Genomic DNA, 51,710 nt, shown 5'->3' on the forward strand with positions numbered 1-51,710 from the left:
ATCAATAAATCCTTGCCTATGTCACCTACTTATTTAACGGCTATAAGTTAAAACATCAAGCTGGCCTGCAAGAGCAAAAATGGTAGATAACGCCAATGATGGTGGCGTTTATCATGGTTGGGGCTTTTACTGTCCCAATGCGTCGCTACTAGTAAAAATCTAGTTCATAGTTCATAAAAAAGACCGTAATGCTTTAAGCAATACGGTCTTTTTTTATCTAATACCATTTTCATTAAGTTTGGGATCTTGTTGTGCGTAGGAAAAATAAATCAGGGCAAGGCGCTCGATTGACCAATAGCAGGCTATTGGGATTGAGAGCAACGCCGCCTTGGATATTTTAACCAGCACAAGTGGGCAATAATTTAATGAAATTGGTATATACCCGTGTTACTTCAAAATGCAGGATTCAGCTGGAATTAGAAACGTCTTTAGGCAAGGCATTGATTGAAGATAATAGTTGTTCTATTGTCGAAATCAATAACGCTGCATAAAACGTTTCTAAACCAGCCCTACGGGGATGTATGAGCAAATCATGCTCTTCCTTGTATCTGTTTTTAAGGGAATAACCCTTAATAAAAAGATACGCCTTGATCATGAATCGCTCAGACATCCTGAAACGCGCATTTTGAGGTATCACGGGTATACATATCAAAGAGAATGAACTAACCAAATAAGTCACCGAACTTATTTTTCAACTTATCCTTTAACTTATCTTTGGCTTTATTCTTAAGTTTATCTTCCAGATTTTTCTGTTGCTGTTTAACAATATCTGAATTCTTTAAGTCAGCCAGCGCTTTATCGGTATCGGTTAATAAGGCTTCAAGATCAAGCAGCTCTGCTGTTTGGCTATCACCTAATTTCAAGGCATTAGCTAATTTCTCGTTTAAGCCCTTATTCACTTTATCCTTAAAGTCAGTAAGCTTGCCGGCAAGCTGCTGCTTAAAAGCCCCGGTTAAGGCGTTACTTAAAGATGAAGCAATAGTAAATTTAGGCTTCTTAAGCTCGCCATTAACACCAATATCAATAGTTAAGCTATCTAATGACTTCATGGTAGCCAGTAATAACTGGGTAATTTTTGAGTTAGCCTGGCCTTGAAAACTTGCCTGCTTAAGAGACAAATGGTTAGCCGCTGAGATGTCATTATTGCTTAAGCTAAAAGTACCCTTACCACTAAGCTGTGCTTTATCAAGGGATAAGGTTAATGTCTTGCTTTTTGTTAACTGAGTATTGGATAACCAGCGATCATTAACAAACCATGCTCCGCCAGCATTGAAAGCACCCGATTGACTTAGCTTAAAGTGACTCGTTAGACTAAGTTCACCATTTGCTGTTGAGTTAATGTTTATCAGGCTATTTTTACCTCTAAGCCAATGCTGATGTGTTAGCTCACTGCCACTAACGATGACTTCACCCTGCGCCAGTTGAATTGAGAACAGGGCTTTTTTGATCAAGACCGATGGTAGCGGGGACTCTTCTTTAAAGAAGATAAATCGCCCGCTAGTATGAGTTTTTACCTCATTAGCCGTTGCTTCAGTTTGACTATTATCCAGAAAGGGTGATATTTTTTCATAGGCCCATTGTGCCTTTTGCACATGGTCACGCGCTTGCTCACCAAAGAGAATATGAGCAAAGTCTTCGGCATCAATACTTTCAAGTTGATAGGTTTTTTCAATTTGCTGCCAATCTTTGCTCGGGGCATTTTTTAGCTGAGTAACGTGCTTAGCTAATAAGTCCTTACTGGCTAATACTTGCTGCTTAGCTTTTTTAACAAGTGCTTGATCCGCTTTAAACTCGACTTTAATTTGCTCGAATGCTGTTTTTATTTTTTCTATATCGGCTAACGAATTAACTTTCATCTTACCTAAAGCTTTGACTTTATCTTGGTAGGACTTCATCTTTGCTTTATTAGGCAATTGCGCCTTTAATGCTTTTAATTTCACTTGTTCGGCTTTATAACTATGTTGTAATTGTTTGCTGGCTTTAACCGTTAATAAGTTACTGTCATTAAGTAAGGTTTTAACATCCGGTAGCTTGATATCAACTTCAGGTAGTAGGTCTTTCGCTTGCTCAGCTAAGCTTGCTTGTGCACCCTCATCACTTGCTTGTTCATCAGCATACACTCTACCCGCCTGAGCACGAACGCTTGAAAAAGCAAGCTGACTGACTTCAAGTTCATCAATGATAATTTTACCAAATAAATATTGCCACACATCAATACCAGCAGTCGCCCGTTCAAAACTAAATAAATTTTGTGTTGGTACTTCTTTATCGGTAACTTGCAAGCCTAAAACGCTTATCTGCAGAGGCGAATAAACCAGCTTTACCTCGGCAATATTTACTTCTGCACCAAAAGCACTTTCAGCCGAACTAACAAGGGCTTTTTTTACTAAGCTTTCCGCAAAAAAATAGCCGAACACAACCACTAAAGCACTTAAAACAAGAAAGGCAACCATGCCTTGCCAACGAATAAATCGTGCCATTATAAAGCTCCTTTAATTAGGCTAGTGTCGCCAGAAAAACTGCTATATAAACGATAAAACTTAGACGCCTTTAATGTTTGTACAATTCTAAATTTCTCAAAAAACGTCATGATATGCAGACGATATTTTTCTATTAAAACTTTACTAATAAAATATACCGGAACACATAATACTAGCCCTAAAACAAAGGCACCCAGGATATAAGTATGGTGCCAATGAGCGAGTTTAAATAAGCTTAGTTGGTAGAGCGAGGTAAAAAAGTCAGTCAACGCTGGGTGGGTAAGTAATGACTCACCTACCAGGACGATGACAGGAGATAGTATATAACTCATGCCAGAGAAAAGACCGACCGCAAGAATAAAGCTGCCTAAATGTACTCGAATGAGTAAAACAAAAAATATTATTACTATATTATGCAAGGTTAAGATGGGTGATAAACCAACCACAAAACCCAAGGCTATGGCTAACGCTATTTGCCTGATGGAACTATCACTGTTTAAGGCATGAAAAAGCTTGGCGAGTAAAGTTAACATGTCACCTCCTGTTAAAATGTTTAAATGTTTAAATGTTTAAATGTTTAAATGTTTAAATATGATGAAAGCCAAAGCCAAGATTAACTTGGCTACTAAAGCTCTTTACGAGTAAAAACCCATTCGTTACCTTGTGATAAACTGTCACTATATTGATAGCCAGCCAAATCAAATTCTTTAATTTTCTCAACCGACGTTAATTTATTTTGAATAATGTAACGTGCCATAAGACCGCGAGCCTTTTTGGCATAAAAACTGATTATTTTGTATTGACCATTTTTCCAGTCTTTAAATGCGGGTGTGATAATAGTGGCATTTAACGACTTCGTCTTGACCGATTTAAAATATTCTGTTGAGGCAAGGTTAATAAGGACCTCATCACCTTGCTCACTCAAAGCTTTATTAAGCTCGCCCGTTATGATGTCACCCCAAAATTGATACAAATTAGCACCACGACTATTGGCAAGTCGACACCCCATCTCCAAGCGATAGGCTTGCATTAAATCAAGAGGTTTTAACAAGCCATACAAGCCCGACAATATTCTAAAATGTTGCTGGGCGAAATCAAAATCTGCATTACTAAACGACGCAGCATCAAGCCCTGAATAAACATCACCATTAAAACTTAAGATGGCTTGCCTGGCATTATCTGGGGTAAAGGGGGTTGACCACTGGCCAAAACGTGCTGCATTTAAGCCGGCAAGTTTATCACTCAGTTTCATTAAACTGGCGATGTCACTGGGAGCAAGCTTGAGACAGTCATCGATCAATAACTGACTTTGCTCAAGTAAATTAGGTTGACTGAATTTTTCTGTCGCTAGCGGGGATTCAAAGTCTAATTTTTTTGCAGGTGAAACAACAAGTAACATATTTTTAGCTGATTTTAGTGAGTACTTTATAACGGGTAATATATCATAAGCTTTAAGCAAGTTAACAGCGTTTAATCTATAGCAAGGCAAGCCCAAACAATGGCGTTTGGCGTAATTTAAAAACAAAAATGCCTTGATCTGGTAAAAACAGCGCAATAAAGGGTGCTTTTTTATTTTTATGTTGTAATATTTCACCAGCTACATTCATTATCGAATTTAGAAATACTTAGCAATCAAATTTCCCCCGATATAATTAAGGTAACGCCATGACAAACTCTCCTTCACAGCTTGCACAATTAAAACTAATGACCACAGTTGTGGCTGACACAGGTGATATTGAAGCGATAGCAAAGTTTCAACCACAAGATGCTACCACAAACCCTTCGCTTTTATTAAAAGCAGCGTCTTTAGCTAATTACCAAGGACTAGTAAAAGATGCCGTTGCTTGGGCTAAAACACAATCAGTCAGTGCTGAGCAACAAGTTATTGATGCCACCGATAAACTGTCAGTGTTAATTGGTCTAGAAATACTAAAAATTGTCCCTGGCCGTATCTCGACTGAAGTAGATGCGAGATTATCTTTTGATACTGCCGCATCAATGACTAAAGCATATAAGCTCATTGCCATGTACAACGAAGCCGGCATTAGTAACGATAGGATTTTAATTAAACTTGCTTCTACCTGGGAAGGCATTAAAGCAGCGGAGCAACTTGAGCAAGAAGGTATTAATTGTAACCTAACATTACTGTTTAGCTTTGCCCAAGCACGTGCCTGCGCTGAAGCGGGCGTTTATTTAATATCGCCCTTTGTCGGTCGTATTCTCGACTGGTACAAAAAAGATACCGGTCGAACTGACTATGCCAGTAATGAAGATCCTGGTGTTGTTTCAGTTACCAGTATTTATAACTATTATCAACAGCATGGTTTTAATACTGTGGTAATGGGTGCTAGTTTTCGAAATACTGGCGAAATTCTTGAACTCGCCGGTTGTGACCGGTTAACCATTAGCCCAGCGTTAATGGCTGAACTAGCGAGTAATACTGATACTGTTGTACAAAAGTTAATAACTTGCCAAGCAACTGCTGAGCAAGAAGCGGCTTTAAGCCAAGCTCAATTTCGCTGGCAGATGAATGAAGACCCTATGGCAACAGAAAAGCTTGCTGAGGGCATTCGTAATTTTGCCATTGATCAAGTAAAACTTGAACAACAATTAGCCGCTATGCTCTAAATCCAGGATAAAATATTTCATTTTTCATACTCTTTATGATTATTTTAAGCGCATATTTTATAGAAATATACGCTTTTTCATATTCATCACTAACAAACTATGCTAAAAAAGATAGTAATTCTTTTAAGTTACTTGCCAGTCAGCAAGTGTTAATTTAATAGAATCGATCTAGGCATTTATTTTTCGATGTGATGGTAAAAATAAGGGGCAATTTATGGATAAGATAAACCAAATTTTCAAGTCAACAACACAAGTAGGTAAAAAGCGCGTAGCATCAACAACTAAAAAAACATGGCGTGAAATTGAATCGATTCGTGATAAGTTTCAGCTAGAAAAAGATCTACGCATGTATGAAGACTCATTAGAGTATATGTTAGAAGAGCTCTAAACAGTAAATAAGCTCAATTCCATCGACAATAGTCATAAGCCCAGCATGCTGGGCTTTTTTATAACGGTACAATTTATCGCTTTAAAGTAACTAACCAGTTGACAAAATTTAAACAGCCGTTTAAATTTTACCCATAACCTTTTTATCCAAATACATAAAATGCAGAAACAAATCATAAATTTTGTCCACGCTAACGGTTTTCCTGCAGGCAGCTATCAAACGTTATTTGCTTACCTACCTGACAACATGCAGGTTATCGCCTTAGATAAATATGGTCATAACAAGAAAAATCCGGTTAATAATAACTGGCAAGCTCAAGTAGAAGAGTTAATAATTTTTGTCGAAGCTAACCAAGTTGATGGCAATAAAGTCATTTGTCTTGGTCATTCATTTGGCGGCGTGATATCTTTTATTGCTTGCTGTCAAAGGCCTGATTTATTCAAAGGACTTATCATGCTAGATCCTCCCGCACTCAGTGGCGCGGGTGCTCTAGCGGCAAGGTTGGTAAAGAAAACCAAGTGGATAGATAAGTTTAGCCCTGCAGGACGCGCTAAAAACCGTCGTGCTCAGTGGCCATTGGGCTCTGATATAGGTGCACTATTTTCTGGAAGAAAACTGTTTAAGAACTTTGATAGCCGATGTTTAACCGATTATATAGCTCACGGTATATGTGAGCGCAACAATCAGTTAGAGCTGACATTTGACGCGCAAATAGAAGCCAATATTTTTCGAAATATCCCTTCAAATTTATCACGCTACAAAAATAAGTTAACCATACCTGCCACCTTGGTCTATGGCACTACTACCGATGTTTTTCCTCATCATATCTTTAGTCGCTTTGTTAAACTTAACAAACATATAAAGCTACAGACCACCCCTGGTGGTCACATGTTTCCATTAGAGCGCCCAGAGCAAACCGCTAAGTTAATTACAGATATAATAAACAGTTTTCCTGAAGATTAAATATACATATACCCGTTACCATTCAAGATGCATGTTTCAGAGTGCTTTGAATGGTAACGGGTATAGTTAACACTGCAGACATAAAAAAGCACGCTTGCCTTTACAGGAACAACCGTGCTTTTTTTTGTCTACTAATGCTAATTATTAACTAATTTGCATTAAATAATATTTAAAATTAAAGCTAATTAGTTTTAGAACAAGGCGCTTGCGCGGAGTTGACGTTAGTCAATGAGCACAAGCAACGAAGTTATCAAGCTAACTAGCAATAAGTTTAAATGTTATTGGCCTTTGATTTCAGAACGACCGTTATATATGGCTTTATCACCTAAGAACTCTTCAATACGTAATAATTGGTTGTACTTAGCGACACGGTCTGAACGACATAAAGAACCGGTTTTGATTTGTCCAGCTGCGGTACCTACCGCTAAATCGGCAATAGTGGTATCTTCAGTTTCACCTGAACGATGTGATATTATCGCAGTGTAACCCGCATCTTTTGCCATTTTAATCGCCGCTAAGGTTTCGGTTAAGGAGCCAATTTGGTTAAATTTAATTAAAATAGAGTTAGCAACTCCGGTATCGATACCACGTTTGAATATTTTAGTATTGGTTACAAATAAATCATCACCGACAATTTGTATTTTATCGCCAAGTAAATCCGTCTGGTATTTAAAACCATCCCAGTCTGACTCGTCTAAACCATCTTCAATAGAAATAATTGGGTATTCTTGACAAAGTTCGCCTAAGAAATCAGAGAACTCGTTTGAAGTGAATTGCTTGCCTTCACCTTTAAGGTCATAGATACCTTTATCTTTATCGTAAAATTCAGTAGCCGCACAATCCATCGCTAAAGTAACATCTTTACCTAAAATATAACCTGCAGCAGCTACCGCTTCTTTAATGACCACTAAAGCATCAGCATTTGAGGCTAAATCAGGAGCAAAACCACCCTCATCACCAACAGCCGTATTCAAGCCTTTGGCAGATAATACTTTTTTCAGTGCATGAAATATTTCAGCGCCCATACGTAATGCTTCACTGAAGTTTTCAGCGCCGACCGGCTGAATCATAAACTCTTGAATATCAACGTTATTATCAGCATGTTCACCACCATTAATGATGTTCATCATAGGTACTGGCAAGCTATAAACACCGGGAGTGCCATTTAAGTCAGCAATATGTTCGAATAATTGTACACCTTTATCCATTGCCGCTGCTTTGGCTACCGCAAGAGATACCGCAAGAATGGCATTGGCGCCAAATTTTTCTTTATTTTCAGTGCCATCTAAATCAATCATGATTTTATCGATATTGGCTTGCTCGACAGCACGCTGACCAATTAAAGCCGGAGTGATGTCATTTTTAATGGCGGCAACAGCCTTTAATACGCCTTTACCTAAATAACGAGACATGTCACCGTCACGTAACTCTAATGCTTCACGTGAGCCAGTAGAAGCGCCAGACGGTGCAGCCGCACGACCCCAAGCACCCGATTCAAGATATACATCGGCTTCGACGGTTGGGTTACCACGAGAATCCATGATTTCACGTGCTAAAATTTTGCTAATTTTTGACATTATCATTCCTGTTAAATATATGACGCTCAAGTAATACCAAGTGCATTAATTTATTGATCACTTAGCGAGAATTAAAAGCCTTAGAGGCAAGGCATTGATTGAAGAGAATGGTTATTCCCTTGTCAATATCAATAACGCCGCATATATGCCTTTACCTTTTATTAGGTACTCGCCCTAGGGAGTTTATTAGCAAACTGATAACGTCACAAAATTAATAAAATATAGAATAACTATGTTTAACAAATTTTGCTTGTTATAAGCTCGCTACTATAACTCTAAGCTGACCAATTAATTAGTGCAATTGTTATAGTACTTTGAACGGTAAAGTTAATGTTAATATTGCTAAACTGAAAGCAAAAACCGCAGTGCTAGCTACGGTTTTAATAAAGTTGTTATACGTTTGTTTTTTGTTTTTGCAATTCAAAGGTCATTGCAATAAAACTTTCAAACAGTGGGTGTCCGTCACGTGGAGTTGAATTAAACTCTGGATGGAACTGCCCAGCAATAAACCAAGGGTGATCAGGTATTTCAATCACCTCAACTAATGTTTTATCCGCAGATAATCCCGAAAACACTAAACCTGCTTGGTTTAATTGTTCACGGTAGTTATTATTTACCTCATAACGATGACGGTGTCTCTCTTTAATTGTTTCACTACCATATACGTCATACACCTTGGTACCTTTCATCAAGTGACACAATTGAGCACCTAAACGCATGGTACCGCCCAAATCAGAGTTTTCAGAGCGATATTCAATTTTGCCTTCTTTATCTAACCATTCACTGATCAAACCAATAACGGGGAAAGGTGTTTCTGGATTAAATTCAGTACTATTAGCATCCGTTAAACCGGCAACATTGCGAGCGAATTCAATTAATGCGACTTGCATACCTAAACAAATACCTAGATAAGGTACTTTATTTTCACGGGCATATTGCGCCGCTAAAATTTTACCTTCAATACCACGCTCACCAAAACCACCGGGGACCAATATAGCATCGAGATTTTGTAAAATTTCAGTGCCTTTAACTTCAAGGTCTTGTGAGTCAATATATTTAATATTAACTTTGACTTGGTTCTTTAATCCCGCATGTTTTAAGGCTTCGTTAACCGATTTATAAGCATCGGGTAATTCAATATATTTACCCACCATACCAATAGTGACTTCACCAACCGGATTAGCTTCTTGATAAAGCACTTGTTCCCACTCACTTAAATCAGCTTCAGGTACATCAAGACCAAAACGTTTAACCACTAATTCATCAGTACCTTGAGCTTTTAATAACGCCGGGACTTTATAAATACTGTCAACATCACGCAGTGAAATTACTGATTTTTCTTCAACATTGGTGAACAAAGCTATTTTTGCTCGGGCATTGGCGGGAATAACCCGCTCTGAGCGGCAAACTAAAATATCAGGAAAAATACCAATACCACGCAATTCTTTGACTGAATGTTGGGTAGGTTTGGTTTTAATCTCACCGGCAGCCGCTAAATATGGCACTAAGGTTAAGTGCATAAACATTGCACGTTCACGGCCCACTTCTGTGGCTAACTGACGAATAGCTTCTAAAAATGGTTGTGATTCAATATCACCCACCGTACCACCAATTTCGACCATGGCAATATCGTAACCTTCTGCACCTTCAATTATCCGACGTTTAATGTCATTGGTAATATGAGGAATAACTTGAATAGTGGCACCTAAAAACTCACCTTTACGTTCGCGAGCTAAAATATCTTGATAAATACGACCCGTAGTGAAGTTATTAAGTTTGGTCATTTTGGTGCGAATAAAGCGCTCATAATGGCCCAAATCCAGATCGGTTTCTGCGCCGTCTTCGGTAACAAAAACCTCACCATGCTGTATTGGACTCATGGTACCAGGATCAACGTTAATGTACGGATCAAGTTTTAACATGGTAACTTTTAAACCACGCGCTTCAAGAATTGCTGCTAATGAGGCTGCGGCAATGCCTTTACCAAGAGACGATACTACACCGCCAGTTACAAAAATATATCTAGTTGTCATGTTTACACCGATGTCAGAAAAAACAGAATTTTGCGCTTAAATGGTTATTATTTATAAACTTAATTTCAAAATAACATTTTAAAATGGCTCTATACACCTAGTTATAATAGGTGATTTACTAAAGAATTAGCGTAAATGTTACTTGTTGAAATAGACGTTTTACCAAACAAGCAGGACGGGAAAGTATTATACTGAAAAGCTAAACGAACAACAATAACAACAAGTCCTCACAGCTATAAATTTGTCTGTTTTTTATTATTTTCTAGCGGTAATTACGCTTGAACTGTTAAATTTCAGTTGAGATAAAAATATTTTAATCGCGGCGAGCAGTTTCTAGGTTGGTTGCTCTAAGTTTGAACAGTTAGCACTATTTAAGTCAACACCCTTGCTCTGATTCTTTTTTATTACTAGTTGCGTATAATGGTACTACTTTCCTAAATTAAACCGTGATTGATGTTAAAATGACTATAGAACAATTAAACAACACCTTATCCGCCATTGACGAAGTTAATCGCCAAGACCCGAATACAATACTATTTAACGGTACTAGCCAAATAAAAGAATTAATTTATGGTCAACAAATGACGGACTGCTTAAAACAATATTGGCCTGAAGCAAATGAGTTATTACAAATTGCGGTTCGGGCACAACATATTAAACGCTGGCAATTAAAGCGCACTGAATTTGCCGATGGCAAAGCAGGATATTATCAATGGCGAATTGCTCAAGGTAAGTTTCATGCACAGCTAACGGCAAGCATTATGATTACCCAGGGCTACCAAGCAGAGCAAGCTGAGCAATGTGCGACTCTTATTCGTAAGGACAATTTGAAAACAAATAGTGATAGTCAGACGTTAGAAGATGTCGCCTGCTTAGTTTTTCTTATGCACTACTTTGATGCGTTTGCAACCAAGTATACCGAGCAAGATAATGAAGCAAAGATTGTTCATATAGTGCAATTAACCTGGAAGAAAATGTCCGAGCAAGCCCATGATATTGCTTTAAGTTTAACACTACCAGATCATTTAGCGATAATAGTCAATAAGGCACTTGCTTAACCATTGTCCCGCGATTAACAACGAAAGTAATAATGCAGACTGCTCTAATATCCTAGAGCAGAGAGTCTGCACCGTTCTCTGCTATGCTTTATTACCTATTTACTTAGAGGTAAGCGTACTAAAAAAATAAACGGCCCAATAACCAATGCCACAACTAATCCAGTTAATAGCGCGCTTTGTAACATAAAGGCCGACCAGCACACAGATAGTATAATACTTAATAAGGCAATACGTTTCGCTTTTCTAGGAATACTGCGATATTTTTGCCAATCATGGATTAATGGCCCAAAGGTTTTATTTGCCAGTAATTTTTTTTGCATTCGTGGTGAAGATTTGGCAAAACAAGCCGCCGCCATGATCAGAAAAACCGTTGTCGGTAGCACAGGCAATACTGCTCCTAATATAGCTAAACCGACACAAAACACTCCGGTGATTTTCAACAAGATAATCTTGGCTTTGCTTTGCACTGATGGTGAAACCGGACAGGTATTAACATTAAAGGTGACGTCTTTACTTACTTCTCGCTCAGTATTAATTACTCTTTCCATGTATGAATACTCTCTATTTCAGCTATTAATTGCCTGTGGAATTTTTAACTTTCACTTTGTTGTTAGTATCACGACTTTGACGAATTAGTACATCATCCGCCTGGCCATTGCTTTCTTGCATAACACTAGATTTGGCTAACCGGTCATAAAGCAACACGTTAACCGAGGCAGCTAGGTTCATACAACCAATAGTAGGAACATAGACAACTTCATCAGCACAATCGATGACTTGTTGCTTTATTGTGCCATCCTCAGGACCAAATATGTATACCGCCTGGGGTGGATGAATAAAGTGTGGTAAGGGTGTAGCTCCTTCAACTAAGTCAACACATATGATTTTAGTCGTCGATGAGATATTTTCCAGTAAGTCTTTAATATTTATAAAATCCTCAACGCCTAATAAAGGAATTTTACCCTGAGCATTTTTGGTATCAGTTTTTAAAGCATCTTTATTATATTTAGCTGCTTGCTCATAGCGTCGGCCGGTATAAAGCACTTGATCAACTTGATAACAACCTGCAGCACGCATTACCGCGCCAACATTGGTTGGGCTCTTTGGGTTAGTCAACGCAATGGTAACGTAAGGTGAGCTTTGTTCTTTGTTTTTGTTTTTGTTTTCGTTCATACGTTTGCTCATAAAATTATTAGAGTGTTTTATAGCCGTTACCTATCATGATGCCTTTTTTTCCTGTTTTTTTACTTGTTGCCAATAATTTTCTAATTCAGCTAAGTCATGTTCAGTAAAACTTTTACCCGATTGATGTACTTGTGCCTCCACGCCATGAAAGCGTTTAGTAAACTTTTTATTCGCATGGCGAAGTAGTGTTTCGGGATCTTCTTTGGCATGACGACATAAATTGACTACTGCAAACATTAAGTCACCTAACTCTTCGGCGAGCGCTTTCTTATTCAGTGACTTGGCCTCTAACTCGTCTTTAACTTCTTGTACTTCTTCTTCAATTTTAGCAAAAACATCGTTGATGTTATGCCAATCAAAGCCGACATGTGCGCAACGTTTTTGAATCTTTGCTGCCTGCGATAAAGCCGGTAAGTTTTTCGGGATGTCAGCCAAAAGGCTCAAGTTTTGCTTATTCGTTTTATTCGCCATTTCCCGCTGATTTTTTTGCTGCCTTTCGAGTATTTTTTCATTTTCCCAATTAGCTTTTATTTCAGCATCGCTGTGCAAATTCGCCTGAGCAAACACATGGGGGTGGCGGCGAATAAGTTTTTCACAAATGGCGGCTATAACACTATCAAAATTGAAATACTGCTGTTCTTGACCTAACTGACTATAAAAAATCACCTGAAAGAGTAAGTCGCCTAGCTCCTTTTCTAACTCAACAAAGTCACCTTGTTCAATAGCATCAACTACCTCATAAGCCTCTTCTAGCGTATGACTGGTTATAGAAGCAAAATCCTGCTTAAGATCCCACGGACACCCTGTGGCAGGGTCTCGCAGTTGCGACATGATCCAACGTAATTTTTCTATTGAGGCTTGTTCTTTTAACATTTTATTCCGCTTGTTATTTTCGCTTTGTTTACATTATGTATCACACTGGCTTGGGTCATCTTAGTGCACAACAATTACAGGCGTTTCACCTGGCTTACATCCTCTAATTGCCGTAACTTATCGAGAACACGCAGCAATAACTCACTATTTTCCACTTCCAGTTTTAGCTTCATACTCATGGTCTGCTTGGCTTTATCGGTATGACTTTCCATGCCTATAATGCTTACTCTTTCATTGGCAATAATGGTGGAGATATCACGTAATAGACCTTGTCTATCACTACCAATAATTTGTGCCGTGGCTTGATAACTTTGTCTATGTGCATTGCCCCACTGCACATCAACTAACCGCTCAGCTTGCAAACTAAGAGCATTGGCAAGTTGCTCACAATCTTGTCGATGTACTGAAATACCTCGCCCTTGCGTTATAAAGCCCAAGATGCTGTCACCCGGTACTGGCTGACAGCACTTCGCCATATGAGTGAGTAGGTTACCGACGCCAGAAACGGTTATGCCATTATCCTCTTGCGCTAATGCTTTATTGGTTGGACTTTGTTTGACTAAACTTTGTGGGTCTATTTCAGCTTGAGGTTTTAATTTACTATCAAGCTGAGTAAAGTGATTAATAACTTGCTGTAATCTGGCGTTACCTGTACCTAGTGCCGCATAAAGGTCATCTATCGTTTTCATATTAAAGCGTTTTGCTGCCGCTAATAAGTCTATAGTGGCTAAATCATATTTAGCTATTTCACTGTCAAATAACTCTTTGCCCTGAGCAATATACTTATCTCTATCAAGCAATTTAAAAAAGTGCTGAACTTTAGCGCGCGCACGCGAAGAGTAGATGTAATTTAAATTGGGGTTGAGCCAGTCTCTACTCGGATTTGACTGTTTACTGGTCAATATCTCTACCTGATCACCCGTTTGCAACTGATGGGTAAAAGGCACTATTTTACCAAACACTTTAGCGCCAATACAGCAATGACCAACATTGGAATGGATGTAATAAGCAAAATCTAATGGGGTTGCCCCCATAGGTAAATCGATAACATCACCACTTGGGGTGAAAACATAAATCCGGTCTTCAAACACCTGACTGCGTAACTCATCAAGTAATTCACCACTTTCACTAACATCATCTTGCCACTGCAAAATCTTTCGTAACCAACCAATTTTATCATCAAAACTATTACTTTTACCGCTGGCCTTGCCTTCTTTATAACGCCAATGCGCCGCGACACCAAGTTCGGCGTCATCATCCATTTGCTTGGTTCTGATTTGTACTTCTACCGACTTACCTGTTGGTCCTAACACCACAGTATGTATTGATTGATAGCCATTGGCTTTTGGGGTGGCCACATAATCTGAGAATTCTTTGGCTAGGTGTGGCCATTGGGTGTGGACAATACCCAGTGCAGAATAACAATCTTGTACTTTTTCGACCACCACACGCACAGCTCGCACATCAAAGAGCTGTTCAAAACCTAATGATTTTTGCTGCATTTTTTTCCAAATGCTGTAGATGTGTTTAGGACGACCAAAAACGTCCCCCTTAATAGCTAAGGCATTAAGTTCACCCTTTAACTGACCAACAAAGCTAGCCATATATTGCTCTCGCTCTAGTCGAGTTTCATCCAAAAGTTTAGCAATTTTTTTATAGACCTGCGGGTGCAAGTAACGAAATGAAATATCTTCAAGTTCCCACTTTAATTGGCCTATGCCTAAGCGGTTGGCTAGTGGCGCGTAGATATTAGCACTCTCTTTTGCCGCTAACACACGTGTTTCTTCATCACTATTTTTCTTTGCCCGTAAATCACATAGCCGTTCCGCTAATTTGATCACCACAGCGCGCACATCATCCACCATAGCCAATAACATACGGCGAATGTTATCTATGTTTTGTGGTGCAGAGCCAATAGATTGATTACTTTGTTGGCGCAGCGCTTTAATGGCAGCCATCTGCTCAACACCTTGACAAAGCATTAATATGTCTTTAGAGAAGTGTTCTTTGACATAATCTATGGAAATAATATTATGGGCTAATAAGGGCGAGATAAAAGCCGCTACTAACGAGTCATCATCTAGGTTCAAACCACTTAATATTTCCACCATTTCCATGCTTTTATTTTGCAAGTCGAACTTTACCGCACTGTCATGCTGATAAAAGTTGCAGATTTGCAACCATAAAACAGACAAAGCCTGGGCTTTTACCTCGGTTAACGCTAAGTTGGTTAGCCATTGTTCAAAACTTTGCTCTGCTATTTGATGAGATTTACGCACGGAAACCATAGCTATTCCTTTGTCTTTAAAAGTTAACTTAATGTTAGCTAATACATATTTTCATGATCTTAAATGCTAAATACTATGAGTAAACAAGACCATAGTCTCAACATGCTTTGTTTGAGCAAACATGTCTATCAGTGATATTTTTTCAAGCTTGTAGCCATGAGCAATAAGTATTGCGCTATCTCTTGCTAAGGTTGCCGGATCACAGCTGACATATAAGACGCTAGGTATTTGTAGTTTAGCAATTTGACTTACTGCTTGCTCTGCTCCTGCTCTTGCTGGATCAAGCAGCACCTTATCAAACACTTGACCATTAGCCCACGATGCTAATAACCAATGACTGTTTAAATCTGCCTGATAAAACTGACAATTATCAAGACCATTGACTTGAGCATTATGACTGGCTTTATCAACCATCACTTGTACACCCTCAACACCAACAAGTAGTTTTGCGTATTTTGCCAGCGCTAAGCTAAAGTTGCCGAGTCCACAAAATAAGTCCAGCACCTTATCGCTAGGTAAAATATTTAACCAAGCTAAAGCTTGACTGATCATGGCATTATTAACGTGATGGTTAATTTGAATAAAATCACTACTGGCAAAATAAATTTTATTTTTATCGGCTAATGTATATGAAAGTACCGCAGAGCTATTCTCATTGCTACCCGCTAGCGGCACTTGCTGGTTACCATCATCAATAATGACGTGCCAGCAATATTGCTGCGCACAAGATTGCCAAAGCTCGATATCCTTGGCATTCATTGGCTTTAGCTGTCGAATAACCAGCACCACTTGCTTATCTTTTTGTCTTAGCTCTGGTAAGTTTTGCTCAAGTATATCCGCTTGAATAACTTCTATATGACCGATGGCAGATTGTCCGGTAAGTTGTGCCAATAACTTTTTTAGCAAGGGAAAAATGTCATTAAGCGGCTCAACTAAGACCGGGCATGACTTGATTGCGGCTAATTGATTGGTGGATTTTTGTCTAAAACCGATAGTTGCGTGGAATTTTTTATCAAATTGAACACCTATACGGGCTTTACGCCGATAATGCCAAGGGCTACTTTTTATCGGCGCTTGCCAAGGCAAGTCTTTGCCGGCAACTTGTACCACCTTATCTTGGCTGCTAAAAAAGCGAGAATAATGCTCACTGACTTTATCTTGTTTAAACTGCAGTTGCTCTGTTATATCAAGCATTTGTAGATCACAGCCACCACATACACCAAAGTGCTGACACTGAGGCTCGACTCTATGCTCGCTTTGCTTGCCAATAGCAATGAGTTTAGCGCGAGCATATTTGCTTTTTTGTTCGATAATTTTCACATCGACCACTTCATTGGGTAAAGCTCCAGCTATAAATACCGGTTTATTTTGCCAACGGGCAACACCGACACCATTTATATCGAGCTTTTCAATACTAACGGTCAAGCGCTGATTGCACGTTTGTGGTTTAACTGTTGCTTTAAAAAAATTTGCCATTTTCACCCTAGAACTAACGCTTACTTTATTACCAATATATCTATTTCAGCAGGAGCTTAGCCATCTATACTATTAATTTATAGCCGCTTATGAGATTATTTATGTTAACTTGGATAATCGATTAGATAGTTAATTATTTCAACGGGTATTTTACCCTAAATTGACAAAAAAAGTTCAACTAATAATGCATAAAATAAGCCTGAAAGACTGGGTTATCATACTCACTATTCTCCCGACAACGTTAATCAGTTTTGGTTTAGCTAGTTATTTTTCTTATAGCCGCTCAGTAGAACTTAATGACATCCTTGAACAACGTGCTAAAAGCATCATTGAACCGATAGCTATTGCCAGTAAAGGCCCTTTACTTAATAAAAACAGAGACAAACTTCGCCAACTAATAGGGTTTACGCACCGAAGTCAATCAAATATAGTCAACAGCATTGTTATTTTTACCGAAGATAATCAAGTTTTTGTCGCTAGTGCCTATCGTGGCGATACGCATTTAATGAGATTAAATGCTGGGGTAAAGCTGCCAAGTCACACCAGTATGCAAAACATTGACGACTATATTATCTTTAGAACCCCTATCATTGATGAAAATTATAACTTTCTAGTAAATAAAAACTTCCCCTCTAAAACCAGTTCACAATTTAACGCCATACAAAATAGCGCAAGACCTTCCCCCGTTGGTTACATTGCTATGCAAATTGATAAGAGCCAGCTCAATTTCCAACAGCAAAGCCAATTTATAGTAGCTTTTGCTTTTGCTTTACTTGGCTCTTTACTCAGCGCAATTTTTGCCCTTAGACTCATTAAAAAAGTAACTAAGCCAATAAACTCTATGGTGCAAGCAATCGAACGTATTAGAGAAGGGAAATTAGAAAGCCGAGTAAGTGGTCAACTTATTGGCGAACTTAACTTTTTAAAAAATGGTATTAATGCCATGGCGCAGTCACTTGATAACTACCAAAACGAGATGAACGCCAGTATAGATCAAGCCACCATAGATCTACGGGAAAGTTTAGAGCAATTTGAAATACAAAACGTAGAACTCAGCATTGCTAAACGTAAGGCTCAAGATGCTAATAGGGTAAAATCTGAATTTTTAGCCAACATGAGTCATGAGTTACGTACACCATTAAATGGAGTTATTGGCTTTACTCGGCAAGTGCTAAAAACCCCCTTGACTGAAAATCAGCGGGATTATTTACAAACCATTGATCGCTCAGCAAACAATTTATTAACCATTATTAATGATATTCTCGATTTCTCTAAGCTCGATGCCGGGAAAATGATTATTGAAAACATTCCTTTTTCGTTACGAGACTCTCTCGAGGAAACACTCACGTTACTAGCCCCATCAGCCCATAAGAAAAATATTGAGCTATCAATAAATATTCCCCAAGAAATACCCGATTCACTGGTCGGTGATACTATGCGGATTAAACAAATTATCACTAACTTAATTAGTAATGCGATAAAATTCACCCCACAAGGCTCAGTGAATGTCGATATAGTCTATGAAGAAGATAACCAAAAGAATATCAAATTAAAAGTTATCGTCAATGACACTGGCATTGGTATGACTAGCAAGCAACAAAGAACAATTTTTGATGCCTTTACCCAAGCTGATCAGAGCATTACTCGTTTATACGGCGGCACCGGTTTAGGCCTAGTGATTTGTCAACGACTCGCACAAGAGATGCTTGGCGATATAGGTTTTACCAGTGAAAAAAATCAAGGATCCAGTTTTTGGTTTACTTTTCAATGTGAAGTAAATGCTATGCCATTAATACTAGAGTTGGACAATCAGCATTTAGCAAATAAGACCTTACTCTACTATGAAGAAAACGATCACAGCAGAGAAGCGACTAAGAATATATTAAAGCACTGGCAGATGAACGTTACTAGTGTGATTAACAAACATCAATTATCTCAAGTAATTTCTCACAGTAAAGAAACACAACGAAGTTTTGACTATGCACTTATCGGCCATAACCAGGCAGCTACCGCCTTAAGTGACTTGAAGAAAACCATTACTGAATTACAACCCCTCACCAGTAATATACATCTGGCATTAAATAATCACTCGCCTAGTTTACAGGAGGCGCTAATTGCCTGTGGTGCTATTAGCTGTATGAGCAAACCGCTAACATCAAGAAGTTTGAGTAAAGGATTACAGCCGATGATAAAAGCTGAATCACAAAAACTTACCCTTGCTGCACCTATAGGAAAAATATTACCCATTAAGGTCTTGGCGGTTGATGATAATGAAGCCAACCTGAAACTAATTAAAGCCTTATTATTAGAGCAAGTTGCTGAAGTGGTGGTCACCGACAATGGCATGTCAGCCATCGAGCTTTGTAAATCAGAAACTTTTGCGCTTATTTTTATGGATATACAAATGCCGATATTAGACGGTATTAGCGCACTTAAAGAGATTAAAATATTACCTGGCCACAGTAACACACCAATTATTGCCGTTACTGCTCATGCGTTAAGTGGTGAAAGGGAGAAAATGCAGCAACAAGGCTTCAATGCCTATATGACTAAACCAATAGATGAAGCAATGTTGCGTCATATAATCTATGAGTATTGTGACTTCAACCACTTAGTAAGCTCAGCTGCCCCCCTTATTACCAGTAGCAGATTGACCGAGGTTGAAAATTTTTCAAAAGTCATTGATTGGCCTTTGGCGTTAAAGCGCAGTGCTAATAAAGCTGACTTAGCTAAAGAAATGTTTTTAGGGTTAATCGAGAGCTTACCGCAAATTCAACAAGATATTCATCAAGCTATTGCTGCACAAGATATCGCTCTACTTAAGCGTTTAGTCCATAAACTCAACGGCGCTTGTTGTTATACTGGTGCGCCAAGTTTAGCAAAAATCACCGCGCATTTAGAAACGCAGTTAAAAATGGGCTTAGGCTTAGAGGAGCTTGAACCTGAGTTTTTAGAGTTTTTTGATCATATAGAACAAGTTTTACTTGCTGTGCCTGAAGCACTAAAACAAATGAGTGTTAACAGCCATTAACTTTTTTAGCTCATTAAAAAAACAACAATATTTGTTGCTTTTTTAGGGAGTGACTTGATTGTTACTACTTAGCTCTTATTGCTTAGCCTCTTGCTAGCGAGGTTATTGCTAACTGGATAATCGGCAATGGCTAACGGATCACTAGCGGATAGCGATTTTTGGTGAGGTATCTATATCTCCATCTTCTGAAATAACAGCAACGCCACCATTGCACTGCATTACCGCTAAGCTATGACCCTCATCATTACGAACAAAGGTAATTTCATAGCCAAATTTTCCTAAACTACTCGCAGAGAATTTTTGCGCTAAGGATAATTTATTCCACCAAACTGACTGCTCTGGAGCTTCCTTTCTACGCTCAAGCATTGGTTTCATCTGTGTTTGCATCACTTATCCTCACTTATTTTCATGTTGAATCCCTTCCCGCACTCTATCCATTAAAGTGTAGCTTATAATTTCAACAAAAAAAATAAATGACAAAAAACACCTCTTTGCCACCCTTGCAAATAAGTAACTAACCTAACGAATCGGTGCCCTAGCTTCCAGCATAAGTTGCTTCATATCACGTACCGCTTTATCTAAGCCATCAATAACTGCACGAGCAATAATGGCATGACCAATATTTAGTTCAATAATTTCTTTAATGGCAGCAATAGGCTTAACATTAAAATAATTCAAGCCATGGCCCGCATTTACTTTTAAGCCTAAGCTATGTGCATACTTAATACCTGCCGTTAAACGTTCAAGTTCTATCTGCTGCTCATCTGGTGAGGTGAGATCAGCATAGTGCCCCGTATGAATCTCTATATAAGGAGCTTTACTAGCAACAGCAGCATCAATTTGTGCTTTATCGGCATCGATAAATAAGCTGACCATTATGCCAGCTGCAGATAACTGTGCCGTTGCCTTAGTAACTTTATCTAATTGGCCAACAACATCTAAGCCGCCTTCGGTGGTAAGCTCTGCACGCTTTTCTGGTACTAAACAACAAAATTCTGGCTGAACTTCACAGGCAATAGCAATCATTTCATCAGTAACAGCCATTTCGAAGTTCATCCGGGTATCTAAGGTCTGCTTTAAGACATGAATATCTCTGTCTTGAATATGGCGCCTATCTTCACGTAAATGGACAGTAATACCATCTGCTCCCGCATGTTCTGCCACACTAGCGGCATAGACAGGATCAGGATAACTAGTACCGCGAGCCTGTCTTAACGTGGCGATATGGTCAACGTTTACACCTAATAATAATTCAGTCATTTTATTCTCTTTTTGATTTTTTCTGACGATATAAATAGCTAAAATTTATTTTTTGTTAGCAAAAAGTTTCCGGCTATTTAATGGTTTATTGCCAAGTAACTGGTTAATAACCTGCCGCATTAACAACTTAAAGGTATAGCTAACCTCTGCTGGTACACTGGTATTACATAACGCGTCGCGCTGAGCAATTGCTTGTAAATGGATTTTATCAAAGCAATGAGCACTTTGTTTAGGCATAGCTCCATAGACAGGGACAAAACCTTGCTCGTCGATATAATGAAAGTGACTAACATCGTGCTCAAATACAGGGCTAAAGTCAAATGATAGCCCTAACTCTTCCAGCAGCGCCAGTTCAAATAAGCGTAATTGTGGTGCGATGGCTTCTTCTTGAGATAGGGAGGTCAAAGTAGCTTGATATTGACAGAATAGCTGCGGACAAGCTATGTGATCTGTTAACAGACGAATCAACAATTCGTTAAGATAAAAAGAACTAAACAGGCTATGTTTTATCAGCGAAAATGATTTGGCAATGGCATCAATTTGGGTGATTAGTTTAACGTTACCATGACCTTTCAATGTCAATCTTAGCGGTAAAAAAGGCTGAATTAAGCCTTTTTTTATCGAACGCTTAGATTGGCCAACGTAGACCAATGCCGTCACTTTACCATCTTGCTCAGTTAATAAATCAACTAACAGCTGATTTTCACGATATGGTCGACTATGTAAAACAAATGCGTTTTGTTCAATCATCTACCACATTCCAATTAACCCGTGTAATCATCACCATAACCTAAGCTGCGTAATGCTCGTTCATCATCTGCCCATCCAGATTTCACTTTCACCCAAGTCTCAAGATATACCTTACTATCAAATAAATTTTCCATATCACGTCTAGCTTCCTGACCTATGGTTTTCAAGCGTTCACCTTTATTACCAATGACCATACGTTTTTGGGTCTCTCGCTCGACAAGTATTAAGGCATTAATATGGATAATTCCTTTCTGATCCACCTTAAATTGCTCTATCTCTACCGTAATAGAATATGGCAATTCATCACCGGTAAAACGGATAAGTTTTTCACGAATAATTTCAGAAGCCATAAAACGGCTAGAGCGATCGGTGATGTGATCGGCTGGGAACCAAAAATCACCTTTAGCTAACGAGGTTAAACATAATTGGCGAATGGTATCAACACCCTGCCCCTTACTTGCAGAGATAGGCACAATATCCCTAAATTCGTGCATCGCTCCTAACGTCTTAAGATGAGGTAATAAATCATCTTTGTCCGCGATGTTATCAATTTTATTAACAACCAATATACAAGGAGAACCACTTTGTTTGACTTTAGTTAGTACCAGCTCATCGTCTTGAGTCCAATGAGTTCCTTCAACTAGGAATACTATTAATTCAACTTCTGCAATGGTACTACTTGCCGCACGGTTCATTAACCTATTGATGGCACGTTTTTCTTCGGTATGTAAACCTGGGGTATCTACTAATATTGCTTGCCTATTTTCTTCAGTCAATATGCCTAAAATACGATGTCGAGTCGTTTGTGGCTTTTTAGAAGTAATACTAATCTTTTGCCCTAACATGGCATTTAATAACGTTGATTTACCAACATTGGGGCGACCGACAATAGCAATTAAGCCTGCATAGGTATCTGAGGTATCGTTGTGCATAATTTATTTTCTCGTGCTTATTTTTTTGCTGGGTTACTTTTAGTATGTCGGATATTTGCTAATTGGGCTTGTTTAAATGTGCTTTTTTTCCTCATTAGCTTGTTCAATCAATGCGAGTATTTGCTGAGCTGCGGCTTGCTCTGCTTTTCTACGGCTAGTCCCTTTGGCGACAACCTCTTCGCTGATCACTGACGTTTGACAACGAACGGTAAACTCTTGGTTATGGGACTGTCCTGTCGTATCAATTACATCATAACTGGGTAAGGGGATTTTTCTCCCTTGTAGAAATTCTTGCAAGCGCGTTTTAGGATCTTTTTGTTCATTGCCAGGTTTAATCACCGCCAAGCGACTATCAAACCAACTTAGGATAAGCGCTTTACAGCGATCGATAGTAGAATCAAGGTAAACAGCACCAATGATGGCTTCGATGGCATCCTCTAAAATAGACTCTCGACGATGTCCGCCACTTTTCAGCTCCCCTGGACCAAGTATTAGGTATTCGCCCAAATTAAACTCTCGAGCCACTTCAGCTAAAGTGACTCCCCTTACTAAGCTAGAGCGCATCCGAGTTAAGTCACCCTCATCATGCTTGGGGAATTTATCAAAAAGGGCCTCTGCAATGACAAAGCCTAAGATAGAGTCCCCAAGGAACTCCAGTCTTTCATTATGAGGTCCTTTGGCACTACGGTGAGTAAGTGCTTGCACCAACAATGTCGATTCATTAAATTCATAACCAATCTTTTTGGCTAATCGAGCAAGGTTACGAGGATTAATTTTCACGATATAACTCTATATGCCAGGTAAAAAAAGTAGTCATGTTAAATAATAGCGCCTATGCGTTCAAAACGAATACCGGTAGGCAACCATTGCGGTAAAAAACTGTCTTCGCTGCGATCAAAATCAAAACTCATCCAAATAGCAACGGCCTCACCGACAAGGTTTTCTTCAGGGACAAAGCCCCAAAAACGTCCATCTAAGGAATTATCACGGTTATCACCCATGACAAAGTAATGCTTCGCCGGCACTAAGAACTCATCCGCTGCGGTCCCTGATTGCTGGAAGTAATGGCTAACTCGGGCTAAGGTCTGACTGTCATTTAATACCTGGTGACTTTTATTTAACATTTTTGCGGTAAATTCATTCATGCCAAACTCAGCATCTGGCCCGTCATATTTACCAATATAACTTTGCTCTATTTGTTCAAATTCAGGGCACTTGGCATCAGTTTCTAGACAGGCGCGCTTAATATAAAGTAATTTATTTCGGTAAATAATACGATCACCGGGTAAACCAATCACTCGCTTAATATAGTCAATCCTAGGATCTTGTGGATATTTAAACACCACAACATCACCATGTTCAGGCAAACCGTTTTCAAGAAACTTATGTCTAAAAACAGGATCTTTTAAGCCATAATTGAATTTATTCACTAGAATAAAATCACCATCAAGTAAGGTTGGCATCATTGAGCCAGAAGGTATTTGAAAGGGTTCGTATATAAAAGAGCGTAAAATTAAAACAAAGGCTATTACCGGAAAAATTTGTATCGCTGTATCAACTAAGGGTGATGGCTCTGTTAAGGTAGCTAATGCCTGAGGAGTTAACTCAGCAGCGGATATTTCTTTCGCTGAAACCTCAGCGAAAGCAGCTTTGAGCTTACGCTGTGGTGCTAAGTAAAACTTATCAGCAAACCACACGACTCCTGTTAACCCAGTGATTATCACTAAGATAATCGAAAAATAAACGGCCATACTATTCCTATTTTAAAATGATATTATGCAAAAATTAGCGACAGCAATGCTTTACTCGTACTAATTTTAATTTTGGCGTCACGGCTTGAACTAACTATCAAGCTTAAGTACAGCTAAAAATGCTTCTTGTGGTACTTCAACATTACCCACTTGCTTCATGCGTTTTTTACCATCCTTTTGCTTTTGCAAAAGCTTTTTCTTACGACTAATATCACCGCCGTAACATTTAGCCGTAACATTTTTACGTAATTGTTTAACGGTTGTTCTCGCAATAACGTTATTGCCAATAGCCGCTTGAATAGCAATATCAAACTGCTGACGATGAATCAACTCTTTAAGTTTATCAACTAATAAACGTCCACGTGCGGCTGAATGAGTTCTATGGGTGATCATAGCTAAAGCATCGACTCTGTCACCATTGATCATGACATCCACTCGCACCATATCGGCAGTCTGAAATCTAATAAAATTATAATCCAGTGAGGCATAACCACGACTGGTAGATTTGAGTTTGTCAAAAAAGTCCATCACCACTTCAGCCATCGGTAATTCATAAGTAACGGCTACTTGATTACCATGATAAATAATATCTTTTTGTACACCACGTTTTTCAATACATAGCTTAATAACATTACCCAAATATTCTTGTGGTACTAATATATTTGCTTGAACAATGGGCTCACGAATTTCATCAATATTATTAACTGCAGGCAAATCGGCAGGGTTATCAATAGATAAAAGATCACCATTAGTACAGACAATTTCATAATTTACCGTTGGCGCTGTGGTAATTAAATCAAGATCATATTCACGAGCAAGGCGCTCTTGAATGATTTCCATGTGCAACATGCCAAGGAAACCGATACGAAAACCAAAACCTAAGGCGGATGAGCTTTCTGGTTCAAAAAATAAAGAGGCATCGTTAAGGCTTAATTTATTCAATGCATCTCTAAAATTTTCATAATCTTCAGAGCTTATTGGAAATATACCTGCGTAAACTTGTGGCTGAGCTTTAGCAAAACCCTTTAATGGCTCAGACGCTTCTTTTTTACTGATAGTGATAGTATCGCCCACTGGCGCACCGTGAATTTCTTTGATGCCGGCAATAATAAAGCCAACTTCACCTGTTCTTAAAATGCCCGTTTCTTTTTGTTTTGGGGTGAATATACCGATTTTATCGATTTGGTGAACTTGCCCAGTCGACATCACCAACATTTTATCGCCTTTTTTAACTTCACCATTCATTATTCGAACCAGTGAAACAACACCTTGGTAATTATCAAACCATGAGTCAACAATCAAAGCTTGTAATGGTGCATCTCTATCACCTTTTGGTGGCGGGATATTTTCAACGATAGTTTCTAATACATCTTCAATGCCCAAACCTGTTTTAGCCGAGCAAGTTACGGCATCCGTAGCATCAATACCAATGATATGTTCTATTTCTTCAGCAACACGTTCCGGATCGGCTTGCGGTAAATCAATTTTATTTAAAATTGGAATAACTTCTAAATCCATTTCAATGGCGGTATAGCAGTTAGCAACGGTTTGTGCTTCCACACCTTGCCCTGCATCTACCACCAACAAAGCGCCTTCACAGGAGGCCAAAGAACGTGAGACTTCATAGGAGAAATCGACATGACCGGGAGTATCAATAAAATTTAGTTGGTAAGTTTCACCATCTTTTGCTTTATAGTCTAAGGTAACACTTTGCGCTTTAATGGTAATACCACGCTCTTTTTCTATATCCATAGAATCAAGCACTTGCGCTTCCATTTCTCGGTCTTCTAAACCACCGCAATGTTGTATTAGACGGTCAGCAAGCGTTGATTTACCGTGATCAATGTGGGCAATAATTGAGAAATTTCGAATATTTTTCATAAAAGGCAGTCAAATAAAAAGCGTTAAAATAATATAATGGCGTGATTTTAACGAATTAACTGCCTTGGGGCTATCTTTTGTTCAGATATCTTTTGTTTCAAGCCGTAACAGACTAAGACTTTATTTACCTTGGCTTGGCGAAGGAACAACTTCAATTATCTTAGGCTGTAAGTTTTCACTATTTTTTCCTTGTTTTTGCTTAAACTTAGCCAGCCTATAACCTAAGTAGCCTCCTATTAAACCCAAACCTAGTGCAATTAATTCATGGGCTAATATTTGCTGGTTAACCAGCCATTGCCCGACGGCGGAAAACGTAATCAAGCCAAATAAAGGTAGTAAATATACTTGACCGGCGCTCGATAATACATGTTTTTCCGGCAAAGTTAATACGACACTATCACCCAGTTTTAAGGTTTGACCAATAACATTACGATCATAGGGTAACGTTAGGGTAAGCTTGGCTTGTGGCAGTGCTTTAGCGATTTGGCCACTACCACAGCTATCAACTTGTGCACAACCACTACATGCTGATTTTATTTGACTGGTAACGGTTACTTGCCCCGCTTCAATAGCAACGACATTGGCGAGCTCTTTAATCATCTTACTGCTCCCTTATCACACCTTGAGTATTGTTGATTACCTTCACTTTTGTTACAGCAACAATAGATTCGGCAATTTTTTTAGCTGTAGCTAAAGGAATAGCTCCAACCACGCCAACCTCAATGCCTTGAATGATATGATTGAAGATCATTGTTGCGCCATCACTTGCATATTCAGGCGCTCTAAAGGTTTCCTGACTAGAGCTTACATAGACAGATATTTCAACTAATCCATCTGAAAACAGCATAAATTCAACGGCTTTATCATCACCTTGGTGATAGTTATTTAGCTGATGTTGGTTAGATTTTATCATAGCAAAGCCTTGTGGTAACCAATCAACTTGCCAAGAAAAAGTTTTATTTTTCTGCTGATTATTTAACTTAATAACGGCCGGTAATTCAGATGATTGCAATTGCACTAAGTTTTCCGATAACTTCTCACTCACTTCGAGGTGGGTAAATTGAATTTGCTCAAGTAACAGCCCTTGACGTGTCAATATCGCCATTTTTAACAACAGACCAGTCTGCTTATCAAGCCAAAGCCAATAACTATAACGGTACTTATCTTTTGCGACAATACGTACCAGTTGAGCAACTCGGCCCAACACTCGACTACGACCGACAGAGATAAAACGATAGTTTTCTTCAATCGCGCTAATATCACCGCGAAGAATAGTGGGGATAGGGCTTTTAACATTATTAGAAATAATGGAATAAGGTTCTTGTTCGGGTTCGATATAGCTAATAATATCCCCTTGGCGCAATATATCACGGCGAGGGCCGTTAAGGCGGGAAAAAATCTCTAACTCTTGATTATCTTCGCTAATGCCATGCAACCAATGATAGGGCTCGGCATGATTATTTTTAACAACAACAAAAGAGGTGGTAAAATTTAGCTGACGTAATGATTTTGATAGTTGCTCTAACCAAAGCATAGCTGACTCTGTATCAGTAGCTATAGCTGATACATTAACGCTTAACAGCAATAACAAAAGTGCCGAAAATTTCATAGGTTCTCAAAGATGGTGGCTGAAAGTTTAATTATCAACTAATTCAGCCAATCAAGCTATTTTATATTGCTGCCTAATTTAACTTGTTGATTATGATCTTTTAACAGCGCGTGTAAACGGCGCTGTTGTGCCGCTCTTTCGGCAGCTAACTGCTCGTTCAGTATTTTTTGGCTTTGCTGGTTTGATTCACCTTGAGGTGATTGCAAGCTAAAGCTTACTGGGTTGGCATACCCAATTAAAGGCATGGTTTGCACCACTTGGCTTGGTGTTACTGAAAATGAGTTTTCTGCAACATTATTTTGTACACCAACAATCATTAAAGCGGCTGCTGAAGCGGCAATAGCAACCTGCCCCATGGGTTTAACAAAACTGGATACTTTGGTTTTAAAACGACTTATTGCGTCGATAACAGAGTGGGTATTTTTCACCGTGCTGCTTGCTGGTAAATGGACATTATCGGCAGAAGATGAGCCATTACCTTTCGCATCTTGCTGTACAAATACTTGTGTAGATGAGTTAGGTGATAATATCGTGGCCTCGAGAGCAATTGCTGCTGAAATTGTTTTACTTAAGTCGAGCTGCAGTGACTGAGGTACCTCATCACGTAATACATCACCGATTAAGTGATAGGTTTGCCAAGTACTTGATAAGTGTTCATCCTTAAGCATATTATCAACTAAGTTCGCACTGACACTACCGTCTGTTGATGGCGAGTAGTTATCCACTAATGAAGATATTGACTCTGATTTAATTTCACTCATACTTTTACCTTAAAAACATCGGGTTAAATTTTTCTTTCACAAATGACTTAATTACTTTTTTGTAATAAGGGTCTAATTTTCTTGTCTATGGCATCACGTGCTCTAAATATACGTGAACGCACGGTTCCTACTGGACACTCCATTATCGTCGCAATTTCTTCATAGCTTAAACCTTCGATTTCTCGAAAATTAATCGCTAACCTTAAATCTTCGGGTAATGACGCCATGGTACTAAAGATAATGGTCTTAATTTCCGCGGTAAGTAAGATCTTTTCAGGAGAGGCATTCTCTCGTAAAGCACCACCAGCATCATAAAGCTCCGCATCATCGATTTCTACATCGTTACTTGGCGGTTTACGAGCAAGCGCCACGCTGTGGTTTTTTGCACAATTAACCGCAATACGATAGAGCCAAGTATAAAAAGCACTTTCACCTCTAAAATTAGGTAATGCTCTATAGGCTTTAATAAAAGCCTCTTGTACTATATCGGGTACGTCGCTATGATTTTTAACATAACGACTCACTAAATTGGCAACTTTGTGCTGATATTTAGTTACCAATAGGTTAAACGCATTTTTATCGCCACGCTGAACCCGCTCAACTAATTGTTGATCTATATTTAATTCGCTCTTTTGAGCCATATCCTTTAACACTGACAATTGATTTGTACTCATATTTTCCATTGGCTCATAACAAACGCATAAAATAAGACTTATGTTTTGATAAAAAGTTCTTTTTATTTTTGATCTTTTTAACAATGTGAATTATTGGTTTATCGAGCAATGATATTATTAATGCCAGAGGGTATTAAAACGCTATTATCTGGCGGCTTATATCTATGTATTATAGAATACCTCAAACTCCTTAACTTATATATTCGCTTTAACAGCAGAATTTAACCAATACCGCATGACCCAACAAAATAATTGTGATGTTTTAATCATCGGCAGTGGCGCCGCAGGTTTAACTTTAGCGCTACATCTAGCTAAAAATGCCGATGTGGTAATTTTAAGTAAAGGGCCATTAAACGAAGGCTCTACTTTTTATGCTCAAGGTGGAATTGCCGCGGTATTTGATGAAAATGATAGTGTTACTGCTCATATTGAAGATACTTTAATTGCCGGTGCCGGCCTATGTGACGAAGAAATCGTTCGCTTTACCATTGAAAATGCTAAATCTTGCCTAGAGTGGCTAATAAGCCAAGGTGTCGCCTTTGATAAAGAGCAAGGTAATAATGGCGCAGAGCGCTATCATTTAACGCGCGAAGGTGGCCATAGCCATCGCAGGATTTTACATGCGGCTGATGCTACTGGGCAAGCAATTCAACTTACTTTAGCCGAGCAAGTTAAGCAACATTCTCGTATACGCATATTTGAACGCTTTAATGCCATAGACCTTATTTGTCAGCCTAGCTCCACGGCTAATCAAGGTAAACAATGTATTGGTGCTTATATATGGAATAGAAATACTGAAAAAGTAGAAAGTATTTATGCACAAAAAACTATTTTGGCTACTGGTGGCGCCAGTAAAGTTTACCAATATACCTCGAATCCTGATGTAGCCAGTGGTGATGGTATTGCGATGGCATGGCGTGCTGGCTGTCGCGTTGCCAATATGGAGTTTAATCAATTTCATCCAACCTGTTTATTTCATCCTTCAGCGGGTACTTTTTTATTAACAGAAGCACTGCGCGGCGAAGGCGCCAAGTTAAGACGCCCTGATGGCAGTCGTTTTATGCCCGACTTTGACGAACGTGCCGAATTAGCACCGCGTGATATTGTCGCTCGGGCTATTGATTATGAAATGAAACGTTTAGGTGCTGATTGTATGTACCTTGATATTAGTCACAAATCCAGTGAATTTATCAAACAGCACTTCCCTACTATTTATGAAAAAACCATGTCTTTGGGCATTGATATCACTAAACAACCCATTCCTATCGTACCAGCCGCGCATTATACCTGTGGCGGAGTGATGGTGGATAAACAAGGAAAAACGGATATTAGCCAACTTTATGCCATTGGTGAAATGTCATATACCGGCTTGCACGGTGCCAATCGTTTAGCGAGTAATTCATTGCTCGAATGCCTGGTCTTTGCCCGCGCTGCAGCTGTCGAGATTAGTGCAACGTTAAAACAAGATAATCGATATTTAACCCTACCGCCATGGGATGAAAGCCGCGTAACCGACTCGGATGAAGAAGTTGTTATTCAACATAATTGGCACGAACTCAGATTATTTATGTGGGATTATGTCGGCATTGTCCGGACAACAAAACGCCTTGAGCGAGCATTACATCGAGTAGAGTTATTACAACAAGAAATTGAAGATTATTACCAGAACTTTAAAGTAAGTAATAATTTACTTGAATTAAGAAACTTAGTGCAAGTAGCTGAGCTCATCATAAAGTGTGCCATGGAGCGAAAAGAAAGTAGAGGCTTGCATTACACGTTAGATTACCCAGATATGTTACCTACCGCTCAACCAACAATCCTTTCACCCGTTAATCTAAGCTAATAATATGCGTCTTTATGTGACGTCACCGAGTTGTTTTATCACCCGAGCAAGACGAGAAAAGTCTTGCCTAGAAAAACTATCCCTATATATAAATAACTGTTTAGGGATATTATTGGCGGCATTACTGCGTGGCGTGAGTATCGACTCACTTGGTACCATAACTAACCAACAGCCGATAAAGCTTACTCTACTTGCGGCTAACAATTGATAACTTGTCGGACTGCCAGCTAGATAAAAACCGCCAGTTGCCGTTAAGATAAAAGAACGGGTTATGGCGCTAGTATTGTTAATAGATAAAAATAAACTAAGGGCTATTATACTAATTAAGGCTACGCCTAGGGCTAAAAGATAATAAAAACTAGTACTAACAAGGGTAGTTAAGCATATGAGTAAGACTACAAAGCTATATACTGCTAGCTTATAGCGAGAGTTTCGAACATTAATATTATACTTTGACGCGTTTGAGTATAATTTGCACAATAGCGTTAAGTTCTGTGTCTTCACAATCTTCATGCCCCATAAACCATGCAAATAATTCTGGGTCTTGGCAAGTGAGTAAACGCTCCAAGGTGAACTGCTCTTTTATAGATAAGTCATCATAGGCTTCATCAACAAAAGGAATAAACAATACGTCTAATTCTAACATTCCGCGACGACATGCCCACTTCAACCTAGCCTTATTAACTTTTAACACATTAGCCGAGTTTTCATTATGTGTCACTGTATTGCTTGAAACGTCATTACCAGACATAAGTATCCTTAATTGATTATCACACGGGCATTGTAGCAATAACTCACCAAGCACAGCTATTAAAAACAGCATTTTTCACTAATATAAATCCAAGCACTAGTTGTTTTTACCATTTTCGTCCCTATTCTATAGTTAACCTTTAATCGTCAAGCAAAGCTAGTTCCGCGCTTGTTCATAGAGTTCATTATGACAATAACAAACAACACACAATTACCTTCTCTAACTCAGTTGCCAAGTACCTTTCTTGTTGAGCTTAACAATTTTGGCGCCATCTCCTTATCGGGTGAAGAGCAAAGCAAATATTTACAAGGACAAGTCACTTGTGATGTTAATAACAGCACAGAGAAAAACCTACTTGTCGGTGCTCACTGTGACGCTAAGGGTAAAGTTTTTTCCGTTTTCAGATTGATTAACCGCTCTGCTGCTCTCTTATTATTACAACCTAAAGCCAGTATTGACAGCTCACTTAATGCGTTGAAAAAATTTGCTGTTTTCGCCAAGGTCACTATTGAAGAAGTTCAAAACTTAAGTTTTATCGCCTTAGTCGGTGAACAAGCCAGTGCTTTATTACAGCGTGAATTCGCTCAAGTACCTGATACTTTAAACCCCGTAGTACAAATTAACTCAACCAGCTTAGTTTATCTGTCGGGTGAACAGCCTCGCTATATCATCATGGATGAACCAGCCGCAATGGCATCACTTATTAAATCATTTGCACTACCTATGTTTTCACAAGGTGTATGGGATTTATTAGAAATAACCCAAGGATTTCCAATATTACCTGCCAGCGCTAGCGGCCATTACGTGCCTCAGATGCTTAACTTACAAGCCATTAATGGCATTAGTTTTACTAAAGGCTGTTACTTAGGGCAAGAAACTGTCGCTAGAATGCAGTATTTAGGTAAAAACAAACGCGCACTATTTTCTCTGCATACCCAAGTTGAGCACGACCTACAAGAGGATGACGTAATACAAAAGCAATTAGGGGAGAACTGGCGAAAAGCTGGCGATATTCTAGCCTATTATCAAGCCGATGATGGCAACTGTTACCTACAAGCGATTTTAACTAATGATACTGACCAGCCTACCATGCGTATCGCTGCACAAGTTGCAAGCGTAGTAACAAAGCAAGCATTACCATATACCCTCGATACTTCAAAATAAGAGTTTCAGAAATCCTGAGTGATTAAGGCGCATCTTTTTATTCAGGGTTACTCCCTTAAAAATAGATGCAACCATGAGCATGAACCTCTCAGGAATTCCCGCAGGGCTGGTTTAGATACGCATTATGCTACGTTCTTGATTTCGACAATGGAATAACCATTATCGTCAATCAACGCCTTGCCTAAAGACGTATCTAATTCCAGCTGAACCCTTCACTTTGAGGTAACAAGGGTATATACCCTTGCCCCTGTATAAGCATAATACTTGAATGATTAGGATAAAAAATGAAAATTGCAAAACATAATGTTGTTGTTATGCATTATGCCGTATCTGACGGCGAAGGTACTTTAATCGATAGTTCATATGACAATAAGCCTATGGCTATTATTCAAGGTACTGGCTATTTAATTGCTGGCTTAGATGAAGCCCTTATTGATCACCAAGCGGGTGATCAATTTGAAGTAGCGCTATCTTGTCAACAAGCTTACGGTGAACGTAATGAAAATTATGTGCAAAAGGTACCTAGAGAAGATCTAGCTGGTGTTGAAGATCTCACCCTAGGCGCACAATTGCGTGCTTCAACAGACGATGGTGAACAAACGGTTATTGTTATTGATGTACAAGATGATGAAATTACCGTTGATGGCAACCACCCGCTGGCAGGCTTAGACTTAAGCTTTGATGTTGAAATTATTGAAGTGCGTGCTGCAACTGCTGACGAACTTGAACATGGCCATGTTCACGGTGAAGGGGGTTGTGGTCACAACCACTAGTTCATTTATGCTGGTAAATTGTTTAACAATTTACCAGCATAAAAAAGGTAACCTTAGGTCTAAGGTTACCTTTTTTTATTTATATTTATCCATTACTTAGCCGATAAATATAATTATTCAGCGACAGCTGCTACTGCTTCTACTTTGTCTACTTTGTCTACTGCTTTATCTTCTTCTTCCACTTTGTTTAAAAACATATCACGTAACTTAGTATCAACATCCTTGGCCATATCAGGATGTTCTTCTAGGTATTTAGCGGCATTCGCTTTACCTTGGCCAATACGTTCGCCATTACAGCTATACCAAGCACCGGCTTTTTCAACAAAGCCATGTTTAACGCCCAACTCAATTAATTCCCCTAAACTATTGATGCCTTGACCGTAAATAATTTGAAATTCCGCTTGTTTAAATGGTGGTGCTATTTTATTTTTAACCACTTTTACGCGTGTTTCATTACCAATGATTTCATCACCATTTTTAACCGCGCCGATACGACGTATATCTAAACGAACAGATGCATAAAACTTTAACGCATTACCACCGGTTGTTGTTTCAGGAGAACCAAACATTACGCCGATTTTCATGCGAATTTGGTTAATGAAAATTAACATGGTGTTTGATGTTTTAAGATTACCGGTTAATTTACGCATCGCTTGACTCATCATTCGAGCCTGAAGTCCCATATGAGAATCACCCATATCACCTTCAATTTCAGCTTTAGGTGTTAAAGCCGCAACAGAATCAACGACAATCACATCAATAGCACCGGAGCGAGCTAGCATATCAACAATCTCTAAAGCTTGTTCACCGGTATCGGGCTGAGAAATAAGTAATTGATCAATATCTACCCCTAACTTTTTGGCATAGATAGGATCAAGTGCATGTTCAGCATCTATAAAAGCACAGGTTCGCCCCTCTCGTTGGGCTGAGGCAATAACCTCAAGAGTTAACGTAGTTTTACCACTTGACTCTGGACCATAAATTTCAACCACCCGACCTAACGGTAAACCACCCGCACCTAGTGCTATGTCCAAACCTAAAGAGCCGGTAGAGATAGTTTCTATGTCCATAGTGGTATTATCACCAAGCTTCATAATTGACCCTTTACCGAATTGTCTCTCAATTTGGCTTAAGGCAGCAGATAATGCTTTTTCTTTATCGTCTTTCATAGTTGCTCCGCGATTATATCGCTATTTCATCTTCATGGTTTCAATTTAATAACGCAAGTATACTGTATGACCGTACAGTATCAAGCATTTAAATGTTTATTTTTTTACTGGAAAAAAAATAAAACGTAGACACTTTTAAATCATTGATATAAATAAACATTTAAATGTAACATATCTTTTTATTTTTTTATTTAAAAAAGTTACTATTTAATTATCTATGGTTATTTATCTGCTATGTAAACGTTTTATTTTTCCTTGCCATATTATCAAGTTTAGCCATCATGACATAAAGTATGCTTGAACTCTGGATAAGCGGCACTGGCTCAACAAGCCCCTTTATCAGCAATCACCTTTACAGAGAAGGAAGCAGTCTGTTTCTCCCACAGACAAAGTCTTTTACCTATCAAACGATACTGTAAAGGTAATATCGAAAAAATTAACAGACACTAATATATACCCAAGCCACCTCAAAATGCAGGATTGAGCTGGAATGAGAAACGCCTTTAGGCAAGGCATTGATTGAAGAGCATAGTTATTTTCTATTATCGAAATCAATAACGATGGATAAAGCGTTTCTACCCCCCCTACGGGGACATCTGAGCAAATCATGTTCATCGTTTCATAGGTAATTAAGGACGCTGCATGGATGCAGCTTAATAGAGAATGCAGACGGTACAGGAAGTACCTTATTAGATAATGCAGGAGCAATTATCCTGAGCATATTCTCCTGAAACGAGCATATTGAAGTCGCTTGGGTATAAACAGTCGCATTATTTTAGGCAAGCACTATAAACCGCCAAAAAGTTAGTGTGCTAGTTTTTCACGGCCAATTTTAACAATTTGCTCGGATATTTTTTTATTAACACCTTTTACCAGTACCCAACTATGCCAATATAATGTTTCTACTAATTTTTTATCTGGGCATAAACTGATTAATTGACCAGAATTTAACTCTTGTTCTATTTGTAATTTGGGTAACAAGCAATAAGCAACATCTTGCTTTACTAGCGCAACAAACGCCTCTGAAGAGCACACGCTATGGCAATAATATTCACTAGCCGCTAAATTAAAGTGTTTCGCAATATAGCGAACATGCATATCATCTTTATGATCATAACTTATCGCTGGCGCCATTGTTAACGACCTTTGATTCACCCCATCCGGAAAGTATTTTTGCGCAAAACCTTTACTAGCCACCAAGCAATACTCCATCTTCCCTAGTTTAAAAGAGCGATAACCTTTTAACGGTTGTTCAATAACACTTACGGCGCCAATGGCTTGCCCGCTGCGTAATTTGTCTAAGGTCCGCTCTTCATGTTCAATAATTAAATTCAATTCCACTAAGTGATTCTTAAGTATTGGCGTAATGGCATCAATAAACCAAGTTGCAATACTGTCTGCATTAATAGCCAAAGAGACTTTCATCGGTTTTATCGGTTTGTCCGGATACAGTATTGGTACAAGTTCATGCTCAAGTTGCTTAACTTTCTTAAAGTGGCTTAGAATTTGTTCGCCGGCCAGCGTAGCGACAATGGGTTGGTTTCGAATAAGTACCGGTTGCCCTATATGTTCTTCTAGCGCTTTTATTCGTTGAGAAATTGCCGATTGGGAGATAAACAGTTTTTGTGCCGCTAATTCAAAGCTTTGCTGCTCAATAACCTCAGCTAATGCCGCAAGATGTTTATAATCAAAGTTTGCCATATCCCCTCGCCCCTATATAAGTTTTACTAATGATAGTTAATAATTATTAATTATATTAAAACTTTTACTTAGTGCACACTAGCACTTATCAAATTTTCTGACTATTTTTATCGAGGACATCATGAGCTTATTAATTTTAGCCAAAGGTTTTACCCTAACATTGAGTATGATAATGCCCATAGGCACACAAAACTCTATGTTGATTAACCAAGGTATTAATCAAAACCATCACAAAATGACCGCCGCTCTTTTTGTGCTTTATGATGCCTTACTCATCAGCATAGGTGTACTTGGCGGCAGTATTTTACTGTCACAGAACGCTACCTTATTTAATATGCTCACTTGGGGTGGCATCATATTTCTCAGTGTTTATGGTTTACTGTCAATGAAGTCGGCATTTGCGCAAAGTAAAAGTACGCCTGATACTGTATTAAAAAAGAAGTCCGCAAAAATTGTTTTCTTAACAACCTTAGCGGTTACTTTTTTAAACCCACATGCCTACATTGATACCGTTATGGTGATTGGCAGTGTTGGTGGCCAATATTCAGATGATGCCAAAGTATATTTCCTTATTGGCTGCGTATTGGGCTCATTAACTTGGTTCAGTTGCTTAGCACTTGGCGCGGCAAAACTTTCCAAGCAATTAAGCAGACCCAAAGTAAAAATGACCATAGATATAATTATTGCCTTAGTTATGTGGCTGGTTGCTTGGTCTTTGTTTAATACCTGGATGGCTAGATAAGTAATTTTACCGCCAATAAATAGCAAAAAATTAAGCCATGCTAATCGCGCTTATGGCATAATCTAGCGATAATACCACTTGCATTAAGTTAGTGATCTTGTTGTGCTTAGGGAAAATATTGCAGGACAAGGCGCTCGATCGACCAATAGCTGGCTATTGGGATTGAGAGCAACATAGTCTTGGGCTATTTAACCAGCACCAGTGGGCAAGAACTTAGTGGAATTGGTATAAATATCCCTAGTATTAAGCTAATCATTAGCTAGTAATAACATAAGAGTTTTAGCATTTCATGACCACTGCCATAAAAGATCTTTCATCCCACACCCCTATGATGCGCCAGTACTTAACCATTAAGGCTGAGTTTCCAAATATTTTGATCTTTTATCGCATGGGCGACTTCTATGAGTTGTTTTTTGATGATGCAAAAAAAGCCTCTGAATTATTGGATATATCCCTTACTGCTCGAGGTAAAACTGGCGGTAACGCTATTCCAATGGCCGGTGTACCTTATCATGCGGTTGAAAATTATTTAGCCAAGCTGGTCAAGTTAGGCGAGTCAGTCGCTATTTGTGAACAAATAGGCGATCCGGCGACCAGCAAAGGTCCGGTTGAGCGTAAAGTGGTACGGGTTATAACCCCTGGAACACTCAGTGATGAAGCACTGCTAACGGATAGGCAAGATAATCTGATTGTCGCCATCGTCGACAATCAATCCCCGCAAGCAAAGCTAAAAAACAACGCAGCACCCGCTTTTGGTCTGGCTTATTTAGATATGGCCAGTGGCCGCTTTGTCTTGACTGAGCCACAAACCAGTGAACAACTACTAGCTGAACTGCAAAGGTTATCTCCTGCAGAATTACTCTACAGCGAATCGCTACAAGATTTTAGTTTAATCGAGCAAAGAAAAGGTTTACGTCGTCGCCCCGAATGGGAGTTTGATCTCGATACCGCCATCAGTTTGTTAAATAAACAGTTCGATACTAAAGAATTAACCGGCTTTGGTGTTGATGATAAGCCATTAGGCCTTGCCGCAGCGGGTTGTTTATTTCAATATGTTCAAGATACTCAACGCACTGCCCTACCCCATATTCGTGCCATTATCTGTGAATCGGCAAATAATGGTGTCGTGCTTGATGCCGCTACCAGACGAAATTTAGAGCTAACGCAAAACTTGCAAGGTGGACTTGATAACACCCTTGCCGCCATTTTAGATAAATCCTGCACGCCAATGGGTTCGCGTTTACTGAAACGTTGGTTACACTTCCCATTACGCGACTTAACCGTGCTTAATAATCGCCAAGATACGGTAAGTGATATCATAGCATTAGATCTAATCACACCAATTCAGCCAATATTAAAAGGCTTGGGCGACATTGAACGTATTGTCTCGAGAATAGCCTTACGCTCGGCACGACCACGAGATTTTGCCCGTTTACGACATGCGCTACAACAATTGCCTGAGCTGCAAAGAGAGTTAACCTTAGCTAAACCAAGTTACTTACACACCCTAGCACAGCAAAGCCAACCAATGCCGCAGTTACAAGCTTTGCTTGAACATGCCATTATCGAAAACCCACCCGTACTTATCCGTGATGGCGGTGTTATCGCGCCTGGATATAATACAGATCTCGATGTATTGCGAGATTTAAGTGATGGCGCCACCGAGTTTTTAAAGCAGCTTGAACAACGCGAAAAAGAGCGTACCGGCATTCACTCACTAAAAGTTGGCTATAACAAGGTCCATGGCTTTTTTATTGAAATGAGCCGCACCGCTGCAGCTAATGTACCTGATGATTATATCCGTCGTCAGACATTAAAAAATAATGAACGTTTTATTACCGAAGAATTAAAAGAGCATGAACATAAGGTGCTGAGCGCACGAAGTAAATTCTTAGCCTTAGAAAAATCACTCTATCAAGAATTATTCGATAAAGTCATGCCAGATTTAGCGGAATTACAACAATTAAGCCAAGCCATTGCCGAGCTTGATGTGTTAACCACCTTCGCAGAGCGCGCATTAGCGCTAAACTATGTCAAGCCCAGCTTGGTGGCCGAGGCAGGTATTAGTATTGATGCCGGTCGCCATGTTGTCGTTGAGCAAATGACCCCTAATGCCTTTATCGCTAACCCGATTTTGTTAACTGAGCAACGGAAAATGCTGATCATCACCGGACCAAACATGGGTGGTAAATCAACTTATATGCGGCAAACAGCACTAATTGTTTTACTTGCCCATATCGGTTGTTATGTCCCCGCGGACAGTGCCACCATTGGCATAGTAGATAGAATATTTACTCGCATTGGCGCCTCAGATGATTTAGCCAGTGGCCGTTCAACCTTTATGGTTGAAATGACTGAAACCGCCAATATATTGCATAACGCTACCGATAGAAGTTTAGTATTACTTGATGAGATAGGTCGTGGCACCAGCACCTACGATGGCTTATCACTAGCATGGGCGTGTGCAGAAATGCTGGCACTTAAAACCAAAGCTTTTACCCTGTTTGCCACCCATTATTTCGAATTAACTCTGTTAGCAGAGCAAATTGATACCCTTGCTAATGTCCACCTAGATGCTATGGAACATGACGATAGCATTATATTCATGCATGCAGTACAAGAAGGGGCAGCAAGTAAAAGTTTTGGCTTACAAGTAGCACAACTAGCGGGTGTGCCAAAAACGGTAATTAAGCGGGCAAAACAACGGTTAGCCGAATTAGAGCAACAGCAAACATCGAACCAGTTAACCGCTTCGCCCATTCAAAGTGATGCTTTTGAACAACTCAGTTTAGCGCCAGATGAGCACCCAGTGCTAACCACTCTTAGCGATACCGATGTGAATGATTTAAGCCCGAGACAAGCGTTAGATTTACTCTTCTCTTTAAAGGCACAGCTTTAAAAAAAGCAACTCTAGGTATTAACTAAAGCAGCAGTTGAGTTACACATACTGCTGCTTTTTTTTGACTGAGGTTTAGTGACTGAGTGTTAAAGAGGCGTGGGCTCCGTGCCAGACTTTATATAGAATTTATAAAGTTTAAGCTTTAGCAACGAAAAAAGCCTCAGCATTACTATTTATAATTAGTAGTGCTGAGGCTTTATCTTTATATGGTGCCCCGACCCGGATTTGAACCAGGGACACGAGGATTTTCAATCCTCTGCTCTACCAACTGAGCTATCGGGGCTTCTTATCTGAGAGCAACTCTCTAAAGAGCGTGTATAATATAGTTAAAAATTATCAGTGGCAACCGTTTTATAACAATAATTAGCTGAAAGTTTAATTTAATATGCTATTAATACATTACCGCTAAATAAGTGTACAATTATCACCCTAAAGCAACTAAGACCCAACTAATACTAACTAGACACAGAAATTAGCTAAGCTACAGAGTTTATTGCTGGTAGGTTGCCGGCGTTATTTCTTTGAGGATAAACATACCATCCCAATAAGTGGACCATTCACTTGCAGCAAGTATCTGTTGATAGTCATTAGTAAAAGCTTCGATAGTACTTCCTTGCAGTGGCAAGCCTTTATTTTCAATATAATTAATCGCTGAGGATGTCTCTTGCTTAAAAAGTTGTTCTACTGAGTTTTACTTTAACGTAGTGAGCTCTTTATTTTTCAAATCAATATAACTTAAATATTGCCCTTGCTCACCGCTAAAATGTACCATGTAATAGGCATCACCAAAGGCTTCACTAACCACTTTTCCGGCATTTACTTGCTTATTTCCCTCTTTAGTTAAATGCCAAGAATGCGCCCAAACTATGATTTTCTTATCTGGGTATTGCTCTGCCCACCATTTAATATTTTCACCCATTTGCTCACTACGGTTATCAGCAAGTTGCCATTGTCTTTTAGCTTGAGCGACCAGCTCTTTGGTTATACGGTACCAAAAACCATTACCGTGCAAGTGAAAATTACTTGCTAGGGTATCGAGTTGACTAAAAAACAACGTTTCTTGTACTAAGGACAAGCGGACATTGGAGCCTTGCAGTACTTGTTGGATGTGCTGGCAAAACACTTGCCAATTAGGACTATGGACCCAAGTGTTATCAATATCTTCTTGTGCTTTCGTTAAATCTGTAACAAGGCCCGCCAAAGATAGCCCACCGGTATGCTGGCTGTCAAAGCCGACCATAAGCAATGGATTGTCGGTATTTAGCTGTTCGTTAACATAATCAAATAAAGGCGTAACTTCCTTACTGTTAGCATACATATAAAAAATATTACCTGGCGCTAATTTTTTTATTGATTTGCCAGCATTAGCTTGTTGCATGATTTCACGCACATCATACATGCCACTTTCTAAAATAAACAAATCAAAACCATGATGTTGATGTAAATATTTTATCAAATCTATTTTCAAGGTAAAGACACTACCCGCGCCATGAGTTTGTTCACCTAAAGCTAAAATCCTGACATTTTAAATTTTTTTTGCAAATGCGGCTAAATCTTGCTTTTCAAGCTGCCCAGAGCTATCGACATTAATGGCGAGGTGATTTGCTACGAGTTGCTGGCTAAGGTTTTTGTCTGTCATAAGAGCTAAGCTACTTTGCTTATGGCTGCACGCCGTTAACAATAAGAAAAAAATTGATAAAACAAAATTTGAACGCATGGATTCATCCTTGAATAAAGTAGTATTAAATTAAAAAAATCGAACTAATATTAACACGTTGAATTACTCAAAGTTATTCCAAAAAAACGGAAGTATAACTAACAATATTACAGCTCAAACTCACTAAAGTCTAAGTCAGTATTTTGTGCGGGCTTTATTTCGCGGGGAGGGTCAAGCAAGGAGGGTTGTAAATCAGCGGCAACGATAGGCTCAATAACTGGTTCAGCTTGTTTGACCTTTTGCTGATTTAATTTACGTTTTTTACGTTGTAGGCAACGTTTGATTACTTTTTGTTTCTCATCGTTAGTAAAGTTGCCCCATTCTTGTCGTTCATTACGCGAGCGCATACAACCTCGACAGTGGCCTTTTTCATCAGACTCACAAATACTGACACAGGGGCTAGGAACTTCAAAGAACTCTAATTGCACTTAACCCTCACAATACTAATGTTATTAAATTATTGCTTACTTGTGCTGGTTAAAATACGCCAAGGCCGCGTTACTCTCAATCTCAATAGCCAGCTATTATTCAATCGGGCGCCTTGCCCTGATTTATTTTCTCTATGCACAAAAAAATCACAAACTTAACAAAATGGTATAACTAAAAAACAAATAAAAAAAATGCGCGGTAAGTTAAGTATAACTTATCAGCGCATTTTTTATAACAGCTAGTGGCTATTACCCCTAAGGAGGCAATTTAACGACTAAGCCAACTTATCACTAACGATATGATAATCAGGGTCTTCAATTACGTTAAGCTCAACTAACTTACCGGCTTTATCTAGCAATTGCTTACACTCTTGGTTTAAGTGTTTTAAATGCATGGTTTTGTTACGCGACAAATAACGCTCAGCTAGCGTATCAATGGCTTCGATTGCTGAGTGGTCAACAACCCGGGCATTTTTAAAGTCAACAATAACATCGTCACTGTCTTTCTCTGGACTAAATTGCTCAAGGAAGTTAGCAATTGAACCAAAAAATATCGGTCCATTAACTTCATATACCGTTGAGCCGTTTTCATCGACACTACGAGTAACCGCTATATGTTTGGCATGTTCCCAAGCAAAAACGAGTGCTGAGACAATAACACCTACTATAACGGCTATCGCTAGATCTGAATAAACCGTGACCGCTGAAACCAAGATGAGCACAAAAGCATCGGCTTTAGGCACCTTACCTAAAATACGTAAACTTGACCATTCAAAGGTACCGATAACCACAATGAACATTACTCCAACAAGTGCTGCTAATGGTATTTGCTCAATTAAACCAGAGGCAAATAAGATAAAACCTAATAACGCTAACGCAGCGGTAATGCCTGATGCTCGACCACGACCACCAGAATTTACGTTGATCATCGACTGGCCTATCATGGCACAGCCCCCCATACCACCGAAAAATCCGGTTACCGTATTCGCGGCGCCCTGAGCAATACATTCTTTATTACTACGGCCACGGGTGCCCGTTAATTCATCAATTAAGGTCAGTGTTAATAAAGATTCAATTAAACCAATTGCCGCAAGAACTAAGGCATAAGGGAAGATAATTTTTAACGTTTCAAGTGAAAAAGGTACTTGTGGAATTGAGAAAGTTGGCAAACCGCCCGCAATAGAGGCAACATCACCAACCAGTTTGGTTTCAAGGCCAAGTCCCAAGACTAAGAAAGAAACTCCGACAATAGCCACCAAGGTAGAAGGTACGGCTTTAGTTAATTTAGGAAGGAAATGAATAATAGCCATGGTAAGAATAATTAAACCTGCCATGGTATACAGCGGCGCGCCCTGCATCCACTCAAGTTCACCCGCAGCATTGGTTATTTTAAATTGTCCAAGTTGTGCTAAGAAGATAACAATGGCTAAACCGTTAACAAAACCTAACATTACTGGATGCGGCACCAGACGGATAAACTTACCCATCTTAAATACCCCGGCCAATATTTGTAAAATACCGGTGAGCACAACAGTGGCAAATAAGTATTCAACACCATAAATGGCAACTAAACTCACCATAACCACAGCCATAGCACCCGTTGCACCAGAGATCATTCCTGGGCGACCACCAAACACAGCGGTAATTAAACCGACTATAAAGGCGGCATATAAACCAACTAATGGGCCAACACCGGCAACAAAGGCAAAAGCTATCGCTTCAGGCACTAGTGCTAGAGCAACGGTTAGGCCCGACAATACATCATTTTTCAGGTTAGACACTTTACTGGCGTGTAATTCAAACATTTTTATCTCATTGGGTTTAACGCAAGACCTAACACCGAGGTGAAAAATATTGCGGATTCGAATTGGCGAGCCGATTTCCTTTACACTTAATCAACACTAAGCATAGACAAAAACAAGCAAGTTTTCTGTGATTTTAAGGGGCGGGAATACTATAAATATAGAGGGAAAAAGTCAATATTTGCTTATTTTTACCACAAAAACAAGCAAAAAAACTGCGTCTCTGAGCTAAATTAGCTACCTGTTGCTTCGCGTTGCTCTAAAAAGGCCACAATTTCATCTTTAGAACTTAAAATATGGTGTTTTAATACGGCAACAGCTTTATCTATATCACCTGTTTTACAATAGGAGAGTAACTGCTTGTGCTCAGGTCCCGCTTTTGAAATACCACCAGCCCACAATAAATGCATACGAATGTACCTATCTGCATTTTTATTTAAAATATTGACTAAATCTTGTGTTTGTGGACGCTTAGCTGCTGAATATAAACAGTTGTGATAACGTGAATTAAGCTCACTCCAGGTATTAGCAGCATTTTCTTTACCCAGTGCTTTATCTAATTCAGCTAAGATTTCACCCGCTTCCGTTAATTTTTCACGGGTTAATAACGGTAATGATGCAGCCAACAAATGCCCTTCAAGCATAGATCGCAATTCAAAAAGTTCATCCGCATGTTTAGCATTAAGCTCTGTTACTGTTGCACCTTTATGCGGTTCAAAGATAACTAGGCCTTCACCTTCAAGTTGCAGTAGCGCCTCCCTGACAGGAATACGACTGACATTTAAATCGGTCGCCAACGCCGCTTGACGAAGTGACTCACCCGCCTTTAATTCACCGCTAAGAATTTTCTCTCGAAGAGTTTCAACCACTAGCTGCGTTCTTGTTTTATAGACTATATTCATAAAATGCTTCCGAACAATATTAGCGACCATTATAAAGAGTCATTAATAGAACACCATTAAAAAATGTACTTTAGCGTTTAAATTAGCTAAAAAACGGCAGGGAGCTTATCTGACGTTTACTTTTTAGTCTTTTTTAAAGCAAAGACGCTAGCTATTATTCAACGATCCAGTAGGTTTCTTTTAATTGGCCATTACGTAAATATTTAAAAGTCACTCTATCGCCTTTTTCAAAGTTAGCAAGGTGCTTCTTAATTTTCACCACTGAGGCCAAATCAGTTATAGCACGACCGGCCACTTCCAGTACTATATCACCACCAAGTAAAATATGGTTACGACCCATAACTACACTCATGCTACCGCCTTTAAAACCGAGTTTATCTGCTAAAGTACCAGGAATAACATGTTGAATTAACATACCATGCCCAGCGGCGTTATTAAGAACGTAAGACTGTTTTTTATTAAGTAACAGTGGAATAAAACCAGAGAATGTACCTGGATCGCTATCAATTATATGACGTATGGTATCAACAGAGATAACAAAGCCGAGGCCATTACTGCCACCACTTTTTGACAAGATATGGCTAACAATGCCAATTATTTCACCATTGAGGTTAAACATTGGCCCACCTGAGTTACCTTGGTTAATTGAGGCATCGGTTTGCAATAAGCGCGGTACTAAGGTGCTACCCGGTATGGCACTACCATCACGAATACCACTTAAATAACCGACAGATAAACTATGACTAACACCAAAAGGCGCACCAATAACAATAACTTGCTCACCAATTTGATAATCGTTAGCTTTAGCTAATTTCAATGGCTTTGCTGTACTAGGTACCTTACCGGCTTGAATCATGGCTAAATCAATTAATGGCTCTACCCAAACAACATGGCCAGTAGTTTTGGTACCGTCAGCAAATATCACTTCAATTGAAGTGGCTTTATCAACAACATGCGCAGCAGTTAAAATTCGACCTTCGCGACTAACTAAAGCACCTGAGCCCAAAGAATTAGCAGTTTGTGCTTTATAAGCCACCTGACCAATTTTGGGGTCAGCTAATGACTGCACATGTAACTCAACTACTGAAGGGTTGACCTTCTTATATAATTTTTGAATTGAATTTTCTTTTACTTGATAGGCTTGGCTTGGTGTTACACAACCACTTAAGAATAAAACACAAATAAATATAAAAGCTCTGCTCATTGAAAAAAAACCCGTCTGTTATTAAATTAATAACAGTGTAACCAAGTGTAATCTCTTTATCATTCATTTTATCTAGTTGGCTAGGTAAATAACTAAGCAGAGATGCTATGATAGCCATCATTATTTAAACAGGAAAAACACATGGAAATTATCGCCATACTGGCGTTACTGTCTTTGGTTTGGTTAATGTGGCAATTAGTTAAAGCCAAAAGGTTTACTCGCTTTAAGCAACATATTGATAGCGAGTTAAAAGCTAAAGTTATTGCTAATATTATTGCAGAGTTAGCAATAACACGCACTGAGCAGCAACCTAACAATGATTGCCATCAAGCAGCAACATTACTTTATTGGACTCAATATAAAAGCCGCATATTGCATGCTGCTTTAGCACGTGAAATCATTGACCAACAATGGTTAATCGACAGCGGAAATTTACGTAACGCCCAACACTTATTTTTCATTGAGCGCCAATATTTACCCTCTCCTAGTCAAAACGAAGACCAAGCAAGCTAAATGGACAAAGGTTTAACTGATAAAATTTAAGCCTTTTTAGCAAATTGTAAATCCCAAACACCATGCCCTAGTCGTTGACCACGGTTTTCAAATTTAGTTAACGGGCGAGATTCAGGACGTGGTACATAATCATTTGAGGCAGACACATTGTTATAACCTTGAGCACTTTGCATATCTGCTAACATACATTCTGCATAATTTTCCCAATCGGTCGCCATATGAAAGACACCACCGACTTTTAATTTTTGTCGGATAGTTTCAACAAACTCAGCAGAAACAATGCGGCGTTTATGGTGCTTTTTCTTATGCCATGGATCAGGAAAAAACAATTGCACCGTTGTTAAAGTTCCGTCAGCAATACAGTCCGCTAAAATATCAATAGCATCATGGTCAAAAATTTTTAAATTACTAACCCCAGCGGCAATGGCCGATGAAATACAAGCGCCGACACCTGGCTTATGTACTTCAATGCCAATAAAGTTTGTATCTGGTGCTGCTTGAGCCATTTCAACTAAAGACTTCCCCATACCAAAACCAATCTCTAAAACCACAGGGTTAGCATTAGCAAATACTACTTGGCTATCAATAAGACCATCACTATGGTTGAGACCCATATCTTGCCAATGATCGTCAATCGAACGTTGTTGATTTTTTGTTAAGCGACCTTCGCGTTTAACAAAACTACGAACTTTACGAATGTACTTACCTTCTTGCTCGGCTTGCTCTATGGTTTTATGTGTTTTTTCTTTTTTTTCAGTCATAAGTTTTCTTTATCAAAAAAGACTCTGTTGGTCATAAGTGTTGCTAAGCGAGCAACAAGACGCTATGAAGCCATCCATGGCCGCTCTACACCAACATCAGGACAATATGCTCCATGCATTGTCTAATAAGCTACATCCTGTAGCGTCATGTTGGTGAAGCTTGTTTTTTCACATCAGCAAAACTTAGTTTTTATCAATCACTTAGGCTACTAATAACATTTAACGGGATGTAGCTATATAAAGTTAGTTCGTTATTCTAAATAAATGGCTTTTAGACAAAGCCGTCAAGATATTCAGTGCCTGCGCTTATGGGACATAAGTAATGGTAATGAATAACGCCGACAATGCTGTATAAAAATCATTTATAACGAATAAGACTATTCAGCCCACCAAACATCGTACAGCTCGCTTACTGCTACTGATGTAGCGCCGTTATCAGTTAGCCATTTTTCAACCGCAGTACGGTTTTCATCAGTACAAGAGCCTAGTGCTTGTGTACAAATCAGGCCATGCCATAAAGTATCACCTTCACCGCCAAAACCTAAACCATTTGGTTGGATAGCCTCGGCAAAAAACTTATCGATAAAGGCATCAAGTTCATCACCGTTTATGCCATCTTTTAATTGCCAAGCAACATCAAAGCCTAATTCTTGAAACTCATCAACACGCATTTTTTTACGGATACGTCGACTACGATTTTTTGCGGTAACTTTCATAATAAAGCCTTATTTTGCCTAGCGCTATGCCAATTTTTTAACAGAGCGAATTTTAAAGGCGATATTATATACCCAAGTCCACCAAGATGCGAATTTGCCTATTTGAGCTCAGCACATTATTTAGTTACACTGCGCGCTATGAATAATCCTATAGCAATATCAGCCAAATCAGCTGAAAAATTTGGCCAGCAAGTCGTCAGTTGGTATCACCAACAAGGTCGAAAGCACTTCCCTTGGCAACAAGATAAAACCCCATATCGTGTGTGGATTTCTGAGGTAATGTTACAACAAACACAAGTTACGACAGTTATCCCATACTACCAACGTTTTATGGCAAGTTTTCCGACCATTACTGACTTGGCAAATGCCGATGAAGATGTGGTTTTACATCATTGGACCGGCTTAGGTTATTACGCTAGAGCTCGTAACTTACATAAAGCCGCCAAAATTATGGTCAATGATTTTTCCGGACATTTTCCGATAGAAATTGAGCAAGTTATTGCATTGCCAGGCATTGGTCGTTCAACCGCTGGCGCCATTTTAAGCTTATCCCTAAAGCAACATCATCCTATTTTAGACGGTAATGTTAAACGAGTACTTGCCCGTAGCTATTTAGTTGAGGGCTATAACGGTTTAAGTAAATTTGATAAAGCCTTGTGGTTATTAAGTGAACAATTAACCCCTAGCATCGAAACCGACAGCTTCAACCAAGCAATGATGGATCTCGGTGCAACGGTATGTACACGCAGCAAACCCAGTTGTGAGCTTTGCCCTGTTGAGCAAAGCTGTTTGGCCAAGGCTGGTGAGCAGCAAATGAACTTCCCTCAGAAAAAACCGAAGAAAAAAATTCCTGAGAAAAGAACCATTATGGTCATTCCTAGAATACAAAATGAACACTGCGATAAAGTACTAATGGAAAAGCGCCCACCTGTGGGGATTTGGGGCGGTTTATGGTGTTTTCATGAGGTTGATGAGCTAAGTGAAATTGATGATTTAATGGCGAGTTTGTCACTTAAAGCGCTTTCATCACAAACCCTAACAGAGTTTAGGCATACTTTTAGTCACTTTCATTTAGATATTACCCCTGTGGTCGTGGACTGCCAGCAACTTGATGCAGTAGAAATAAACGAACCTAATCAGCAAAAGTGGTATGATTTACACCAAGAATTAAGTGTCGGCTTAGCGGCTGCTACACAAAAACTACTTACTTTACTTAGCAATTAACTACCGCTAATTTAACTACTACCTAATATAGAGAAGAGAAGCCATTATGAGTCGCACAGTATTTTGTCAAAGCCTTAAAAAAGAAGCTGAAGGTCTAGGCTTTCAACTTTACCCTGGTGAAATAGGTAAACGCATTTTTGATAATATTTCTCAAGAAGCTTGGAAAATCTGGCAAAAGAAACAAACCATGATTATTAATGAGAAAAAAATGAATATGATGAATGCTGATGACCGTGCTTTTTTAGAAACTGCCATGGTTGCTTACCTCTTTGAAGGCAAAGAACCTGAAATTGAAGGTTATGTGCCACCGAGTAAATAATCACCTTTAATAATTCCCATTACACTGGCTTGCTTATTTTATAGCTCGTTATCGTTGATAAAAAGTGCTACCAAAACATATTTGCTGTAAAAAACAGCAAACAAACACTTTTTTATAAAAAACTTAGTAAAAACAGTTGACGGGGTAAAGGAAAAACAGTTTAATACGCCCCGTCTTAACGAGGCAGCGATTGCAGCCAAGTTAAACATGTTAAGCCCCGATAGCTCAGTTGGTAGAGCAGAGGATTGAAAATCCTCGTGTCCCTGGTTCAAATCCGGGTCGGGGCACCATTTTACAGAAGTACTACTCATCTATTATTTAATTAATAATATAAGTATTATTTCGGTGCCAGAGTATTTAAATTTATTAAATTAGCATTAAATACTGCACACAGTTTTGTGTGCCGACTTAGCTCAGTTGGTAGAGCAACTGACTTGTAATCAGTAGGTCGCCAGTTCGATTCCGGCAGTCGGCACCATTTATTCCGCAAGGAAGAAACGAAACCTTAACAGCAATGTTAAGGTTTTTTTTCGTCTGGAGTTTATCTAGTTGTACTACTGATTGAATCAGTAACTCATATAACCCCAGCAGTTCGACTTTGCCAGTCGGCACCATTTATTCTCTTTGAGAATGTAATAAGCCTCAGCATTTATGTTGAGGCTTTTTTATTGCCCGTAATTTACTTAACTTGAAGTGACAACTAGCCACTGATTGAATCAGTAACTCAAAAAGTGCAGCAGTTCAATTCTGGCAGTCGGCACCATTTATTCTCTTTGAGAATGTAATAAGCCTCAGCATTTATGTTGAGGCTTTTTTATTGGCTGAAATTCACTCTACTTGAAGTAAGCAACTACCCCACTGATTGAATCAGTAACTCAAAAAGTGCAGCAGTTCAATTCTGGCAGTCGGCACCATTTATTCTCTTTGAGAATGTAATAAGCCTCAGCATTTATGTCGAGGCTTTTTTATTGCCCGTAATTTACTTAACTTGAAGTGACAACTAGCCCACGATTGAATTAGTAACTCAAAAAGTGCAGCAGTTCAATTCTGGCAGTCGGCACCATTCCTTCGTAGGAAGCAAGCAGCCCTAACTTCGGTTAGGGCTTTTTTGTCTCTATCGATTGGTCGAATTATCTACTGGATTTCACTAGCACCAATAAACGCCCCTCCCCCACCTATACGTGATTTAACCCTGTTATACCAAGACTTTACTTATATATGAGCTAGGCACAAAACAGACCCCCTTTAGAATGAAGTGGCATAGTTAATTTGGCCACCTAATTAGAGGTGTTATTATGCATCTCATACTACTTAGGTGACAAAATGACCAAACAAACAAGACCGACATTTTCAGCAAAATTTAAACTTGAAGCAGCGCAATTAGTTGTTGATGGTGATCACACCGTAAAAGAAGCGGCTGAATCCCTGAATGTAAGTAAATCTGCGATGGACAAGTGGGTTAGGCAATTAAAGGGTGAACGTTC

At 39.1% G+C, this 51,710-nt stretch carries 48 protein-coding genes and 3 tRNA genes; 16 read left to right on the forward strand and 35 right to left on the reverse strand.

Annotated elements, in window-relative coordinates; genetic code table 11:
* Nucleotides 1–662: 662 nt before the first annotated feature.
* From ASU03_RS13855 to yaaA, 3 genes are all read right to left on the reverse strand, one after another.
* On the reverse strand, nucleotides 663–2,480 hold the full coding sequence (locus ASU03_RS13855; protein ID WP_057832392.1) for a TIGR03545 family protein: 1,818 nt from the start codon (nucleotides 2,478–2,480) through the stop codon (nucleotides 663–665).
* A complete protein-coding gene (locus ASU03_RS13860) occupies nucleotides 2,480–3,013 on the reverse strand; it encodes a DUF2062 domain-containing protein (protein ID WP_057832393.1) in 534 nt (177 codons plus the stop codon). Before ASU03_RS13860 ends, ASU03_RS13855 begins: the two co-directional genes overlap by 1 nt.
* A gap of 92 nt (nucleotides 3,014–3,105) precedes the next feature.
* Entirely contained in the window at nucleotides 3,106–3,879 is a 774-nt protein-coding gene (gene yaaA, locus ASU03_RS13865; RefSeq protein WP_057832435.1) for a peroxide stress protein YaaA, read from the reverse strand.
* 266 nt (nucleotides 3,880–4,145) lie between these two features.
* On the opposite strand from yaaA, the gene tal reads away from it, so the two are divergent.
* From tal to ASU03_RS13875, 3 genes are all read left to right on the forward strand, one after another.
* Nucleotides 4,146–5,108: a transaldolase gene (tal, locus tag ASU03_RS13870; protein WP_057832394.1), complete on the forward strand. Its 963-nt coding sequence runs from the start codon at nucleotides 4,146–4,148 to the stop codon at nucleotides 5,106–5,108.
* A gap of 214 nt (nucleotides 5,109–5,322) precedes the next feature.
* Nucleotides 5,323–5,496, forward strand: a complete 174-nt coding sequence (locus ASU03_RS20800; protein ID WP_157465910.1) for a DUF3545 family protein — start codon at nucleotides 5,323–5,325, stop codon at nucleotides 5,494–5,496.
* Between the two features lie 159 nt (nucleotides 5,497–5,655).
* Nucleotides 5,656–6,459 (forward strand): alpha/beta fold hydrolase, encoded by an 804-nt coding sequence (locus ASU03_RS13875; RefSeq protein ID WP_057832395.1) that lies wholly within the window; start codon nucleotides 5,656–5,658, stop codon nucleotides 6,457–6,459.
* Between the two features lie 278 nt (nucleotides 6,460–6,737).
* Here the strand turns inward: ASU03_RS13875 and eno are convergent, their stop codons facing one another.
* Nucleotides 6,738–8,036 (reverse strand): phosphopyruvate hydratase, encoded by a 1,299-nt coding sequence (gene eno, locus ASU03_RS13880; protein WP_057832396.1) that lies wholly within the window; start codon nucleotides 8,034–8,036, stop codon nucleotides 6,738–6,740.
* Between the two features lie 392 nt (nucleotides 8,037–8,428).
* A complete protein-coding gene (locus ASU03_RS13885) occupies nucleotides 8,429–10,069 on the reverse strand; it encodes a CTP synthase (protein ID WP_057832397.1) in 1,641 nt (546 codons plus the stop codon).
* A 461-nt stretch (nucleotides 10,070–10,530) separates the two neighbouring features.
* Here ASU03_RS13885 and ASU03_RS13890 point away from each other — a divergent pair, with 461 nt between their 5' ends.
* Nucleotides 10,531–11,127: a DUF4202 domain-containing protein gene (locus ASU03_RS13890; protein WP_057832436.1), complete on the forward strand. Its 597-nt coding sequence runs from the start codon at nucleotides 10,531–10,533 to the stop codon at nucleotides 11,125–11,127.
* 95 nt (nucleotides 11,128–11,222) lie between these two features.
* On the opposite strand, the gene ASU03_RS13895 is transcribed toward ASU03_RS13890, so the two are convergent.
* From ASU03_RS13895 to rlmD, 5 genes are all read right to left on the reverse strand, one after another.
* Entirely contained in the window at nucleotides 11,223–11,675 is a 453-nt protein-coding gene (locus ASU03_RS13895; RefSeq protein WP_082627289.1) for a YbaN family protein, read from the reverse strand.
* A gap of 25 nt (nucleotides 11,676–11,700) precedes the next feature.
* Nucleotides 11,701–12,300, reverse strand: coding sequence for an RNA methyltransferase (locus ASU03_RS13900; RefSeq protein WP_057832438.1), 600 nt, complete (start codon nucleotides 12,298–12,300; stop codon nucleotides 11,701–11,703).
* A 45-nt stretch (nucleotides 12,301–12,345) separates the two neighbouring features.
* A complete protein-coding gene (mazG, locus tag ASU03_RS13905; protein WP_057832398.1) occupies nucleotides 12,346–13,185 on the reverse strand; it encodes a nucleoside triphosphate pyrophosphohydrolase in 840 nt (279 codons plus the stop codon).
* Nucleotides 13,186–13,259: 74 nt separating this feature from the next.
* Nucleotides 13,260–15,473: a GTP diphosphokinase gene (relA, locus tag ASU03_RS13910; RefSeq protein ID WP_057832399.1), complete on the reverse strand. Its 2,214-nt coding sequence runs from the start codon at nucleotides 15,471–15,473 to the stop codon at nucleotides 13,260–13,262.
* 66 nt (nucleotides 15,474–15,539) lie between these two features.
* A complete protein-coding gene (gene rlmD / locus ASU03_RS13915; protein ID WP_057832400.1) occupies nucleotides 15,540–16,949 on the reverse strand; it encodes a 23S rRNA (uracil(1939)-C(5))-methyltransferase RlmD in 1,410 nt (469 codons plus the stop codon).
* A gap of 184 nt (nucleotides 16,950–17,133) precedes the next feature.
* Here rlmD and barA point away from each other — a divergent pair, with 184 nt between their 5' ends.
* Nucleotides 17,134–19,980 carry a two-component sensor histidine kinase BarA gene (gene barA, locus ASU03_RS13920; protein WP_057832401.1) on the forward strand — a complete coding sequence of 949 codons (2,847 nt, stop codon included), beginning with the start codon at nucleotides 17,134–17,136 and terminating at the stop codon, nucleotides 19,978–19,980.
* A 141-nt stretch (nucleotides 19,981–20,121) separates the two neighbouring features.
* Here the strand turns inward: barA and ASU03_RS13925 are convergent, their stop codons facing one another.
* From ASU03_RS13925 to rpoE, 11 genes are all read right to left on the reverse strand, one after another.
* A complete protein-coding gene (locus ASU03_RS13925; protein WP_057181913.1) occupies nucleotides 20,122–20,367 on the reverse strand; it encodes a hypothetical protein in 246 nt (81 codons plus the stop codon).
* Nucleotides 20,368–20,499: 132 nt separating this feature from the next.
* A complete protein-coding gene (gene pdxJ, locus ASU03_RS13930) occupies nucleotides 20,500–21,240 on the reverse strand; it encodes a pyridoxine 5'-phosphate synthase (RefSeq protein WP_057832402.1) in 741 nt (246 codons plus the stop codon).
* A gap of 45 nt (nucleotides 21,241–21,285) precedes the next feature.
* The gene (gene recO, locus ASU03_RS13935) at nucleotides 21,286–21,990 is read right to left on the reverse strand and encodes a DNA repair protein RecO (RefSeq protein ID WP_057832403.1); all 705 of its coding nucleotides are present in this window, start codon (nucleotides 21,988–21,990) and stop codon (nucleotides 21,286–21,288) included.
* A gap of 14 nt (nucleotides 21,991–22,004) precedes the next feature.
* On the reverse strand, nucleotides 22,005–22,922 hold the full coding sequence (era, locus tag ASU03_RS13940; protein WP_057832404.1) for a GTPase Era: 918 nt from the start codon (nucleotides 22,920–22,922) through the stop codon (nucleotides 22,005–22,007).
* A 72-nt stretch (nucleotides 22,923–22,994) separates the two neighbouring features.
* Entirely contained in the window at nucleotides 22,995–23,702 is a 708-nt protein-coding gene (rnc, locus tag ASU03_RS13945) for a ribonuclease III (protein WP_057832405.1), read from the reverse strand.
* Between the two features lie 38 nt (nucleotides 23,703–23,740).
* Nucleotides 23,741–24,673 (reverse strand): signal peptidase I, encoded by a 933-nt coding sequence (lepB, locus tag ASU03_RS13950; RefSeq protein WP_057832406.1) that lies wholly within the window; start codon nucleotides 24,671–24,673, stop codon nucleotides 23,741–23,743.
* A 90-nt stretch (nucleotides 24,674–24,763) separates the two neighbouring features.
* On the reverse strand, nucleotides 24,764–26,554 hold the full coding sequence (lepA, locus tag ASU03_RS13955; protein ID WP_057832407.1) for a translation elongation factor 4: 1,791 nt from the start codon (nucleotides 26,552–26,554) through the stop codon (nucleotides 24,764–24,766).
* A 120-nt stretch (nucleotides 26,555–26,674) separates the two neighbouring features.
* Complete coding sequence (locus tag ASU03_RS13960) at nucleotides 26,675–27,154, reverse strand: SoxR reducing system RseC family protein (protein ID WP_057181926.1); 480 nt, start codon at nucleotides 27,152–27,154, stop codon at nucleotides 26,675–26,677.
* A 1-nt stretch (nucleotide 27,155) separates the two neighbouring features.
* Nucleotides 27,156–28,163, reverse strand: coding sequence for a MucB/RseB C-terminal domain-containing protein (locus ASU03_RS13965; protein ID WP_057832408.1), 1,008 nt, complete (start codon nucleotides 28,161–28,163; stop codon nucleotides 27,156–27,158).
* Nucleotides 28,164–28,219: 56 nt separating this feature from the next.
* A complete protein-coding gene (locus ASU03_RS13970) occupies nucleotides 28,220–28,924 on the reverse strand; it encodes a sigma-E factor negative regulatory protein (RefSeq protein ID WP_057832409.1) in 705 nt (234 codons plus the stop codon).
* A 47-nt stretch (nucleotides 28,925–28,971) separates the two neighbouring features.
* A complete protein-coding gene (gene rpoE, locus ASU03_RS13975) occupies nucleotides 28,972–29,598 on the reverse strand; it encodes an RNA polymerase sigma factor RpoE (RefSeq protein WP_197410288.1) in 627 nt (208 codons plus the stop codon).
* A 235-nt stretch (nucleotides 29,599–29,833) separates the two neighbouring features.
* On the opposite strand from rpoE, the gene nadB reads away from it, so the two are divergent.
* The gene (nadB, locus tag ASU03_RS13980; RefSeq protein WP_057832410.1) at nucleotides 29,834–31,441 is read left to right on the forward strand and encodes an L-aspartate oxidase; all 1,608 of its coding nucleotides are present in this window, start codon (nucleotides 29,834–29,836) and stop codon (nucleotides 31,439–31,441) included.
* Between the two features lie 12 nt (nucleotides 31,442–31,453).
* Here nadB and ASU03_RS20805 read toward each other — a convergent pair whose 3' ends face one another.
* Together ASU03_RS20805 and ASU03_RS13990 are read right to left on the reverse strand one after the other, a co-directional pair.
* Nucleotides 31,454–31,645: a hypothetical protein gene (locus ASU03_RS20805; protein ID WP_157465912.1), complete on the reverse strand. Its 192-nt coding sequence runs from the start codon at nucleotides 31,643–31,645 to the stop codon at nucleotides 31,454–31,456.
* A 241-nt stretch (nucleotides 31,646–31,886) separates the two neighbouring features.
* On the reverse strand, nucleotides 31,887–32,192 hold the full coding sequence (locus ASU03_RS13990) for an FAD assembly factor SdhE (protein WP_442855144.1): 306 nt from the start codon (nucleotides 32,190–32,192) through the stop codon (nucleotides 31,887–31,889).
* 186 nt (nucleotides 32,193–32,378) lie between these two features.
* Here ASU03_RS13990 and ygfZ point away from each other — a divergent pair, with 186 nt between their 5' ends.
* Both ygfZ and ASU03_RS14000 read left to right on the forward strand, forming a co-directional pair.
* On the forward strand, nucleotides 32,379–33,356 hold the full coding sequence (gene ygfZ, locus ASU03_RS13995; protein WP_057832412.1) for a tRNA-modifying protein YgfZ: 978 nt from the start codon (nucleotides 32,379–32,381) through the stop codon (nucleotides 33,354–33,356).
* A 284-nt stretch (nucleotides 33,357–33,640) separates the two neighbouring features.
* Complete coding sequence (locus tag ASU03_RS14000; protein WP_057832413.1) at nucleotides 33,641–34,129, forward strand: FKBP-type peptidyl-prolyl cis-trans isomerase; 489 nt, start codon at nucleotides 33,641–33,643, stop codon at nucleotides 34,127–34,129.
* A gap of 113 nt (nucleotides 34,130–34,242) precedes the next feature.
* Here the strand turns inward: ASU03_RS14000 and recA are convergent, their stop codons facing one another.
* Together recA and ASU03_RS14010 are read right to left on the reverse strand one after the other, a co-directional pair.
* A complete protein-coding gene (gene recA, locus ASU03_RS14005) occupies nucleotides 34,243–35,298 on the reverse strand; it encodes a recombinase RecA (protein ID WP_057832414.1) in 1,056 nt (351 codons plus the stop codon).
* Nucleotides 35,299–36,102: 804 nt separating this feature from the next.
* The gene (locus ASU03_RS14010; protein ID WP_057832415.1) at nucleotides 36,103–36,999 is read right to left on the reverse strand and encodes an ArgP/LysG family DNA-binding transcriptional regulator; all 897 of its coding nucleotides are present in this window, start codon (nucleotides 36,997–36,999) and stop codon (nucleotides 36,103–36,105) included.
* Between the two features lie 121 nt (nucleotides 37,000–37,120).
* Between ASU03_RS14010 and ASU03_RS14015 the strand changes: the two genes are divergently transcribed.
* Both ASU03_RS14015 and mutS read left to right on the forward strand, forming a co-directional pair.
* Nucleotides 37,121–37,741, forward strand: coding sequence for a LysE/ArgO family amino acid transporter (locus ASU03_RS14015; protein WP_057832416.1), 621 nt, complete (start codon nucleotides 37,121–37,123; stop codon nucleotides 37,739–37,741).
* Between the two features lie 289 nt (nucleotides 37,742–38,030).
* The gene (gene mutS, locus ASU03_RS14020; protein WP_057832417.1) at nucleotides 38,031–40,640 is read left to right on the forward strand and encodes a DNA mismatch repair protein MutS; all 2,610 of its coding nucleotides are present in this window, start codon (nucleotides 38,031–38,033) and stop codon (nucleotides 40,638–40,640) included.
* Between the two features lie 207 nt (nucleotides 40,641–40,847).
* Here the strand turns inward: mutS and ASU03_RS14025 are convergent.
* From ASU03_RS14025 to ASU03_RS14055, 8 genes are all read right to left on the reverse strand, one after another.
* Nucleotides 40,848–40,923: transfer RNA gene (locus ASU03_RS14025), tRNA-Phe, on the reverse strand.
* A 207-nt stretch (nucleotides 40,924–41,130) separates the two neighbouring features.
* Complete coding sequence (locus tag ASU03_RS21825) at nucleotides 41,131–41,265, reverse strand: hypothetical protein (protein WP_269433027.1); 135 nt, start codon at nucleotides 41,263–41,265, stop codon at nucleotides 41,131–41,133.
* Between the two features lie 66 nt (nucleotides 41,266–41,331).
* Nucleotides 41,332–42,108, reverse strand: coding sequence for an erythromycin esterase family protein (locus ASU03_RS14030; protein WP_057832418.1), 777 nt, complete (start codon nucleotides 42,106–42,108; stop codon nucleotides 41,332–41,334).
* Nucleotides 42,109–42,165: 57 nt separating this feature from the next.
* Nucleotides 42,166–42,357 (reverse strand): hypothetical protein, encoded by a 192-nt coding sequence (locus ASU03_RS14035; RefSeq protein WP_057832419.1) that lies wholly within the window; start codon nucleotides 42,355–42,357, stop codon nucleotides 42,166–42,168.
* Between the two features lie 107 nt (nucleotides 42,358–42,464).
* The gene (locus ASU03_RS14040; protein ID WP_057832420.1) at nucleotides 42,465–42,785 is read right to left on the reverse strand and encodes a DUF1289 domain-containing protein; all 321 of its coding nucleotides are present in this window, start codon (nucleotides 42,783–42,785) and stop codon (nucleotides 42,465–42,467) included.
* 275 nt (nucleotides 42,786–43,060) lie between these two features.
* Complete coding sequence (locus ASU03_RS14045; protein ID WP_057832421.1) at nucleotides 43,061–44,590, reverse strand: SulP family inorganic anion transporter; 1,530 nt, start codon at nucleotides 44,588–44,590, stop codon at nucleotides 43,061–43,063.
* 230 nt (nucleotides 44,591–44,820) lie between these two features.
* On the reverse strand, nucleotides 44,821–45,489 hold the full coding sequence (locus tag ASU03_RS14050) for a GntR family transcriptional regulator (protein ID WP_057832422.1): 669 nt from the start codon (nucleotides 45,487–45,489) through the stop codon (nucleotides 44,821–44,823).
* A 154-nt stretch (nucleotides 45,490–45,643) separates the two neighbouring features.
* Nucleotides 45,644–46,693 carry a S1C family serine protease gene (locus ASU03_RS14055; RefSeq protein WP_057832423.1) on the reverse strand — a complete coding sequence of 350 codons (1,050 nt, stop codon included), beginning with the start codon at nucleotides 46,691–46,693 and terminating at the stop codon, nucleotides 45,644–45,646.
* 141 nt (nucleotides 46,694–46,834) lie between these two features.
* Between ASU03_RS14055 and ASU03_RS14060 the strand changes: the two genes are divergently transcribed.
* A complete protein-coding gene (locus tag ASU03_RS14060; RefSeq protein ID WP_057181958.1) occupies nucleotides 46,835–47,206 on the forward strand; it encodes a hypothetical protein in 372 nt (123 codons plus the stop codon).
* A gap of 26 nt (nucleotides 47,207–47,232) precedes the next feature.
* On the opposite strand, the gene trmB is transcribed toward ASU03_RS14060, so the two are convergent.
* Complete coding sequence (gene trmB / locus ASU03_RS14065) at nucleotides 47,233–47,967, reverse strand: tRNA (guanosine(46)-N7)-methyltransferase TrmB (protein ID WP_057832424.1); 735 nt, start codon at nucleotides 47,965–47,967, stop codon at nucleotides 47,233–47,235.
* Between the two features lie 377 nt (nucleotides 47,968–48,344).
* Complete coding sequence (locus tag ASU03_RS14070) at nucleotides 48,345–48,683, reverse strand: YggL family protein (RefSeq protein WP_057832425.1); 339 nt, start codon at nucleotides 48,681–48,683, stop codon at nucleotides 48,345–48,347.
* 138 nt (nucleotides 48,684–48,821) lie between these two features.
* Here ASU03_RS14070 and mutY point away from each other — a divergent pair, with 138 nt between their 5' ends.
* The 5 genes from mutY to ASU03_RS14095 all read left to right on the forward strand — a co-directional run.
* The gene (mutY, locus tag ASU03_RS14075; RefSeq protein WP_057832440.1) at nucleotides 48,822–49,907 is read left to right on the forward strand and encodes an A/G-specific adenine glycosylase; all 1,086 of its coding nucleotides are present in this window, start codon (nucleotides 48,822–48,824) and stop codon (nucleotides 49,905–49,907) included.
* A gap of 46 nt (nucleotides 49,908–49,953) precedes the next feature.
* On the forward strand, nucleotides 49,954–50,226 hold the full coding sequence (locus ASU03_RS14080; protein WP_057832426.1) for an oxidative damage protection protein: 273 nt from the start codon (nucleotides 49,954–49,956) through the stop codon (nucleotides 50,224–50,226).
* A 214-nt stretch (nucleotides 50,227–50,440) separates the two neighbouring features.
* Nucleotides 50,441–50,516 (forward strand) — tRNA-Phe (locus tag ASU03_RS14085).
* Nucleotides 50,517–50,628: 112 nt separating this feature from the next.
* A tRNA-Thr gene (locus ASU03_RS14090) sits at nucleotides 50,629–50,704 on the forward strand.
* Between the two features lie 845 nt (nucleotides 50,705–51,549).
* Nucleotides 51,550–51,710 (forward strand): transposase (locus ASU03_RS14095; protein WP_157465914.1); only part of this gene is annotated, 161 nt, incomplete at its 3' end.

The sequence above is a fragment of the Colwellia sp. TT2012 genome, from assembly GCF_001440345.1.
Lineage (GTDB): Bacteria > Pseudomonadota > Gammaproteobacteria > Enterobacterales > Alteromonadaceae > Colwellia.

Bases quoted from the DNA above. Each gene is read 5' to 3' on its own strand.
- ASU03_RS13855 (WP_057832392.1), bottom strand. From the start codon at position 2,480: ATGGCACGATTTATTCGTTGGCAAGGCATGGTTGCCTTTCTTGTTTTA.
- ASU03_RS13860 (WP_057832393.1), bottom strand. From the start codon at position 3,013: ATGTTAACTTTACTCGCCAAGCTTTTTCATGCCTTAAACAGTGATAGT.
- yaaA (WP_057832435.1), bottom strand. From the start codon at position 3,879: ATGTTACTTGTTGTTTCACCTGCAAAAAAATTAGACTTTGAATCCCCG.
- tal (WP_057832394.1), top strand. From the start codon at position 4,146: ATGACAAACTCTCCTTCACAGCTTGCACAATTAAAACTAATGACCACA.
- ASU03_RS20800 (WP_157465910.1), top strand. From the start codon at position 5,323: ATGGATAAGATAAACCAAATTTTCAAGTCAACAACACAAGTAGGTAAA.
- ASU03_RS13875 (WP_057832395.1), top strand. From the start codon at position 5,656: ATGCAGAAACAAATCATAAATTTTGTCCACGCTAACGGTTTTCCTGCA.
- eno (WP_057832396.1), bottom strand. From the start codon at position 8,036: ATGTCAAAAATTAGCAAAATTTTAGCACGTGAAATCATGGATTCTCGT.
- ASU03_RS13885 (WP_057832397.1), bottom strand. From the start codon at position 10,069: ATGACAACTAGATATATTTTTGTAACTGGCGGTGTAGTATCGTCTCTT.
- ASU03_RS13890 (WP_057832436.1), top strand. From the start codon at position 10,531: ATGACTATAGAACAATTAAACAACACCTTATCCGCCATTGACGAAGTT.
- ASU03_RS13895 (WP_082627289.1), bottom strand. From the start codon at position 11,675: ATGGAAAGAGTAATTAATACTGAGCGAGAAGTAAGTAAAGACGTCACC.
- ASU03_RS13900 (WP_057832438.1), bottom strand. From the start codon at position 12,300: ATGAACGAAAACAAAAACAAAAACAAAGAACAAAGCTCACCTTACGTT.
- mazG (WP_057832398.1), bottom strand. From the start codon at position 13,185: ATGTTAAAAGAACAAGCCTCAATAGAAAAATTACGTTGGATCATGTCG.
- relA (WP_057832399.1), bottom strand. From the start codon at position 15,473: ATGGTTTCCGTGCGTAAATCTCATCAAATAGCAGAGCAAAGTTTTGAA.
- rlmD (WP_057832400.1), bottom strand. From the start codon at position 16,949: ATGGCAAATTTTTTTAAAGCAACAGTTAAACCACAAACGTGCAATCAG.
- barA (WP_057832401.1), top strand. From the start codon at position 17,134: ATGCATAAAATAAGCCTGAAAGACTGGGTTATCATACTCACTATTCTC.
- ASU03_RS13925 (WP_057181913.1), bottom strand. From the start codon at position 20,367: ATGCAAACACAGATGAAACCAATGCTTGAGCGTAGAAAGGAAGCTCCA.
- pdxJ (WP_057832402.1), bottom strand. From the start codon at position 21,240: ATGACTGAATTATTATTAGGTGTAAACGTTGACCATATCGCCACGTTA.
- recO (WP_057832403.1), bottom strand. From the start codon at position 21,990: ATGATTGAACAAAACGCATTTGTTTTACATAGTCGACCATATCGTGAA.
- era (WP_057832404.1), bottom strand. From the start codon at position 22,922: ATGCACAACGATACCTCAGATACCTATGCAGGCTTAATTGCTATTGTC.
- lepB (WP_057832406.1), bottom strand. From the start codon at position 24,673: ATGGCCGTTTATTTTTCGATTATCTTAGTGATAATCACTGGGTTAACA.
- lepA (WP_057832407.1), bottom strand. From the start codon at position 26,554: ATGAAAAATATTCGAAATTTCTCAATTATTGCCCACATTGATCACGGT.
- ASU03_RS13960 (WP_057181926.1), bottom strand. From the start codon at position 27,154: ATGATTAAAGAGCTCGCCAATGTCGTTGCTATTGAAGCGGGGCAAGTA.
- ASU03_RS13965 (WP_057832408.1), bottom strand. From the start codon at position 28,163: ATGAAATTTTCGGCACTTTTGTTATTGCTGTTAAGCGTTAATGTATCA.
- ASU03_RS13970 (WP_057832409.1), bottom strand. From the start codon at position 28,924: ATGAGTGAAATTAAATCAGAGTCAATATCTTCATTAGTGGATAACTAC.
- rpoE (WP_197410288.1), bottom strand. From the start codon at position 29,598: ATGAGTACAAATCAATTGTCAGTGTTAAAGGATATGGCTCAAAAGAGC.
- nadB (WP_057832410.1), top strand. From the start codon at position 29,834: ATGACCCAACAAAATAATTGTGATGTTTTAATCATCGGCAGTGGCGCC.
- ASU03_RS13990 (WP_442855144.1), bottom strand. From the start codon at position 32,192: ATGTCTGGTAATGACGTTTCAAGCAATACAGTGACACATAATGAAAAC.
- ygfZ (WP_057832412.1), top strand. From the start codon at position 32,379: ATGACAATAACAAACAACACACAATTACCTTCTCTAACTCAGTTGCCA.
- ASU03_RS14000 (WP_057832413.1), top strand. From the start codon at position 33,641: ATGAAAATTGCAAAACATAATGTTGTTGTTATGCATTATGCCGTATCT.
- recA (WP_057832414.1), bottom strand. From the start codon at position 35,298: ATGAAAGACGATAAAGAAAAAGCATTATCTGCTGCCTTAAGCCAAATT.
- ASU03_RS14010 (WP_057832415.1), bottom strand. From the start codon at position 36,999: ATGGCAAACTTTGATTATAAACATCTTGCGGCATTAGCTGAGGTTATT.
- ASU03_RS14015 (WP_057832416.1), top strand. From the start codon at position 37,121: ATGAGCTTATTAATTTTAGCCAAAGGTTTTACCCTAACATTGAGTATG.
- mutS (WP_057832417.1), top strand. From the start codon at position 38,031: ATGACCACTGCCATAAAAGATCTTTCATCCCACACCCCTATGATGCGC.
- ASU03_RS14035 (WP_057832419.1), bottom strand. From the start codon at position 42,357: ATGCGTTCAAATTTTGTTTTATCAATTTTTTTCTTATTGTTAACGGCG.
- ASU03_RS14045 (WP_057832421.1), bottom strand. From the start codon at position 44,590: ATGTTTGAATTACACGCCAGTAAAGTGTCTAACCTGAAAAATGATGTA.
- ASU03_RS14050 (WP_057832422.1), bottom strand. From the start codon at position 45,489: ATGAATATAGTCTATAAAACAAGAACGCAGCTAGTGGTTGAAACTCTT.
- ASU03_RS14055 (WP_057832423.1), bottom strand. From the start codon at position 46,693: ATGAGCAGAGCTTTTATATTTATTTGTGTTTTATTCTTAAGTGGTTGT.
- ASU03_RS14060 (WP_057181958.1), top strand. From the start codon at position 46,835: ATGGAAATTATCGCCATACTGGCGTTACTGTCTTTGGTTTGGTTAATG.
- trmB (WP_057832424.1), bottom strand. From the start codon at position 47,967: ATGACTGAAAAAAAAGAAAAAACACATAAAACCATAGAGCAAGCCGAG.
- ASU03_RS14070 (WP_057832425.1), bottom strand. From the start codon at position 48,683: ATGAAAGTTACCGCAAAAAATCGTAGTCGACGTATCCGTAAAAAAATG.
- mutY (WP_057832440.1), top strand. From the start codon at position 48,822: ATGAATAATCCTATAGCAATATCAGCCAAATCAGCTGAAAAATTTGGC.
- ASU03_RS14080 (WP_057832426.1), top strand. From the start codon at position 49,954: ATGAGTCGCACAGTATTTTGTCAAAGCCTTAAAAAAGAAGCTGAAGGT.